We start from the raw sequence: 57,245 nt of genomic DNA, 5'->3' as shown, positions 1-57,245 counted from the left end.
ACGAGCTGCGCGTCCGGGCGGTGCACGATGCCGCGCACGGTGTGCCGGGTGGTCTGCGGACGGTCGGAGGTGATCGCGACCTTCGTCCCGACCAGCGCGTTGGTCAGGGTCGACTTGCCCGCGTTGGGACGGCCGACGAAGCACGCGAACCCGGAGCGGTACGGGGAGGAAGGGGCATTCATGCGCCCCATTCTCCCTGATCACCGGGGGCCGGGCGGACCGCCGCCCTCAGCCGGCCTTCTTCTTGCCGGTCACGGCGCCCACCAGCACGAACAGCAGCAGCACGAGCGAGCCGATCAGCCAGTACGGCGAGCCGGTCTCGCGCCAGCGGCCGAAGCCCATGACGGTGAGCAGCAGCCCTGCGAAGAACGCGAGGACGCCCATCTCCCCTCCCCCTGACGAACGGATGTTCAGACTATCCGTCCGGGTGGGGAGGCGGGGAGCGCGGGACGGCCGGACCGCCGGGTTCCGGCCGCCGTCGGCGGGCCCGGACGCGGGCCGCCGACGGCACCGGGTGGCCTCAGCGGGCCTCGGCGCGCAGCCGCAGGGCGCCGTCGGCCCCGGCCAGCAGCACGGGCGTCCCGGCCCCGCCGAGGTCGCGGACGGCGGCCAGGTCGGCCTCGGCGGGTTCGGCGGCGTCGCTGACCACCGCGGCGGCCTCCAGGCCCTGTGCGCCGCTGGCGACGGCCATGGCGACGGCGGTCTGCAGGGCGCTGAGCCGCAGCGACTCCAGGGCCACGCTGCCGGCGACGTAGGTGCGGCCGGTCTCGTCGCGCACCGCGGCCCCCTCCGGCACGCCGTTGCGGGCGCGGACGGAGCGGGCCAGGGTGATGATCTTCTTGTCCTCGGGGTCCAGTTCGGTGAGCTCAGTCATGAGGCCTGAGCATAGGCGCCCGTGGCGATCACGCGCCGGGGCGTCCGCCGCCGGGCGGGCGGCCGGCCCGGCAGGGGTGGCCAGGCCCCCTCGGCAGGGGTGCCCAGGCCCTCTCGGCAGGGGTGCTCAGGCCCTGTCGGCACCGGACAGCAGGGCGCCCTCGCCCGCCGGCGCGAAGGAGGCCAGGGCCTCGTCGATCCGGGCCAGGACACCCGCGTCGAGCTCGATGTCCGCGGCGGCCTGGTTCTCCTCGATGTGCGCCGGGGTGCGGCTGCCGGGGATCGGCACGACGTGCTCGTCCTGGTGCAGCAGCCAGGCCAGCGCGAGCTGCCCCGGGGCGAGGCCGAGATCCGCGGCGATGCCCCGCAGCGGGGCGTAGCGGTCGTTGTTGGCGGCGAGGTTGGCGGCGTCGAAGCGCGGCATGTGCTGCCGGAAGTCACCGTCGGCGACCTGCTGGACGGTGCCGGTGAGGAAGCCGCCGCCGAGCGGGCTCCACGCCACCAGGCCCACCCCGAGCTCCCGGGCGGCGGCGAGCAGCGCGGGGTCCACCGGCTGCCACATCGACCACTGCGTCTGCACGGCGGCCACGGGGTGGACGGCGTGCGCGGCGCGCAGCTGGTCGGCCGTGACGTTGGAGAGGCCCAGGTGCCGGACGAGCCCGGCGGCGACCAGCTCGGCGACGGCGCCGACGGTGTCCTCGAAGGGCACCTCCGGGTCCGGGAAGTGCGGGTAGTACAGGTCGATGACGTCGGTGCCGAGGTTGCGCAGCGACTGCTCCGCGTAGCCGCGGACGTACTGCGGCTCGGCGTTGACGGCGAGCTCGCCGAAGGAGTACGTGACCGGGAAGGTGTGCGGCTTGGCGCCGTCGGGGACGCGGAAGCCGAACTTGGTGGCGATCACGACCTCGTCGCGCCGCCCGGCGACCGCCCGGCCGACGAGCTGCTCGTTGTGGCCGTCGGCGCCGTAGCCGTCGGAGGTGTCGATCATCGTGGCGCCGGCGTCCAGGGCGGCGTGCAGGGCCGCGACGCCGCGGGCGTCGTCGATCTCGCCGTACACGCCGGGCGACAGCACCATCGCCCCGTAGCCGACCGGTGCCGTGGGCAGTCCGCCGAGCAGGCGCTGGCTCATCGGGGCACTCCTCAGGGTGGGGTCCAGAACGGTCCCACTCTGCACCGCGACCTGACGGTGCGTCAAAACCGCCCGCAACGCGGGACCCGGACACGCGTCCGGGTCTCGCGGGAGGGTGGTGCCGGTCAGTGCCCGACGGGTCTCGGCGGGCCGGGCTTCAGCACCTTGACGAGGGTCTCCGGCCCGGACGGCTGCGTCACAGGCCCGCTGTGGCGATCGCGCCAGTACGGGTTGTCGTGCGGCAGGTGGCTGCTCACCCTGCCGTACATGCCGAACGTCAGGACCACGAACCCGAAGACGAAGCTGAAGAGTACGTTCGGGATCTGGAACGCCAGCCGGTTGGCGCTGCCGTCGAGCACCATCAGGCCGACGAAGCCGGCGAGGACGAACACCACGCCGACGATCATGTTGAGGTTCGACGCGAAGTTCCCTCCGATCACCGCGCCGAGGACGAGGATCGCGCCGACCACGATCGACAGCACGCTGAGCGCGCCGTTGCTGGACAGTCCCAGGGTGTCCTTGCCGCTGGTGTCCAGGAAGCCCGTGTGGTCGAACAGACCGAGAATGCCGAAGACCAGCAGGAAGACGCCGCCGAGACCGGCTCCGTACCGGTAGACGGTCGCCAGCCGGTGGTCGACGGGGAGTTCGTCTTGCAGTTTCATCGCTGCCTCCGCCGCGCGTCAGCCGTGCTCCGACCGGTGGAAGGGGACCTCGTGCAGGTAGAGCGACCCGCACTGCTGGCAGGTGCGCAGTCCTCTGCCCCAGTCCGTCTCGGGCCTGGTCTCGGCATCGGGTTCGATCTTGGCGCCGCACATGCCCTCGTCGGCACCGGCGGTCCGGACGATGTGCCATCTCCTGACCTCGCCGGACCGCCCGGCCGGGCCGTACTCCGCGCGCAGTTGATGCGTCATACCTCCAGGGTGCGCGCGCTCAGCCGTCCTCGGCAAACGCGAACGGCCCCTCACCGGGAGGGGCCGGTCGCACACGTACCGGCGCTACGGCGCGTCGACGGCCTCGCTGTCGGCGGGCTGCCGCACGGGCGCGGCGACGATCGTGCCGATGCGGTTGCGGCGGCCCGCCGAACTCTCCGCGCTCAGCCGGATCGCCACCAGGTCGGTGGCGTCCTCGTCGGGCACCGGGATGTCGCAGGACGAGCCGGGGATCGGCACCCGCCCCAGGTGCTTGGCGAGCAGGCCGCCGACGGTCTCGACGTCCTCGTCCTCCAGCTCCAGCCCGAACAGCTCGCCGAGGTCCTCGACCAGCAGCCGGGCGGTGATCCGGTACGAGCCGTCGCCGAGGTCCTCGACCGGGGCGATCTCCCGGTCGTACTCGTCGGTGATCTCCCCGACGATCTCCTCCAGGACGTCCTCGATGGTGACCAGGCCGGCGGTGCCGCCGTACTCGTCGATCACGATCGCCACGTGCGACCGCATCTGCTGCATCTCGCGCAGCAGGTCGCCCGCGGGCTTGGAGTCCGGCACGAACACGGCCGGGCGCATCACCTGGCCGACCGGCTCGGACTCCGACTCCCGGTTGACGTGGGTACGGCGCACCAGGTCCTTGAGGTAGACGATGCCGACCACGTCGTCCTCGTTGTCGCCGACCACCGGCATCCGGGAGAAGCCGGAGCGCAGCGCCAGGGTCAGCGCCTGCCGGACGGTCTTGTGCCGCTCGATCATCACCAGGTCGGTGCGCGGCACCATCACCTCGCGGACGATGGTGTCGCCGAGCTCGAAGACGGAGTGCACCATGCGGCGCTCCTCGTCCTCGATGAGGTCGTCCTTCTCGGCGAGGTCGACGAGGGCCCGCAGCTCGGCCTCGGAGGCGAACGGCCCCTCCTTGTAGCCCTTGCCGGGGGTCAGCGCGTTGCCCAGCAGGATCAGCAGCCGCGGGATCGGCCCGAGGATCCGGGCCAGCGGCAGCAGCACGAAGGAGGCGGTGGTCGCCGTGGTGAGCGGGTGCTGCCGGCCGATCGTGCGGGGGGAGACGCCCACCGCGACGAACGACACCAGCACCATCACGCCGACGGCCACCAGCACGGCCTGCCAGGTGCGGTCGAAACTGCTGATGCAGACCACGGTCACCAGGACGCCCGCCGCCATCTCGCTGGCCACCCGGATCAGGGTGGCCAGGTTGAGGTAGCGGATCGGGTCGGTGGCCAGGGTCAGCAGCCGGGCCGAGCCCTTGCGGCCGGCCCGGACGGCCTCCTCCGCCCGGAAGCGGGACACCCGGGAGATGCCCGCCTCCGCGCAGGCCGCCAGCCAGCCGAGGACGACCAGCAGCAGGGCCCCGACCAGCAGGCTCGTACTCTCACCACTCACAGGGGGCCGGCCCTCAGTGGGTGGTCGGCGCCGGGGAGATCCCCGACAGGCCGCGGCCGGAGCGCCAGTCGTCCAGGATGCGCTTCTGCAGCCCGAACATCTCCTGCTCCTCGTCCGGCTCCTCGTGGTCGTAGCCGAGCACGTGCAGCACCCCGTGCACGGTGAGGAGCTGCAGCTCCTCGTCCATGGAGTGCTTCGACGGCGCGGCCTCGCCCTGCTCCCGGGCGACCTCGGGGCAGAGCACGATGTCACCCAGGAGTCCCTGCGGCAGCTCCTCGCCCTCCTTGCCGGGACGGAGCTCGTCCATCGGGAAGGACATCACGTCGGTGGGGCCCGGCAGGTCCATCCACTGGACGTGCAGCTCCGACATGGCGTCGCTGTCGACCAGGATCACGGAGAGCTCGGACTGCGGGTGGATCCGCATCTTGTCGAGGGCGTAGCGGGCGATGTCGAGGATGGCTTCCTCGTCGGCGTCCCACCCGGACTCGTTGGCGATGTCGATCGACATGGAGGGCTTGTGACTCAGCTTTCGGTGCGATGGGACTGGCGCGGGGCACGGGCGCCCCGGCGCTGGACGGGTTTGCGGGCGGGGGCCTCGTCGGCCTCCTGGAGGGCGTCCCAGCGTTCGTACGCGTCGACGATCCGGCCGACCAGCTTGTGCCGGACGACGTCGGTGCTGGTCAGCACCGAGAAGTGGATGTCGGGTACGTCCGCGAGGATCTCCTGGACGACCTTGAGGCCGCTGCGGGTGCTGCCCGGCAGGTCGATCTGGCTGGTGTCACCGGTGACGACCACCCGGGAGTTGAAGCCGAGCCGGGTCAGGAACATCTTCATCTGCTCGGGCGAGGTGTTCTGCGCCTCGTCGAGGATGATGAAGGCGTCGTTGAGGGTGCGGCCGCGCATGTACGCGAGCGGTGCGACCTCGATCGTTCCGGCGGCCATCAGCCGGGGGATGGAATCCGGGTCCATCATGTCGTGCAGCGCGTCGTAGAGCGGGCGCAGGTACGGATCGATCTTCTCGTAGAGGGTGCCGGGCAGGAAGCCCAGCCGCTCCCCCGCCTCGACGGCGGGCCGGGTCAGGATGATCCGGTTGACCTCCTTGGCCTGGAGGGCCTGCACGGCCTTGGCCATCGCCAGGTAGGTCTTGCCGGTGCCCGCCGGGCCGAGGCCGAAGACGATCGTGTGCTTGTCGATCGCGTCGACGTAGCGCTGCTGGTTGAGGGTCTTGGGGCGGATGGTGCGGCCCCGGTTGGAGAGGATGTTCGCGGTGAACACCTCGGAGGGCGCCGGGTGGTCCGGGTGGTCGGCGGCGCTCCTGAGCATGGCGATGGAGCGCTCCACGGCGTCCTCCGTCAGGGGTTGGCCGGTGCGGAGCACCAGCATCATCTCGTTGAAGAGCTGCTCGACGATCCGGATCTCGGCGCGGTCGCCGGTGGCGGTGACCTCGTTGCCGCGCACGTGGATGTCGGTCTGCGGGAAGCCCTGCTCGATCACGCGCAGGAGGGAGTCCGCCGCACCGAGGAGAGTCACCATGGGATGCTTCTCCGGGATCACGATCCGGGTGCTGGCCTCCGCGTCGCGTCGCGGCTGTCCGTTGGTACGGGTCTGCGGTGTGTCACTCATGGGTCGGCACAGCGGCCTGCCTCATCCCCATTCGTCGTCTCGGGGTGCAGCTCGGAGGTGTCCGAGGTCACCAGGGTACGCCGCGCGCGCCCTCTCCCGGAGGGCAGGGCACCGGGTCGGCGCGGCACCGCCCGGCGGGTTCGATGGTGGGCCACCGCGCGGGGCTGCGCGAGTGGTTTTCGTCCGCCGTGCTACGTCCGGCGCTTCGGCACCGGGATCCTGGCCAGGTCCTCGGCGACGACGATCTCGCCGTCGAACTGCTTGCGGGCCTCGGCGAGGTGCTGGTCGAGCACCGGGTAGCGCTGCGAGAAATGGGTGAGGACGAGGGTCCGCACGCCCGCCTCGGCGGCGACCGCACCGGCCTGCCCGGCGGTGAGGTGGCCGTGCTCGCGGGCCAGGTGGGCGTCGGCGTCGGCGAAGGTGGCCTCGGCGACGAGCAGGTCCGCACCGTCGGCGAGCTCCGCGACGCCGTCGCACAGGCGGGTGTCCATGACGAAGGCGAAGCGCTGCCCGGGCCGGGTCTCGCTGACCTCGTCGAGGGTGACCGTGCGGCCGCCGGCCTCGATCCGGCCGTCCTGCAGGAGGGTGCCGACGGCGGGGCCGCGCAGGCCGAGGGCGGCCAGGCGCTCCGGGATCATGCGGCGGCTGTCGGGCTCGGTGAGGCGGTAGCCGAACGACTCGACCGGGTGCGAGAGCCGTACCGCGGAGAGTTCGAACGCCGCGCCGGGCGCCGGCAGCGGGCCGGGTTCGAGGATCGGCCGGGGCCGCAGCTCGGCGCTCTCGTGGTAGGCGGAGGAGTACCGCAGCCGGTCGAAGAAGACCTGGCCGGAGGCGGGGTAGTAGGCGTCGACCGGGTGCGGGACGCGGTCCAGGCTGATCCGCTGGATCACGCCGGACAGGCCGAGGCAGTGGTCGCCGTGGAAGTGGGTGACCGCGATCCGGGTGATCTGGGTGGCGGACACCCCGGCGTGCAGCATCTGCCGCTGGGTGCCCTCGCCCGGGTCGAACAGGATGCCCTCGCCGTCCCAGCGCAGCAGGTAGCCGTTGTGGTTGCGGTGCCGGGTGGGCACCTGGCTGGCGGTGCCGAGGACGACGAGTTCGCGCTGTGACACGTCAGACCAGGCCCTCGCGGAGCGGAGTGCCGCCGAGGACGTGCACGTGCGCGTGGAAGACCGTCTGGCCGGCGCCCGCGCCGGTGTTGAAGATCATGCGGTAGCCGGAGCCGTCGATCTTCTCGTCGGCGGCGACCTCGCCGGCCTCGGTGAGGAGTTCGGCGGTGATCGCGGGCTCGGCGGCGGCGAGCGCGGCGGCGTTCGGGTAGTGCACCTTCGGGATGACCAGCACGTGGGTCGGCGCCTGCGGGTTGATGTCGCGGAACGCGACGGTGTTCCCGGTCTCCCGGACGAGCGTCGCCGGGATGTCACCCGCCACGATCTTGCAGAACAGGCAGTCGGGCTGGGCCTCGCCGGCCATGAGCGGTCTCCTCGGTCATGAGCTCTGGTGATCGTCACTGACGGTCCGCAGCCTAGCCGAGGCGTCCCCCGGGCAGACCGCGGCCGGGGGCGGGGACGGCACGGCGGCCGCCCCCGCCCGCGGGCGCGCTACAGCTCGGGCAGCGCCGGGGGCGTACGGGCGGGCTGCTCGGCGAGGGCGGCGAGCGCGAGGCGGACGCCCTCGGCGAGCTGGGTGTCGCGGCCCGCCGCCCAGTCCTGCGGGGCGATCTCCACGACGACGTCCGGGTCGACGCCGTGGTTCTCCACGCCCCAGCCGTAGCCCTCCAGCCAGAAGGCGTACTTGGGCTGGGTGACGGCGGTGCCGTCGACGAGCGCGTACTTGCCGTCGATGCCGATCACGCCGCCCCAGGTGCGGGTGCCGACGACCGGGCCGATGCCGAGCGCCTGGATGGCGGCGTTGACGATGTCGCCGTCGGACCCGGAGAACGCGTCGGCCAGCGCCACCACCGGACCGCGCGGGGCGTCGCCCGGGTACGGGTCGGGGTTGGCGATGTCACGGGCCCGGTCCCAGCCGATGATCTTCCGGTTGAGCTTCTCGATGACGAGCTGCGAGGTGTGGCCGCCGCGGTTCTCCCGCAGGTCGACGACGACGCCCTCGCGGGCCAGCTCGACCCGCAGGTCGCGGTGGAGCTGCGCCCAGCCGGAGCTGATCATGTCGGGCACGTGGAGGTAGCCGAGCCGGCCGCCGGAGCGCTCGCGCACCTCGGCGCGGCGGCCCGCCACCCAGTCGTGGTAGCGCAGCGGCTCCTCGTCGGCGAGCGGCACGACCACGGGGTGGCGCGCCGTGCCGTCCTTGCCGGCGACGGTCAGCTCGACCGGCCGGCCGGCGGTGCCGGCGAGCAGCGGCGCCGGGCCGGTGACGGGGTCGACCGGGCGGCCGTCCACCGCGAGGATCGCGTCGCCCGACCGGACGGCGACGCCCGGCGCGGCCAGCGGCGAGCGGGCCCGCGGGTCGGACGACTCGCCGGGCAGGACGCGGTCGACGCGCCAGACGTCGCCGTCGCGGACGAGGTCGGCACCGAGCAGGCCCTGCCGGCGGGCGGCCTCCGGGCCGCGGCCGGGCGGGGTGACGTACGCGTGGGAGGTGCCGAGCTCGCCGACGGTCTCCCAGAGCAGGTCGACGAGGTCGTCGTGCGTGCCGGCCCGGTCCACCAGCGGCCGGTAGCGGTCGAGGACGCCCGCCCAGTCGACGCCGTTCATGTCGGCGCGCCAGTAGTTGTCGCGCATCAGGCGGCCGTTCTCGTCGAACATCTGGCGCCACTCGGCGGCCGGGTCGACGGTGACGCGCAGGCGGCCGAGGTCGACGTCGACCTCGTCGTCCTCGCCGGCCTTGCGGTCGGCCGGGACGATCTTCAGCGCGCCGCCGTCGCGGACCGCGAGGCGGGTGCCGTCCCCGCTGACCGCGTAGCCGTCGAGGCCGGCGACGATCTCCTGGGCGCGGCGCTTGCCGAGGTCGAAGTGCTCCAGCACCGGACGCGGGTGGTCGTCCTCCAGGGAGGCGGCGTTGTCGCCCAGCTCGCCGACGAGCGGCAGGCGGGTCCACACCACGCCGTCCTTGACGGCCCGCAGGCTGCCGAAGGAGCCGCCCTCCACCGGGAACGCCAGGATGCGGTCGGCGATGCCCTCCAGGTCGACCCGGGTGGGCTCGGGCGCGGTGTCCTCGGCCTTCTCGGCGTCCTTCCCGGCGGGCTTGGCGTCCTCGTCCTCGCCGCCGACGGGCCGGCCGGCCCGCTGCGGGCCGAACGGCGACGGGGTGTCCGCGGCGAGCGTGATCAGGTACGGCCGGGTGCCGGTCGGGAACGACAGGTCGAAGGAGTGCACGTCGTAGACCGGGTCGAAGTTGCGCACCGACAGGAACGCCAGGTGCCTGCCGTCCGAGGTGAAGGCCGGCGAGTAGTCGACGAAGCGCTGCTGGGTGGCCTCGCTGACGGTGCGGGAGGTCAGGTCGGCCAGCATGATCTGGCGCAGCGACCAGGCGCCGAGCACCGGGCTGGACCACGCGAGCCGGCCCGAGTCGGGGCTGAAGGCGAGGCCGGTGACCTCGCCGTTCTCGCTGCGGGCGAGCTCGTGCACGGTGCCGTCGGAGAGCGCGACGAGCAGCACCCGGCCGTCGTGGGAGGCCACGGCGAGCTGCTTGCCGTCCGGGGAGGCGACGAGGTCGAGCACCCGGCCGAGCTGCCCGGCGGCGAGGCGGCGGCGCCCGGGCTCCAGCACGGCGGGCGCGTACTCCAGGGCGTCGTCGCCCTCCGCGTCGGTCACCCAGACGACGCCCTGCGCGCCGTCCGCGCCGGGCACGACGCGGGCCAGGCGGGCGCGCGCGCCGGGGGTGTCGTCGAGCACCCGGGCGGGGCCCTCACGGTGCGTCAGCCAGTGCACGGTGCCGCGGACGACGGCCGCGCCGGCCCGGCCGGTGCGGTCGGGGGCGACGCCGTCGAGGTGGCCGGAGGCGGCGACCGGGTGCGGCTGGCGGCGGGTGCGCGGCCCGGCGAGGCGGATGTCCAGGCGGCGGGGCTCGGCGCCGTCGAGGTCGTCGAGCAGCCACAGGTCGCCGCCGCTGTGCCAGACGACGCGGGTGCCGTCGGTGGTGGCGTTGCGGGCGTAGAACGGGCCGTCGCTGTGTCGCCGCAGGTCGGTGCCGTCGGGGAGGCTGGAGTAGAGCCGGCCGCTGCCCTCGTGGTCGGAGAGGAAGGCGATCCGGCCGCCGACCCACAGGGGCGACTCGATGTTGCCGCCGAGGTCGGCGTGCACGCGGGTGAAGTCGCGCGTGCCGATCCACAGCTTCCCGGCGGTGCCGCCGCGGTAGCGCTTCCAGTGCGCGGGCTCGCGGCTGAACGCCGACAGCAGCAGCACCCGGTCGCCGCCCGGCTCCAGGGCGAGGCCGCCGACCGGCCCGTACGGCAGGCGGGTCGCCTCGCCGCCGTCGAGCGGGATCGCGAACGCCCAGCTGCGGCGCAGGGTGGCCTGCCCGGCGGTGGTGACGGCGATCGGGCGGCCGTCGGCCGTCCAGCCGCGCAGCTGGGTGCGGGCGCTGCCCCAGTGGGTGAGGCGGCGGGCGGGACCGCCCTCGGCGGGGGCGACGTGGATCTCCGGCGCCCCGTCGCGGGTCGAGGTCCAGGCGACGTGCGCGCCGTCCGGGGAGAAGCGCGGGTGGGAGGCCGGGGTCTGGTCCGCCGTCAGCCGCCAGGCCCGGCCGCCGTCCAGCGGCGCCAGCCAGACGTCGTCCTCCGCGACGAAGGCGACGAGGTCGCCGTGCAGGTGGGGGTGGCGCAGGTAGGCGCCGTGGGAGGTGCTCTGCGGTTCGGTCACAGGCAGCACCCTAGGCACGGCCCGGCGCCGACGCAGGCGGTTTCTTCAGGAGCGTACGAACGGGTCGCACGGACCCTGCCGGAGCGGCGTACGGGCCGGGCCCGGACGCCGCGTCAGGACCAGCGGCCGGTGCGGCCGAGCAGCAGCGCGCCGGCCGCCACCCCCGCGGTGGAGGTGCGCAGCACCGTCGGGCCGAGCCGGTGGGGGGCCGCGCCGGCCTCGGCGAAGGCGGCGAGCTCGTCCGGGGAGACGCCGCCCTCGGGGCCGACGACGAGCACGATGTCGCCGCCGACGGGCAGTTCGGCGGTGGCGAGCGGCCGGGCGCCGTCCTCGTGCAGGACGGCGGCGAACGCCGCCCGGGCCAGCAGCGGGGTCAGCTGACGGGTGGTCACGAGGTCGTGCACCTCGGGGAAGCGCAGCCGGCGGGACTGCTTGCCGGCCTCGCGGGCGGTGGCGCGCCACTTGGCGAGCGCCTTGGCGCCCCGGTCGCCCTTCCACTGGGTGATGCAGCGGGACGCCGCCCAGGGGATCACGGCGTCGACGCCGGCCTCGGTCATGGTCTCCACGGCGAGTTCGCCGCGGTCGCCCTTGGGGAGCGCCTGGACGACGACGATGCGGGGGGCCGGCTCCGGCTCGGTGCGGACGGTGACGACGGTGACGTCCAGCGCGTCCTTGCCGTGCACCGCGGCGACGGTGCCGTCGACGCCCAGGCCGTGGCCGTCGGCGAGGGTGACGGCCTCGCCGGCCGCCAGCCGTTTCACCGCGGCGGCGTGGCGGCCCTCCGGCCCGTCGAGGCGGACGACCGTCCCCGGGGCGGCCCCGGCCAGCAGCGCGGTCTCGACGACGAACACGGGCGCGGTCACAGCGGCTCCACTCCTGGTGTGCGGGGCTCCCCCGGCGGTACGGGGAGGCGGGGTACGGGGGTGCTGCACGAGCGCGGGGCCCGGCCGGTCGGCCGGGCCCCGCGCTTCGGTGCAGGCGACGGCCTAGCGGCCGTTGAAGGCGTCCTTGAGCCGCGAGAACAGGCCCTGCTGGCCGGGCGAGAAGTGGCCGGACGGCCGTTCCTCGCCGCGCAGCACGGCGAGCCGCCGCAGCAGGTCCTCCTGCTCGGGGTCGAGCTTGGTCGGCGTCTGCACCTCGACGTGCACTATCAGGTCGCCCCGGCCGCCCCCGCGCAGGTGCGTGATGCCGCGGCCGTGCAGCGGGATCGACTGGCCGGACTGCGTGCCGGGCCGGATGTCGACCTCCTCCATCCCGTCGAGCGTCTGCAGCGGCACCTGGGTGCCGAGCGAGGCCGCCGTCATCGGGATGGTGACCGTGCAGTGCAGGTCGTCGCCGCGCCGCTGGAACGTCGGGTGCGACGACTCGGCGATCTCGACGTACAGGTCGCCGGCCGGGCCGCCGCCGGGGCCGACCTCGCCCTCGCCGGCCAGCTGGATGCGGGTGCCGTTGTCGACACCGGCGGGGATCTTGACGGTGAGGGTGCGGCGGGCCCGTACGCGGCCGTCGCCGGCGCACTCCGGGCACGGGGTCGGCACGACGGTGCCGAAGCCCTGGCACTGCGGGCAGGGGCGCGAGGTCATGACCTGGCCGAGGAACGACCGGGTGACCTGGGAGACCTCGCCCTTGCCGCGGCACATGTCGCAGGTCTGCGCGGAGGTGCCGGGTGCGGCGCCCTCGCCGGAGCAGGTCGTACAGGTGACGGCCGTGTCGACCTGGAGCTCCTTGGTGGTGCCGAACGCGGCCTCCTCCAGGGTGATCTCCAGTCGGATCATGGCGTCCTGGCCGCGGCGGGTCCGCGAGCGCGGTCCGCGCTGGCCCCCGGCCGCGCCGAAGAAGGCGTCCATGATGTCGGAGAAGCCGAAGCCCGCGGCGCCGAAGCCGCCCGCGCCACCGCCTCCGCCGTTCGGGGAGAGCGGGTCGCCGCCGAGGTCGTAGACCTGGCGCTTGGCCGGGTCCGACAGCACCTCGTAGGCGGCGTTGATCTCCTTGAACCGCTCCTGGGTCTTGGGGTCCGGGTTGACGTCCGGGTGCAGTTCACGCGCGAGGCGCCGGAACGCCTTCTTGATCTCGTCCTGCCCCGCATCCCGTCGGACGCCGAGTACCGCGTAGTAGTCCGTGGCCACCAAATGCTCCGCTTGTTCCGCCTCTAGAAGTGCTTGCGCCCGACCGGCCGCGCGGTGCCCGCGCCGCCGTTGTTACGACTCGGCCAGGATCTGGCCCACGTACCGTGCAACCGCTCGCACCGCCCCCATTGTGCCCGGGTAATCCATCCGGGTCGGACCGATCACTCCCAGCTTTGCCACGCTCTGGTCGCCCGAACCGTAACCGACGGAGACCACGGACGTGGAATTGAGTCCCTCGTACGCGTTCTCCCGGCCGATCCGGACGGTCATGCCGGACTCCGCGGTCTCCCCCAGCAGGCGCAGCAGCACCACCTGCTCCTCCAGCGCTTCGAGCACCGGCTGGATGGTCAGCGGGAAGTCGTGGCCGAAGCGCGTCAGGTTGGCCGTGCCGGCCAGCATGATGCGCTCCTCGTTCTGCTCGGCGAGCGTCTCGAAGAGCGTGGCGAGCACGGTGGAGACGGCGGGCCGGTCGGCGGGCTCGAACGACCCGGGCAGGTCCTCCAGGAGCTCCGGGACGTCCGGCAGCCGCTGCCCGCACGCGTGGGCGTTGAGCTTGGCGCGCAGGTCGGCCAGGACGGTCTCGCCGACCGAGCCGGGACAGTCGACGATCCGCTGCTCCACCCGTCCGGTGTTGGTGATCAGGACGAGCATCACCTTCGCGGGTGCCAGCGCGACCAGTTCGACGTGCCGCACGGTGGAGCGGGTCAGGGAGGGGTACTGCACCACGGCGACCTGCCGGGTCAGCTGGGCGAGCAGGCGCACCGTCCGGGCGACGACGTCGTCGAGGTCGACCGCGCCCTCCAGGAAGTGCCGGATCGCCCGCCGCTCCGGGGGCGTCATCGGCTTCACCTCGGCCAGCCGGTCCACGAAGAGCCGGTACCCCTTGTCGGTGGGGATGCGTCCGGCGCTGGTGTGCGGCTGGTGGATGAAGCCGTCCTCCTCCAGGGCGGCCATGTCGTTGCGCACCGTCGCCGGGGAGACCCCGAGGTTGTGGCGCTCCACGAGGGCCTTGGAGCCGACCGGCTCCTCGGTTCCCACGTAGTCCTGGACGATGGCCCGCAGCACGGCGAGCCTGCGCTCGTCGAGCGGGCGCACGGCGGCACGCGTGTCGATCAGGCGCTCGTCGACCCTGCGCTCGTTGACCACGGGGCACGCACCTCCGTCTTCGCCCGTCGGACCTGGCGGCCCGTCCGGCCCTTTGGCACTCTGGAAGGCAGAGTGCCAGGACCGTACCTGCCAGTGTAGGGCCCTCCCCCGGCGGCAGGAACGGGCCGCCCACGTGATCCTCGACCGATTGTCGGGGCCGCGGGCCGCGCCGCCCCCGCCTCCTGGTGGCAGCATCGAAGGCGAGCGAGCTACCGAAGGAGCAGCGATGTCGTCGTCACGGCAGCACTCCCGCTTCGCACCCGACCGCGGCCTGACCGGCCGGATGGTCCTCACGATGTTCCTGATCGGCCTGGTGTACGTCGGCTTCACCGGCGTGCTGATCGTGCTGCTGCGCGGCGCCTGGCCGATCGTCCTGCTGATCTCCGGCGGCCTGTTCGTCGCGCAGTTCTGGTTCAGCGACCGGATCACCGAGCGGGCGATGGGCGCCCGGCCGGTGACCCCCGAGGAGTACCCGCAGCTGCACGGCACCGTCGACCGGCTGTGCGCCCTCGCCGACATGCCGAAACCGCGGATCGCCGTGGCCCACAACGACATGCCGAACGCCTTCGCCACCGGGCGCAACCAGCAGAAGGCCGTGGTGTGCGTGACCACCGGCCTGCTGCGCCGCCTGGAACCGGAGGAGCTGGAGGGGGTGCTCGCCCACGAGCTGTCGCACGTCGCGCACCGCGACGTGGCCGTCATGACCGTCGCGGGGTTCCTCGGCGTGCTCGCCGGGCTGATCACCCGCATGGCGCTGTACGGCGGCTTCATGAGCGGCGGCAACCGCAACAGCAACGACCCCAACGCCGCGATCGCGCTGATCCTCGTCCCGCTGGTCAGCATGCTCGTGTACGCCCTCAGCTTCCTGCTGACCCGGCTGCTCTCCCGCTACCGCGAGCTCGCCGCCGACCGGGCCGCCGCCCAGCTGACCGGCCGGCCCAGCGCGCTCGCCTCCGCGCTGACGAAGGTGACCGGGCAGATCGCCGCCATCCCCACCGAGGACCTGCGCAGGTCGCAGCCGTACAACGCCTTCTACTTCGCCCCGGCGCTGAGCGCGCGGGAGACCGCCTCGCAGCTGTTCTCCACCCACCCGTCGCTGGAGCAGCGGCTGGAGCAGCTGGCGCGGATCTCCGCCGAGCTCGGCCGGTGAGAGGACCGCACCGTGGGTTTCCTGGACTCCCTGCTGGGCCGCACCAAGCCCGTCGAGCCCGATCTGGACCAGCTCTTCGGCATCCCGTCCGCGGCGCTCACCCTGGAGGCCGCGGCGGGCTTCCGGCCGACCGGGCTCGGTGCGGTGTGCTTCGCGGCCGTCGAGGGCGGCGCCTTCGAGGAGGTGCAGCAACAGGTGCAGGCCCTGCTGGACGCCGACACCGGCCGCGGCGGGGTGCCCGTCGAGGCGTCCCGGGACGCGTACGGCTACTCCTGGCTCCTCGCCCGGCACACCCCGGAGGAGCTGCCCGACCTGGTCAACGACCTGCACGCGGTCAACAGCGAGCTGGAGGCGCACGGCTTCGGCCCGCAGCTGCTCTGCTCGATCGTGGGCTTCCGCAACGCGGCAGGGCAGCCGCTGGGCCTGGTCTACCTGTACAAGCGCGGCACGTTCTACCCGTTCGCGCCGATGCCGGGCGGCGGCGAGAGGCGCAACAGCCCGGTGGAGCTGCAGGTGAAGGCGATGCTGCCGAACGACCTGCGGATCGAGTCGGACCTGTCGCGCTGGTTCCCGGTGTGGGGCGCCCCGGGGCTGTAGCCGCGAGCCGTGACACCCGCCGGGCGGGCCCGCCGGCGGCGTGTCACGGCTCGTAGACTCCCGTCCATGCGCAGCAGGGAGTACGGGCCCGATCTGACCCCGCCGTGGAAGCGGCAGCAGCCCGCGCCGGAGGTGGCCGCCGAGCGCGACCTGGTGGTGGAGGACGCGGCCACCGGGTACTGCGGGGCGGTCGTGCGGTGCGAGCGGACGGCCGAGGGGTTCACCGTGACCCTGGAGGACCGTTTCGGCAGGCACCGGGTGTTCCCGCTGGTGCCGCGGGGTTTCCTGCTGGAGGGGCGGGTGGTGACGCTCGTCCGCCCCGCCGCCGCGGCCCCCGCGGCCGGTCCCGCCCGGACGGCCTCCGGGTCGGTCGCGGTGCCGGGGGCGCGGGCCCGGGTGGCCCGGGAGTCGCGGATCTACGTGGAGGGCCGGCACGACGCCGAGCTGGTCGAGCGGGTCTGGGGCGACGACCTGCGGATCGAGGGCGTGGTCGTCGAGTACCTGGAGGGCGTGGACGACCTGCCGGCGATCGTCGACGGGTTCGCGCCCGGCCCGGGGCGGCGGCTCGGCGTGCTCGTCGACCACCTGCTGCCGGGCACCAAGGAGCACCGGATCGCCGCGCGGGTGACCGGCTCGTCGGTGCTGGTGGTGGGCCACCCGTACATCGACGTGTGGCAGGCCGTGAAGCCGTCCAGCGTGGGCATCCCCGGCTGGCCGGAGGTGCCGCGCGGGGAGGTCTGGAAGGAGGGCGTCTGCCGCCGCCTGGGCTGGCCCGTGGACCCGCCTGCCGCCTGGCGGCGCATCCTCGCCTCGGTGCGCTCCTACCGCGACCTCGACCCGGCCCTGCTGGGCCGGGTCGAGGAGCTGATCGACTTCGTCACGCAGCCGGGCTGAGCGGTCCGGGCCCGTCAGTCGAGGGCCTGGAAATCGGTGGTGTCGAGGGTGATGCCGAGCACGTCCACGGCCACGGGCTCACCGAAGCCGCTGGTCCGCTCGGACCGGTAGTCGGGAAGGCCCTTGGCATTCTCCTCGACCGGTTCGGTGAAGAGCACGCAGACACCCTCCGTCGGGTCGACGAGGAGGTAGGCGGGGATCCGTCCGGCAGCGTACATCCCGCGCTTGGTGCGGTAGTCGCGATCGCCGCTGGTCTTGGAGACGACCTCCACGACCAGCGTCACGGCGCCCGACGGAAGGAGCCGACCGGACTCCCGGACGGCTCCCCGCTCGAAGACCACCAGGTCGGGCTGCGGCTCACTCGGCTCACCTGGGATCGAGAGGTCCTGTGTCGTGAGGGCGCGCCAGTGCGCGTACGGCACCTGGTGCTGGATCGCGGCGACGATCACGTTGTGGACCATGTCCGGCCCCGCCGTCATCACGATTTCCCCCCGAATGAGCTCGGCCTTGAAGCCTTCCGGGACGTCGAGGCTCTCGTAGATCGCACTCACCCGGTCGTCAACGGCAGTCATCACTCGCTCCCTCGGACGGCTGCTACCAAGGTAACGGCCGTCAGTCGACGAGGTCACGTACCACGGCGTCGGCCAGCAGCCGCCCGCGCAGGGTGAGGGCGGCGCGGCCGTCGGCGTGGGCGGCGGGGTCGAGCAGGCCGTCGGCGAGGGCGGTGGCGGCGGCCTTGCGGCCGGTGTCGGTGAGCAGGTCGAGCGGGCAGCCGTCGACGAGGCGCAGTTCCAGCAGGATGCGCTCGACGCGGCGGTCCTCGCCGGCGAGGACCTCCCGGCCCAGGGCGGGGGTGCGGCCCTCGGCGAGGGCCTGCGCGTACGCCGCGGGGTGCTTGGCGTTCCACCAGCGGACGCCGCCCACGTGGCTGTGGGCGCCCGGCCCGGCGCCCCACCAGTCGGCGCCCGTCCAGTAGAGCTCGTTGTGGCGGCAGCGGCCCTCGGGCGTGGTGGCCCAGTTGGAGACCTCGTACCAGGCGTAGCCGGCCGCGGAGAGCGCCTGCTCGGCGATGAGGTAGCGGTCGGCGTGCACGTCGTCGTCGATCGTCGGCAGCTCGCCGCGCTTCACGCGGGCGGCGAGGCGGGTGCCGTCCTCGACGATGAGGGAGTAGGCGGAGACGTGGTCCGGACCGGCGCCGATCGCGGCGTCGAGGGAGGCCCGCCAGTCGTCGTCGGACTCGCCGGGCGTGCCGTAGATCAGGTCGAGGTTGACGTGGTCGAAGCCGGCCGCGCGGGCCTCGGCGACGCAGGCCTCCGGGCGGCCCGGCGTGTGGTGGCGGTCGAGCACCTGCAGCACGTGGCGACGGGCCGACTGCATGCCGAAGGAGACCCGGTTGTAGCCGCCCGCCCGGAGCTCCTCCAGGTAGGCCGGGCCGACAGACTCGGGGTTGGCCTCGGTCGTGACCTCCGCGCCCTCGGCGAGGCCGAACTCCTCGCGCAGGGCGGCGAGCATCCGCACCAGGTCACCGGCGGGCAGCAGGGTGGGCGTGCCGCCGCCGAGGAAGACGGTCTGCACGGGCAGGTCGGTGTCGCCGAGCACCGTGCGGGCGTGCCGGATCTCGGCGATCACGTTGTCGGCGTACGTCTCCTGCGAGGCGACGGCGCCGGAGCCGCGCAGCTCGGTGGCGGTGTACGTGTTGAAGTCGCAGTAACCGCAGCGGCTGGCGCAGTACGGCACGTGCAGGTAGAAGCCGAACGGCCGGCTGCCGAGCCCGGCGAGAGCGGAGGAGGGCAGCGAACCGTCGGACGGCACGGGTTCGCCGTCGGGGAGTGCGGAGGGCATGACCCCATTGTCCCGTACGGCTCGGGTTGCCCCGGAGCCGTACGGGACCGGGGCGGGTCAGGCCTCGTTGGCGCCGGCGTACATCCCGGTGATGGCGTCGGCGTAGGTGCGCTCGACGACCGGGCGCTTGATCTTGAGGCTGGGCGTGAGCTCGCCGTGCTCGATGTCGAGGTCCCGCGGGAGCAGCGTGAACTTCTTGATCGTCTGCCAGCGCTGCAGGTCGCCGTTGAGGCGCTGCACGAAGCCCGCGATCAGCTCGTGCGTCTCGGGGGCACCGACGACCTCGGCGTACGACTTGCCGGCCAGGCCGTGCTCGGCGGCCCACGGCATGATCACGCTCTCGTCGAGGCCGATCAGCGCGGTGCAGAAGTTCCGCTGGTTGCCGATGACCAGGATGTTGCTGACGAACGGGCAGACCGCCTTGAACTTGCCCTCGACCTCGCTCGGCGCGACGTACTTGCCGCCGGAGGTCTTGAACATGTCCTTCTTGCGGTCGGTGATCCGCAGGTAGCCGTCCTTGTCGAGCTCGCCGATGTCGCCGGTGTGGAACCAGCCGTCGCTCTCCAGCACCTCGGCGGTCTGCTCGGGCATGTCGTGGTAGCCGCGCATCACGCCGGGGCCGCGCAGCAGGATCTCGCCGTCCTCGGCGATCCGCACCTCGGTGCCGGGCAGCGGCAGGCCGACCGTGCCGACCCGCACGTGGCCCTCCCGGTTCACGGTGGAGCCGGCCGAGGTCTCGGTGAGGCCGTAGCCCTCCAGGATCGGCACGCCCGCACCCATGAAGAAGAAGCCGATCTCGGGCGCCAGCGCGGCACTGCCGGAGACCGAGCCGCGCATCCGGCCGCCGAACGCGCCCCGGATCTTCGCGTAGACCAGCTTGTCGGCGATCGCGTGCTGCACCCTCAGCCCCAGCGGGGCGGTCGCGCGGCCGGTCGCGATCTCGTTGGCCTGGGTGGTGCGCGCGTGGTCGCGCGCCACGCCCGCGGCCCACTGGAAGATCTTGTACTTGGCGCCGCCCTCGGCCCGGGCCTTGCCCGCGATGCCGTTGTAGACCTTCTCGAAGATCCGCGGCGCGGACGCCATCAGGGTCGGGCGGATCGCCGGCAGGTTGTGGATGATGCGGTCGACCCGGCCGTCCACGGCCATCACGTGGCCGGTGGCGATCTGCCCGGAGATCAGCGTCTTGCCGAACACGTGCGACAGCGGCAGCCACATGAACTGCACGTCGTCCGCGCGCAGCAGCCCGCTCTCCTCCTGCGCCACCGCCTCGTACGCCCAGCAGTCGTGCACCAGCCGCACGCCCTTCGGGCGGCCGGTCGTGCCGGAGGTGTAGATGAGGGTGGCGAGTTGCTCGGGCTGCAGCGAGTCGACGGACTTCTCGACGGCGTCCGGGTGGTCCACCAGCCAGGCGGCGCCGCGCTCCTCCAGCTCGGCCAGGGTCAGCACGGTCAGGCCGTCGGCCTCCGGCAGCCCGTCGGGCGCGTCGAAGAGGATCACGGTGTCAAGCCCCGGCAGCTGCGCCTTCGTCTCGACGACCTTGGCGAGCTGCTTGGCGTTCTCGGCGAACAGCGCCCGGCTGCCGGAGTTGGCCAGGATGAACGCGGTCTCGTCCGCGTTGGTGCTGGGGTACACCGTCGTGGTGGCCGCACCGGCACACATGTTGCCCAGGTCGGCGATGATCCACTCGACCCGGGTGGCCGAGGAGAGCGCGACCCGGTCCTCGGACTCGATCCCGAGCGACATCAGGCCCGCCGCGACCGCCTTGACGCGCTCCGCGGTCTGCGCCCACGTCAGCGAGCGCCACTGCTCGGCCCCGGGAGCGCCGTCCGCGGCATGCTCGTCGACCGGCACCGGGTAGCGGTACGCCTCCACGTCGGGCGTGGCGTTTACCCTGCTGAGGAACAGATGGGCCACGGAGGGCGGACGGCGCTCGATCATGGACTGCACGGAACTCAACGAGGACCTCCGGGGGGCGGGTGGTCGAGGGTGAGGGAGGACGGCGGCCGTGGGGGCAGCCGACCGACCCGCCTTGTTAACCAGCAAGTAACAAGAGCCAAGCAGCAGCCTAGGGGGTGCGCAGCAGTTCCGTAAGAGGGTCAGGACACCTGGCACGGCATCGGACCTGCAGTGCAGGGCGCCCTGCGGTTGCGGACCACACCGGCGACTGATGTGGTCCTAGCACGAAATACCCAGTCGCGAGTAGACCCAAAAGAGGATGCGCGCATCCCCGGCGACGACGAGAGTGTCACGGTGCTGATCAGACTGTTGCGGGCCCACCTACGGCCCTACCGCCAACCGATCTCCCTGCTGGTGCTGCTCCAGCTCATCTCCACCATCGGGGCCCTCTACCTGCCCACGCTGAACGCCGACATCATCGACGACGGCGTGATCAAGGGCGACACCGGAGTCATCCTGCGCCTCGGCGGCGTGATGATCGGCGTCGCCCTCGCCCAGGCCGTCTGCTCGGTCGGCGCCGTGTACTACGGCGCCCGCACCGCGATGGCCGTCGGGCGCGACATCCGCGCCACCGTCTTCGACCGGGTGCAGAGCTTCTCCGCCCGCGAACTCGGCCAGTTCGGCGCGCCCTCGCTGATCACCCGGACCACCAACGACGTCCAGCAGGTCCAGATGCTGGTGCTGATGGCGTTCACCCTGATGGTGGCGGCGCCCATCATGTGCGTCGGCGGCGTCGTCATGGCGCTCAACCAGGACGTGCAGCTCTCCGGGCTGCTGCTCGCCGTCGTCCCGATCCTCGGCATCGTCGTGGTGCTGCTCGTCCGCCGCCTCCGCCCGCAGTTCCGCGGGATGCAGGAGCGCATCGACGGCGTCAACCGGATCCTGCGCGAGCAGATCACCGGCATCCGCGTCATCCGGGCGTTCGTCAAGGACGGCCACGAGCAGGAGCGCTTCGCCTCCGCCAACCGGGACCTCGCCGACGTCTCCCTGCGGGTCGGCCGCCTCATGGCCTTCATGTTCCCCGCCGTGATGTCCGTGGTGAACGTCTCCAGCGTCGCGGTGCTCTGGTTCGGCGCCCACCGGATCGACAGCGGCGGCATGCAGATCGGCGCGCTGACGGCGTTCCTGTCCTACCTCATGCAGATCCTCATGAGCGTCATGATGGCCACCTTCATGTTCATGATGGTGCCGCGCGCCGAGGTCTGCGCCGAGCGCATCCAGGACGTCCTGACCACCGAGACCAGCGTCACGCCCCCGGCCCACCCCGTCACCGTCCTGGAGCGGCACGGCCGGCTCGAACTGCGCGGCGTCGAGTTCCGCTACCCCGGCGCGGAGGTCCCCGTGCTCCGCGGCATCGACATCCACGCACGGCCCGGCGAGACCACCGCCGTCATCGGCTCCACCGGCTCCGGCAAGTCGACCCTGCTCGGGCTCGTCCCGCGGCTCTTCGACGCCACCGGCGGCCAGGTGCTCGTCAACGGCGTCGACGTCCGCGAGATCGACCCGCTCACCCTCTCCGGCGTCATCGGCTTCGTCCCCCAGAAGCCGTACCTCTTCTCCGGCACCGTCGCCAGCAACCTGCGCCACGGCCGGCCCGACGCCACCGACGAGGAGCTGTGGCAGGCCCTCACGACCGCCCAGGCCAAGGACTTCGTCGAGAAGCTCCCCGAGGGCCTCGACGCCCCGATCGCCCAGGGCGGCACCAACGTCTCCGGCGGCCAGCGCCAGCGCCTCGCCATCGCCCGCGCGCTCGTCCGCAGGCCCGAGATCTACCTCTTCGACGACTCGTTCTCCGCGCTCGACTACGCCACCGACGCCAAGCTGCGCCGGGCCCTGGCCGCGGAGACCTCCGACGCCACCGTGGTGATCGTCGCCCAGCGCGTCTCCACCATCCGCGACGCCGACCGCATCATCGTCCTCGACGAGGGCGCGGTCGTCGGCACCGGCACCCACCAGGAACTCATGGCCGACAACCCGACCTACCGGGAGATCGTCCTCTCCCAGCTCACCGAACAGGAGGCGGCGTGACCAGCCCCGGCAAGCCCGCGAAGCCCAGCGCCTCGCAGGAGGCCGCCGCCCGCCGCGGCCCGGCCGGCCCCGGCCGGTTCATGGGCGGCCAGGGCACCGAGAAGTCCATGGACTTCAAGAGCTCCAGCAGGCGCCTGCTCGCCATGCTCCGGCCGCAGCGCACCCTGCTCTACGGCGTCCTCGCCCTCGGCATCGTCAGCGTCGGCTGCGCCGTGGCCGGCCCGTACGTCCTCGGCCGCGCCACCGACCTGATCTTCGCCGGCGTGGTCGGCGCGCAGAGCCCGGCCGGCGTCAGCAAGCAGCAGGTCCTGGAGAGCCTGCAGCAGCGCGGCGACGGCGCCGTCGCCGACATGCTCTCCACCGTGCCGTTCACGCCCGGCCAGGGCATGGACTTCGACGCCATCGGCACGGTGCTGCTCTGGGTGCTGGGCATCTACGTCGTCTCCGCCGTCTTCGGCATCTTCCAAGGGCGGCTGGCCACCACCGCCATCCAGCGCACCGTCTACCGGATCCGCCAGGACGTCGAGTCGAAGATCGCCCGGCTGCCGCTCAGCTACTTCGACAAGCAGCCGCGCGGCGAGGTGCTCAGCCGGGTCACCAACGACATCGACAACATCGGCCAGTCCATGCAGCAGACCATGGGCCAGGTCGTGAACTCGCTGCTGACCATCGTCGGCGTGCTCGCGATGATGTTCTGGATCTCCCCGCTGCTGGCGCTGATCGCCCTGATCTCCGTGCCGCTGTCGGTCGTCGTGGCCGCCCGGGTCGGCAAGCGGGCGCAGCCGCAGTTCGTCGCCCAGTGGAAGACCACCGGAGCGCTCAACGCGCACATCGAGGAGATGTACACCGGCCACGCGCTGGTGAAGGTCTTCGGCCGCCAGGAGGAGGCCGCGAGGGTCTTCGCCGTGGAGAACGAGGCGCTGTTCGAGTCCAGCTACCGCGCGCAGTTCATCTCCGGCATCATCCAGCCGGCCATGATGCTGATCGGCAACCTCAACTACGTGCTGGTCGCCGTGGTCGGCGGCCTGCGGGTGGCCAGCGGCGCGCTGTCGATCGGCGACGTGCAGGCGTTCATCCAGTACTCCCGGCAGTTCAGCCAGCCGCTCACCCAGGTCGCCTCCATGGCCAACCTGGTGCAGTCCGGCGTGGCCTCCGCCGAGCGCGTCTTCGAACTCCTCGACGCCCCGGAGCAGAGCGCCGAGCCGGCCATGCCGGAACGCCCCGCCGAGCTCTCCGGCCGGGTCGCCTTCGAGGACGTGTCCTTCCGGTACGAGCCCGACAAGCCGCTCATCGACAACCTGTCGCTGAAGGTCGAGCCCGGCCAGACCGTCGCCATCGTCGGACCCACCGGCGCCGGCAAGACCACCATGGTCAACCTGCTGATGCGCTTCTACGAGGTCAGCGCCGGCCGGATCACCCTCGACGGCGTCGACGTCGCCGCGATGTCCCGCGAGGAGCTCCGCTCCGGCATCGGCATGGTGCTCCAGGACACCTGGCTGTTCGGCGGCAGCATCGCCGACAACATCGCCTACGGCGCCGACGGCGCCACCCGCGAACAGGTCGTCGAGGCCGCGAAGGCCGCCCACGTCGACCGCTTCGTGCGCACCCTGCCCGACGGGTACGACACGGTCATCGACGACGAGGGCACCGGCGTCAGCACCGGCGAGAAGCAGCTGATCACCATCGCCCGCGCGTTCCTCGCCCAGCCCAGCATCCTCGTGCTGGACGAGGCGACCAGCTCGGTCGACACCCGCACCGAGGTGCTGATCCAGCGCGCCATGGCCCGCCTGCGCACCGGGCGGACCAGCTTCGTCATCGCCCACCGGCTCTCCACCATCCGCGACGCCGACGTCATCCTGGTGATGGAGAACGGCTCGATCGTCGAGCAGGGCACGCACGACGAGCTGATCAGCGCCGAGGGCGCCTACGACCGGCTGTACCAGGCGCAGTTCGCCGAGGCCGTGGCCGAGGTCGACTGACCGCCCCGCCGCGTACAGGAGGGGGGAGGTCCGGTCCGTCCGGCCTCCCCCCTCCCGCGTGCCGGGCCGCGCTACCGTGGTCGGGTGACCGACGTCGACCAGACCGCCATCGACGCCTTCGAGGCCCAGCGCCGCTACCTCGGCGCCGTGGCGTACCGGCTGCTGGGCTCCCTCGCCGACGCCCAGGACGTACTCCAGGAGGCCTGGCTGCGCTGGCAGGGCGTCGACCGGGCCGGCGTCGACGACCCGCGCGCCTACCTCACCACCGTCGTCACGCGGCTCTGCTACGACCAGCTCGGCTCCGCCCGGGCCCGCCGCGAGGCATACGTCGGCGAGTGGCTGCCCGAACCGGTCGTCTCCACCGACGCCACCCCCGACGAGCTCGCCGAACTCGGCGAATCGGTCTCGCTGGCCGTGCTCGCCGTCATGGAACAGCTCTCCCCCGCCGAACGCGCCGCGTTCGTGCTGCACGACGTCTTCTCGGTCGGCTTCGACGAGATCGCCACCACCCTCGACCGCACCCCGCAGGCCGCCCGGCAGCTCGCCTCGCGCGCCCGGCGCCGGATCCGCGAGGGCGGCCGCCGCGCCGCCGTCGACCCCGCCGAACACCGGCAGGCCGTCACCGCCTTCGCCGCCGCGACCGCCCGCGGCGACCTCCAGGCCCTGCTCGCCGTCCTCGACCCGGACGTCGTCTGGCACTCCGACGGCGGCGGCGTCGTCTCCGCCGGCGCCCGTCCCGTGTACGGCGCCGACAAGGTCTCCCGCCTCGTCGCCGGCCTGGTCACCCGGTGGTACACCCCGGAGTCGTCCTACGCGCACGTGCTGGTCAACGGCGAACCCGGCCTCGTCCTCCTCTCCGCCCCCGGCCGGGTCGACGGCGTGATGGCCTTCACCGTGACGGACGGCCGGATCGCCGAGGCGTACATCGTCGTCAACCCGGAGAAGCTCTCCCACCTGGTGTGACCGGCCGCTCCCACCGCGTACGTGCCCGGACGCGACTGCGGCGCGGATCACGGTCGCAGTCGCGCCTGCTGCGCCACGTGCTCCGCGGACGCCGGGTGACCCACCGGCAGGCCCGCGCCACCGAGATCGACCTGACCGCCCGCACGGTGGTCCTCGGCTCCGGCGCACCCCTCCTCGCGTACGACACCCTCGTGTACGCCCTCGGCAGCCGCACCGCCTTCCACGGCGTCCCCGGGGCCGTGGTGACCGGGCTGCGCTGAGCGGCGGGCGGGGGCGGGCGCCGGGGGCGACGGGCGGCCCGGCCGGTGGGGCGCGGCGGGGCTCGGGTGGCTCCTCGTCCACGGAACGGCGGAGGGCCGCCGCACCGGGCAGATCGGATCGACTCCGACGTGCGGGTGCGGCGGCCCTCGCGGTCACCGGACGGGCGCTACTTCTTCTCGCCCTTGGGGGTCTCGGCGTCGGTGGACAGCGCGGCGATGAAGGCCTCCTGCGGGACCTCCACGCGGCCGACCATCTTCATCCGCTTCTTGCCCTCCTTCTGCTTCTCCAGCAGCTTCCGCTTACGGGAGATGTCACCGCCGTAGCACTTGGCGAGGACGTCCTTGCGGATGGCGCGGACGGTCTCACGGGCGATGACCCGGGAGCCGATGGCCGCCTGGATCGGCACCTCGAACTGCTGCCGCGGAATCAGCTTCTGCAGCTTGCCGGCCATCATCACGCCGTAGTTGTACGCCTTGTCCTTGTGCACGATCGCGGAGAACGCGTCGACCGCGTCGCCGTGCAGCAGGATGTCGACCTTGACGAGGTCGGCCGACTGCTCGCCGATCGGCTCGTAGTCGAAGGAGCCGTAGCCGCGGGTCTTGGACTTCAGGTGGTCGAAGAAGTCGAAGACGATCTCCGCGAGCGGAAGGGTGTAGCGCAGCTCCACACGGTCCTCGGAGAGGTAGTCCATGCCCTGGAGGTTGCCGCGGCGGCCCTGGCAGAGCTCCATGATCGCGCCGACGAACTCGTTCGGCGCCAGGATGGTGCCGCGCACCACCGGCTCGTGGACCTCGGAGATCTTGCCGGTCGGGAACTCGCTCGGGTTGGTGACGGTGTGCTCGGTGCCGTCCTCCATCACCACCCGGTAGATCACGTTCGGGGCGGTGGAGATCAGGTCGAGGTTGAACTCGCGCTCCAGCCGCTCCCGGATGATCTCCAGGTGCAGCAGGCCGAGGAAGCCGCAGCGGTAGCCGAAGCCGAGCGCGACCGAGGTCTCCGGCTCGTAGACGAGCGCGGCGTCGTTCAGACGCAGCTTGTCGAGGGCGTCGCGCAGCAGCGGGTAGTCCGAGCCGTCCAGCGGGTACAGGCCCGAGAACACCATCGGACGCGGGTCCTTGTAGCCGCCCAGCGCCTCGGTCGCACCCTTGTGCATCGAGGTGATCGTGTCACCGACCTTGGACTGCCGGACGTCCTTCACGCCGGTGATGATGTAGCCCACCTCGCCGACGCCGAGGCCGTCCGCGACCTTGGGCTCCGGCGAGATGACGCCGATCTCCAGCAGTTCGTGCGTCGCGCCGGTCGACATCATCGCGATGCGCTCGCGCTTGGTGAGCTGGCCGTCGACGACACGGACGTAGGTGACCACGCCGCGGTAGGAGTCGTAGACCGAGTCGAAGATCATCGCGCGGGCCGGGGCGTCCTTGACGCCGACCGGGGCCGGGATGTTGTCGACGATGTGGTCGAGGAGGTCCTCGACGCCCAGGCCGGTCTTGGCGCTGACCTTGAGGACGTCCGACGGGTCGCAGCCGATGATGTGCGCGATCTCCGCGGCGTACTTCTCCGGCTGGGCGGCCGGCAGGTCGATCTTGTTCAGGACCGGGATGATCGTGAGGTCGTTCTCCAGCGCCAGGTACAGGTTGGCGAGGGTCTGCGCCTCGATGCCCTGCGCCGCGTCGACCACGAGGACGGTGCCCTCGCAGGCGGCCAGCGAACGGGACACCTCGTACGTGAAGTCGACGTGACCCGGGGTGTCGATCATGTTCAGGATGTGCGTGTTCCCGGTGTTGGCACCGGTCAGCGGGGCCCACGGGAGGCGGACCGCCTGCGACTTGATGGTGATGCCGCGCTCACGCTCGATGTCCATGCGGTCGAGGTACTGGGCGCGCATCTGCCGGGGGTCGACGACACCGGTGATCTGCAGCATCCGGTCGGCGAGCGTCGACTTGCCGTGGTCGATGTGGGCGATGATGCAGAAGTTGCGGATCACCGCCGGGTCGGTCCGGCTGGGCTGTGGCACATTGCTGGGGGTCGCGGGCACCTTGGTCCGATTCTCCGTGTGGTCCGGGGGCCGGGGTGTCCGGGTCATCGCTGACCGGCTTCCCGGGGACCGGACGGGCTCGTCCGATCGATGTATGGCTCCCCCCATCCTCCCACGAGCCCGGGGCACCGTGGCGGCCAGCTCTTCCGCCCGACCGGACGGGCACGGAAGGACCGCCGCTCCCCCGCCTCCGCGGGGCCCGGCGGGGCTACGCGGAGATCGACGGGGATCGGCGGGGACTGGCGGCTCCGAGCAGGGCGGGCGGTCGGCTGCACGGCCCACTCGGTGCACGAGCGGGTGCGGACGCAGGACGGGCGCGCGGACCGGGTACGCGGACCGGCTACGGGGGCCGGGTACGCGGGCCGGGTCGGCCGCCTGCCACGGGCGCGGCCGGTTTGGGGGCGGCCGACCGCCCCTGGTAGCGTGGGGCGCTGCACCCCGCCTTCGGCATGCCCTCTCAGCAGGTCACGGGACCCTGGGGTGCAACCCGTCAAGACCGATCAAGACAGACTGAGGCTCTTCGTGGCGAACATCAAGTCCCAGATCAAGCGCAACAAGACCAACGAGAAGGCGCGCCTGCGCAACAAGGCCGTCAAGTCCTCGCTGAAGACCGCGCTCCGCAAGGCCCGCGAGGCCGCCGCTTCCGGCGACTCCGCCAAGGCCACCGTGCTGGCCCGCGAGGCCTCCAAGGCTCTCGACAAGGCCGTCAGCAAGGGCGTCATCCACAAGAACCAGGCCGCCAACAAGAAGTCGGCGATCACCAAGCAGGTCAACGCCACCGTCTGATCGACGGTGACACGTCGGCACCGATCCCGGTGACGACCCCCGGGCCCGGCCCGGACCGGACGGCTCGGCAGCGGCCCTCTACCCGCGCCCGCCGTCCACCCCTTCTCGGAGCAGCACCGGCCCTCTACCCGGAGCCCCGAGACGCTCGACTCCGTACCGCACGCGGCCTGCGTTCGCCACGCGGGTGCGGTACACAGCACCACCGGAGCGCCTGATCACAGGCGCCCCGCCGACTGCCCGCCCGGTCTCGACCGGGCGGGCAGTCGGCGTTTCCGGCCCGTCCCGCCGCACGGTGCACGGTGGGGCGGCTCACGGTGGGGGCCGGCTCAGGACCGGGCCGGGCGGCCGGCCCGGAGAGGCGGTGACCTCGGCCGATTATCCTGTGACTCTCTGTCATGGCGCCTTCACCGGTATGGTTCGGTGCTACCACTCCGCCGGACGGCCACTTGGGGGCTCCGATGTCGACACCCACGCCGCCACCCCCGCATACGGCACCGGCCCGAGGCGCAGCGCCGACCGGGTACGGCCCCGGTCCGGTGCCCGGTGGTTACGGGCCGGGACCGCTCACCGGGACCGGACCGGCCGGCCACCTCGGCAACGGTGGCCCGGGCAGGCCGCCGACCGACCCCCGCACCGGACACGGACACGTCCCGGTACCCGTAGCGGGAGCGGGAGCGGGGATGGTCCCGGGGCAGTTGCCGACACCGGGTCAGGTCCCGACGCCGGGACACGGCGGAACCGTCAGCGACGGCCCGGCACCCGGCACGGGCGGCGGGCCCGGCACCGGCCGGTCCGGACGGGCGCGCGGCCTGCTGTGGGGCGTGGGCGGAGTGCTGGCCGCCTCCGCCGTGTGGGCCACCGCGGTGCTGACCGTGCCGCAACTGGTGGCCACCGGCCGTCCCGCGCCGGGTGCCGGGCCGTACCGGCTCGTCGACGACATCTGCGCGACGGCACCGCTCACGACCTTCGGGCAGCTCTACCCCTCGGAGTACGGCAAGCCCTACCACTACGCGACGCGGCATCCCGCGCTCGACGACATGTACTGCAGCCAGTACCTGAAGAAGACCGGGGCCGACACCGACTACGTCTCGCTGTACATCCAGGCGCAGTTGCACAAGGCCACCGACCCGCAGCCGGAGTTCGAGGCTCAGCGGGCCGGGCTCCTGCAGCGGAAGTACCAGATCACCTCGGTGCCGGACCTGGGCCAGGACGCCTACCTCGGTTACCTGGACGACCCGAGCACCTCCGACGCGACATGGCACTACATCACGCACGTGCTGTACGTCCGCGACCGGGGGCTGACGTACTACCTGAGCTGGTCCGGGTCGTTCCAGGACGGCAAGACGAGCGCGCCGGACCGGGAGCAGATCCGGCAGGCCCTCGTCATCGACGGCCGCGACCTGATGCACGCGCTCGACGGCTGACTCCACCTCCGCCGGGACCGGGCGTTCGGGGTCTGGGGCGGGGACGGGGACGGGGACGGGGACGGGGTCAGAGTGTCGGGGTCGGCCGGGCAGGCGGCTCAGTACGAGCGGGACCCGGAACGGGCCGCGCGGGCGACGGCGACGACCGCCCGCTCCAGCGCGTACGCCGGGTCGTCGGAACCGCCCTTGACCGCGGCGTCCGCCTGCGCGACGGCCGTGAGGGCGGCCGCGACGCCGTCGCCCGTCCAGCCGCGCATCTGCTGGCGCACCCGGTCGACCTTCCACGGCGGCATGCCCAGCTCCCGGGCGAGATCGGCCGGACGCATGGAGCGTCCCGCCGTCGCCAGGCGGCCGATGCTCCGTACGCCCGAGGCGAGCGCGTAGGTGATGCCGGTGGGCGGCTGCCCGACCGCCAGGGCCCAGCGCAGCCGTTCCAGCGCCTCGGCGGCGCGGCCCGTGACCGCGAGGTCGGCGACCTCGAAGCCGGTGGCCTCGGCACGGCCGCTGTAGTAGCGGGCCACGGCGGCCTCGTCGATGGTGCCCTCGACGTCGGCGGTGAGCTGGCTGCAGGCGGCGGCGAGCTCGCGGAGGTCGCTGCCGAGCGCGTCGAGGAGCGCCTGGCACGCCTCCTGCCCGGCCGCCCTGCCCAGCTGCCGGAACTCGTTGCGCACGAAGGCGAGCTTGTCGCCGGCTTTCGTGAGCTTGGCGCACAGAACCTCGCGGCCGCCGGCCTTCTTCGCCGCGTCCAGCAGGCCCTTGCCCTTGGCCCCGCCGGCGTGCACGAGGATCATGATGACCTCCTCCACCGGCGCGTCGAGGTACGCCTTGACCTCCTTGACCGACTCCGCGGAGAGGTCCTGCGCGGCGCGGACGACGATCACCTTGCGCTCGGCGAAGAGGGAGGGCGTGGTCAGCTCGGCGAGGCTTCCGGGCTGCAGCGCCCCGGGGGCGAGGTCCCGCACGTCGGTGTCCGGGTCGGCCGCCCGTGCGGCCGCCACCACCTCGGCCACCGCGCGGTCGAGCAGCAGCTCCTCCTGGCCGACCGCGAGGGTCAGCGGGGCGAGCAGGTCGTCGGGTGCACTCTTCCTGGCCATCGCGTACCAGGATCGCACGGGCCGCGGACACCCCCGGACCGTAACGCCGCAGGGGCGGTTGGAGAATGGTGCCGTGACCGAGAACCTCACCCGCCAACTGCTCGTCCTGCCCGACCGCGATGCCGCCGAGGAGGTGCTGGAGGAACTGGCGACCCGCTTCCCCGATCTCGACGACCCCGAGCTGGTGCGCGACGCGCTCGCCGGGGAGGACGACGCCGAGGACGCCCAGTGGCTGCTCGTCGTGGAACCGCCGGAGGACGGCTGGACGGCTGCGCAGCTCGCCGAACTCGACGCGGTGGCCCGCGCGCAGGAGGGATGGCGGGAGGAGGACTGACTCCTCACCGCGCACCCGGGGCGGGCCCGGTCCCAGGCAGGGACGGGGCCGGGGCGGGTCTCACTCATGCCGTCCCGTGGCGACCCCGAGCCGGTCCGGGCCGCCCACGACGGCGATGTCCCCGGCCCGGTCGGTCCGCAGGACGGTCGCCCCGAGCGCGGTGAGCCGGTCCACCGTCCGGGCCGCCGGATGGCCGTACGGGTTCTGCCGGCCGCACGAGATGAGGGCGAGCCGCGGGTGGAGCGCACCGGCCAGCTCCCAGTCCTGGTGGGCCGAGCCGTGGTGCGCCACCTTGAGGATGTCGACGCGGGCGGGTGGTGGACCCGCCCTGAGCAGGGCGGCCTGGGCCGGTGGTTCGAGGTCGCCCAGCAGGGCCATCCGCAGCCTGTCGCCGGGCGGCCCGACGGTGGCGATCAGGGCGATGCTGGCGTTGTTCGCCCCCGGGGTGGCCGGGCCGAGCGTGTCGTCCGGCCAGAGCACGTCCCAGGACAGCGCCGGGCCGGCCGTCCGGTGCTCGCCGCGGTCGGCGCGGAGCACCGGGATGCGGGCGGCGCTCGCCCAGCGCAGCACGCGGGCCTGTTCGCCCGGAGGCGAGCCGAGGAGCGTCACCTGGAGTGCCCCGACGCTCCGCCCGCGCACGACGCCGGGCACACCCTCGACGTGGTCGGCGTGGAAGTGGCTGAGGATCAGCAGCGGGATGCGGGTGACGCCCAGGCGGCGCAGGCAGGCGTCGGCGGCCGCGGGATCGGGCCCGGCGTCCACGACCACGGCGGTCCGTGGGGCGACCGGAAGCACCGTCATGTCGCCCTGGCCGACGTCGCACATCGCGAGTCGCCAGCCGGGCGGCGGCCAGCCGGTGGCGATCCGGACCAGGGCGGGTGGGCGCAGCAGCACGGCGCCGAGCACCAGGGCGACGCCCACCGCCAGAGCTGCCCTGGCCCGTAGCGGGGCGGTGCGGCCGGCGGCCAGGAGCGGCGGGAGTGCCCAGCAGAGGGCGAGCGTGACGCCGGCGAGCAGCGCGGCGCCGGTGGGCCCGGTGGGCCAGCCGAACAGCGCGCCCGGCAGGGCCGCGCCGTGGCGGGCGACGGCCGCCAGCCAGCCGGTGGGCAGCGCCGCGAGGTCGACGAGCAGCCGGGCTGCGGACGGTGCCACCGGGGCCACGGCGAGGGCGGCGAAGCCGAGCAGGGTGGCGGGGGCGACGGCCGCCTCGGCGAGCAGGTTGCAGGGGACGGCCACCAGGCTGACCCGGGGCGCGAGCAGGATGGTGACGGGTGCACAGCACGCCTGGGCGGCGGCGGTGGCCGCGACGGCGGTGGCGAGGAAGCCGGGCCAGCCGCGGCGGCGGAGGGCGTCGGCCCAGCGCGGCGCGAGGGTGAGCAGGCCCGCGGTGGCGAGCGTGGACAGCAGGAAGCCGTAGGAGCGGGAGAGCTGGGGATCGAGGAGGACCAGCAGCAGCACGGCACCGGACAGGGCCGGGACGCCCTGCCGGGGGCGGCCGGTGGCGAGGGCCAGCAGACCGATGAGGCCGGTGGCGGCGGCCCGGAGGACGCTGGGTTCCGGACGGCACACGGTGACGAAGGCCAGCGTGAGGGCGGCGCCGCAGAGGACGGTCGTGCGGGTTCGGAGTCCGAGGAGGCCGGCCAGGCCGCCGCGGCCGGCCTCACCGGGTCGGCGTGGTGCGCCGATCAGGACGGCCATCACGATGGCGAGGTTCGCGCCGCTGACCGAGGTCAAATGGCCGAGGTCGGTGGCGCGGAATGCCTCGCGGAGGTCGTCGGGGAGCCTGGAGGTGTCGCCGACGACCAGGCCGGGGAGCAGCCCACGGGTGTCCGGCGGGAGGTGGTCGGCCGCCGTGCGGAGCCCGGCGCGGAGCCGGGCTGCGGCCTGCTGCGGCAGGTTCGGCCCGGACAGCTGCCGGGGCGGTCCGTGGACGGTGAGGCGCGCCGCGCTGTCCGGGCGGGCCGCTGTCCCGATGGCGGGAAGGGTGACGTCCGCAGCGACCCTGGTCGACGGTACGAGCGCCTGCCACGGGGCGATGTCCGGGGCGCGGACGACGACCTGCACGGGGGTGTGGACGGTGACGGCGGGCCGGTCGGGCTCGCCCGGGAAGCGGACGCGCTCCACGACGGCGTCGAAGGTCACCGTGGTCTGGCCGGGGACGGTGCCGCGCACCCGGCCGGTCTGGGCCGTCGGGTCGCCGGCGACGGTGAGGTCGACCGACAGCCGGACGGCCGGGGCCTGGGTCGACGGCGGTGACGGCGGTGACGGCGTGGCAGAGCCGTGGGCGGGTGACGGCGGAGGCAGCGGCCGGGCCAGCTCCGGGACCGGCCCCCGGTGGAGGTCCGCGGTGTGCAGGACAGTGGTCAGGGTGGCCGCCGCCGCGGTGAGGAGGACGGCGGCCGTCAGGGGCAGCGTGCGGGCCGGCAGCCGGCGTACGCCCGCGGGGCGGTCCGCGGGCCGCCGAAGCAGCAGGACGGCCGTGCCCGTGGCCAGCAGCGCGGCGGCGACGAGCAGCGGCTGGTGCCGTGGTGCCACGCCGAGGACGGCCGAGGTCACCGCCCACGCCGTGAGGGCGGGCACCAGCAGGCGCAGATCGGGCCGGGGCTCACCGGGGTCGGGCGGGGCGTGGTCGCGCCGCTCCGGGCGCGCCGACCATGCGGGGCTCGCGGTACGGGTGCGGGTGGTCGTCATGGTCGTTCCCTCCGTCGGAGTCGGGGCTCGCGTCGAACTCTCGGCTCGCGCCGTAAGCGACTCGTGTCGTAAGCGACTCGTGTCGTAGCGGGCTCGCGGACCAGGGGTGCGCAGCAGGGATGTGCGACCGCAGGGCCGGGCCGGCCGGGGCCCGGGCCGTCAGAGCGTGAGCAGGCTCCTGATCTCGGAGAACTTCTTCTCACCGATGCCAGGCACCTGTCTGAGCTGGTCGATCGAGCGGAACGGCCCGTGCTCCTGGCGGTACAGGAGGATCCGCTGCGCCAGCGTCGGGCCGACCCCGGGCAGGGTGTCCAGTTGGGCCGCGGTCGCCTGGTTGAGGCTGACCAGGGCTGCCCGGCCGGGGGCCGTGACGGCCTGGCCCGCAGGGGCGCCGACGAGGATCTGTTCGCCGTCGCTGAGCACGCGGGCGAGGTTGAGCCCGTCGGTGTCCGTACCGGCCAGGGCTCCCCCGGCGGCGCGCAGGGCGTCGGCCACCCGGGATCCGGTGGGGAGGGTGCGGAGGCCCGGGTGTTCGACCTTCCCCGCGACGTCCACGACGACGGTGGGGGCCGGTGAGCCGGGCGGGCCGGTGGTGCCGTGGGTGGCCGCCGGTGCGCTGCTGCCCACCGAGGCCGGGACGGCCACCGCTTCGGGCCGGTTCAGCCAGAAGTGCTGGACGGCGTAGCCGACGGCGAGCAGGAGCAGAGCGGCGAGGCCGAGGGCCGCCCGCCGGTCGAGGCTGAGGCCGGGCGGAAGGGCGAAGGCGAGTCGTCGTGCCTGGGCCGACCGCGGGACGTCGGCCGGCCCGGGAGCGGTGGCCTCGCCGAACGGCGAGCCGAGGTCGGGCGGCGGCCCGGCACCGTGCGTGGCCGGCGGGCCGTCCCGGACGTGGCGGCGGCCGCGCACGGACCTCCGCACGCGTGGTGGGGCGGGCGGCGGTCGGCCGTCGCCCGTGCCCGGACGGCCGCTGCTGCCCGGCCCCTGCGGACGCTGGGCGGTCGGCCCGGCACTGCCGGGTGCCGCACCGCCGTCGGACGTGTCCGGCGGCGGTCTGAAGGGGCGGCCGTCAGCAGCAGCGGGGCTGCCGCGCAGGGCGGAGGTGAGCAGGACGGCCAGCCTGCGCCGGACCGTCTCGGTGGTCTCTCGGCGCCGTGCGGCGCCCGGGATGATCGTCCTCATGCCGAGGACGGTACGGATCCGCCCCGGCCGCCCTCGGGCATCGCGATCCGCCTGTGGACAACTCGGCCCTGTGGACAACGCGTGTCACCCGGGCGGGTGAGAACCGCGTCCGAACGGGTGAGAACCGTGCAGGAGGGAACCCGTCGGCCGCCGCTCAGCAGCGCGGCGAGACCACCACCGCCAGCAGTCCGGGGCCGACGTGCGCACCGATGACGGCGCCGACCTCGCCCACGTACAGGTCGCGGAGGCCGGGCACGCGCTGCCGCAGGCGTTCGGCGAGCGGTTCGGCGCGTTCGGCGGCGGCCAGGTGGTGGACGGCGATGTCCACCTCCGCGTCACCCGCGCGTTCCACCGCGATCTCCTCCAGCCGGGCGATCGCGCGGGAGGCCGTGCGCACCTTCTCCAGCGGTTCGATGCGGCCGCCCGAGAGGTGGAGCAGCGGCTTGACGGCGAGGGCCGAACCGACCAGGGCCCGGGCGGCGCCGATCCGGCCGCCGCGCCGCAGGTGTTCGAGGGTGTCGACGTAGAAGAAGCCGCTGCAGGCGGCGGACCGGCGGACGGCGGCCGCCGCGGCCTCGGCCGGGCCGAGTCCGGCCTCCGCAGCCTGGGCGGCCGTCAGGACGCAGTGGCCGAGCGCCATGCCGACCAGGCGGCTGTCGACGACCTCGACCGGGATGTCCGCCTCCGCGGCGGCCAGCACGGCCGCCTCGTACGTGCCCGAGAGCTCGGACGACAGGTGCACCGACACGACTCCGGTGGCCCCGGCCTCGGCCGCTGCGCGGTAGGCGCCGGCGAAGGTCTCGGGGCTGGGACGGGACGTCGTCACCCGCCGCTTGGCCCGCAGGGCCTCGGCGACGTCCTTCGGTGAGATCTCGACACCTTCGGTGAGGACCTCGTCCCCGACGGCGACGCTGAGGGGCACTACCTCGATCCGGTGCCGGTCGACGGCGTCCTGGGGGAGGTAGGCCGTGGAATCGGTGACGAGGGCGAGGTGGCCGGGCATGAGCCGGAGGTTACTCCGCGCCCGGCGCAGATGACAGCGGCCGCCCTCCCCCGGACGGCCGTGCGCCGCCCCGGGTCCCGGGGGCCGCCCCCGCCGGTCGGCAGGGACGCGCCGCCGCCGAGCGGACCGCACCGTCCTGGCGCCGGTCCTGGCGCCGGTCCTGGCACCAGGCCTGGCACCGGGCCTGACGCCGCGCCACCTTCCGACAGGGCGGCCGGTGCGGAGGGGATGTCCGGTGGTGCCTGTCTACGCACCACCCGCGTGCGGCTTGCGCAAGCGGTCGGCCAGCCGGTTCAGCGGCTCGCCGAGCCCGAGGACGTCCTCGGCCCGCAGGCGTCCGCCGGTGCCGAGCCCCTTCGGCCCGTCCCCGGCTGCGGACGCGGCCGACGCGGCAGACGCGGCTCCCGAAGCCGTGTCCGGGCCCGCGACGCGGTCCCAGTGCCGGAGCGCACCGGCCTCGTCCTCGCACTCCCGGCCGAGCCTGGCCAGTTCGTCGTCGGCGAAGCGCCGCATCCGGTCCTGGGCGGCCCAGCGCATGGCCTCCGCGGAGTGGGTGATCCGCCCGGCACGCTCCTTCAGCTCGGGCAGCCGGGCGACGACGCGGCCGGGGTCCGGCTCGCGTTCCAGGGCGCGCATCTCGCGGTCGAGTTCGACGGCGTGCGCGTCGAGGCGGGCCAGCAGCTGGAGGGACTCGGAGAGCTGGGAGTCCTCGGCCACGCCGGCTTCGAGCACCTGCCGGGTCGCGTCGAGCGAGGTGCGCAGCGACAGGCGGGCGGAGGCGAGCTGCCCCTGCGAGCCGGGCTTGGCAAAGGACTTGGCCCGCAGGGCGGCGTTCTCGACGGCGCGCCGGGCTTGGGCCTCGTGCCGTTCCACCTTGGCCGCGACGGCCTTCGCGGCCTTGACCGTGCCGACCACGGCCATGACGGCACCCGCCACGACGAACAGCACTACCAGGGCGATCACCACGCCGAGCGCGTCCATCCCTACCCCACTTCCCCGGTGCCCGCCGGGGCCCGGTCGCCGGTGCGGCCCGCGCGGCCGCCCTGGAACCTCCACCGTAGCCTCCGGGGCGCCCGGTGCGGAGCCTCCGCGGCCTGCGGACGGCAGAGATCAGGGTGAGCTCAGGGACCTCTCAGGGCTTGATCGGGGCCGCGGGGCGGCGCAGAACCACACCACACCGGCCCGCACCGCACCGCCGCAGAACCGCACCGGCCCACACCACACCGCACCGCACCGCCGCAGAACGGCCGACAGGCCGGGCACCCCCAGGGGAGCGCCCGGCCCGTCGTGCGGTCCGCGGCAGCCGTCCGCGCGGGGCGGCCGCTGCGGGCGTCAGCCGGTGACGATGTTGACCAGCTTCGGGGCCCGCGCGATGACCTTGCGCACCGGTGCGTCGCCGATGGCGGCGACGATCAGCGGCTCGGCCAGGGCCAGAACCTCCAGGTCGGCGTCGGAGATGTCGGGCGCGACCTCCAGGCGGGCCTTGACCTTGCCCTTGATCTGCACGACGCAGGTGACGGTCTCGTCGACGACGTAGGCCGGGTCGGCCACCGGGTAGTCGGCGAAGGCCAGCGAGTCGGCGTGGCCCAGGCGGTGCCACAGCTCCTCGGCGACGTGCGGGGCCAGCGGGGCGATCAGCAGGACGATCTGCTCGGCGATCGGCCGCGGGGTGGAGCCGCGCTTGACCAGGAAGTTGTTCAGCTCGATGGCCTTGGCGACGGCCGTGTTGAACCGCAGGCCGGCCATGTCGCCGCGGATGCCGTCGATGGCCTTGTGCAGGGCGCGCAGGGTGGCCTCGTCGGGCTCGTCGTCGGTGACGACCAGCTCACCGGTGGCCTCGGAGACGATGTTGCGCCACAGGCGCTGCAGGAAGCGGTACGAGCCGACGACGGCGCGGTCGTCCCAGGGGCGGGAGACGTCCAGCGGGCCCATCGACATCTCGTACAGGCGCAGCGTGTCGGCGCCGTACTGGTCGGCGAACTCGTCGGGGGCGATGGCGTTCTTCAGGGACTTGCCCATCTTGCCCGCCTCGCGGCGGACCTGCTCGCCCTCCCAGAAGAAGGCGCCGTCGATCTCCTCGACCTCGGCGGCGGGCACCGGGAAGCCCCGCTCGTCGCGGTAGACGTCGGCGGTGATCATGCCCTGGTTGAACAGCTTGTGGAACGGCTCGACCGAGGAGACGTGGCCCAGGTCGTGCAGCACCTTGTGCCAGAAGCGGGCGTACAGCAGGTGCAGCACCGCGTGCTCGGCACCGCCGACGTACAGGTCGACGCCGCCGGCCGGCTTGTCGGCCGTCGGGCCCATCCAGTAGGCCTCGTTGGCGGGGTCGACGACCTTCGCGGAGTTGACGGGGTCGATGTAGCGCAGCTCGTACCAGCACGAACCCGCCCAGTTGGGCATGGTGTTGGTCTCGCGGCGGTAGGTCTTCACACCGTCGCCCAGGTCCAGCTCGACGGTGACCCAGTCCGCGTTGCGCGACAGCGGGGTCTTCGGGGTGGAGGCGGCGTCGTTCGGGTCGTAGGTGTGCGGCGAGTAGTCCTCGACCTGCGGCACCTCGACGGGCAGCATCGACTCGGGCAGCGCGTGCATGGCGCCGTCCTCGCCGTAGACGATCGGGAAGGGCTCGCCCCAGTACCGCTGGCGGCTGAACAGCCAGTCGCGCAGGCGGTAGTTGACGGTGCCCTCGCCGATGCCGCGGGCGGCCAGCCACTCGGTGACGCGGGCCTTGGCGTCGACGACGCCCAGGCCGTTCAGCGACAGGTCGCCGTGCGCGGAGTCGACGATCGCGGCGTCGTAGGAGGCGAAGGCGTCGTCCCACGCGGACGTGTCCTGGTCGCGGCCGTCGGTGGGCTCGACGACGCAGCGGATCGGCAGGCCGAAGGCGCGGGCGAACGCGAAGTCGCGGTGGTCGTGGGCGGGCACGGCCATGATGGCGCCGGTGCCGTAGCCCATCAGTACGTAGTCGGCGATGAAGACGGGCACCTGCTCGCCGCTCACCGGGTTGGTCGCGTACGCGCCGGTGAAGACGCCGGTCTTGATCTTGGCGTCGACCTGGCGTTCGACGTCGGACTTGGCGGCGGCCTCGGCGCGGTAGGCGGCGATCGCCTCGGCGGGGGTGGCGGCGCCGCCCGTCCAGTCGGCGCGAACGCCGGCCGGCCACGCGGCGGGGGCGATGGTGTCGACCAGGGCGTGCTCGGGGGCCAGCACCATGTAGGTGGCGCCGAACAGCGTGTCGGGGCGGGTGGTGAAGACGGTGATCGCCTCGCCGCCGGCGACGGCGAAGTCGACGCGGGCGCCCTCGGAGCGGCCGATCCAGTTGCGCTGCTGCAGCTTGATGGCCTCGGGCCAGTCCAGCAGGTCCAGGTCGGCGATCAGGCGGTCGGAGTACGCGGTGATGCGCATCATCCACTGGCGCAGCTTCGACTTGAACACCGGGAAGTTGCCGCGCTCGGAGCGGCCGTCCGCGGTGACCTCCTCGTTGGCCAGCACCGTGCCCAGCCCGGGGCACCAGTTGACCGGCACCTCCTTGGAGTACGCCAGCCGGTACTCGCCCAGCACGTCGTCGCGCTCGACCGCGGACAGTTCGGACCAGGCGCGGCCGCCCGGCACCTCGCGCGAGCCATCGGTGAACTGCGCGACCAGTTCGGCGATCGGGCGGGCCCGGCCGGCCGTCTCGTCGTACCAGGAGTCGAAGATCTGCAGGAAGATCCACTGCGTCCAGCGGTAGTAGTCCGGGTCGATCGTGGCGATGGAGCGCCGCGCGTCGTGGCCCAGGCCCAGGCGCCGCAGCTGGCGGCGCATGTTGGCGATGGCCGCCTCGGTGGTGATGCGGGGGTGCTCGCCGGTCGCGACGGCGTGCTGCTCGGCGGGCAGGCCGAACGCGTCGTAGCCCAGCGTGTGCAGCACGTTGTGCCCGGTCATCCGCTGGTAGCGGGCGTACACGTCGGTGGCGATGTAGCCCAGCGGGTGGCCGACGTGCAGGCCGGAGCCGGAGGGGTACGGGAACATGTCCATGATGAAGCTGTGCGGCTTCGCGGCGACGTCGCCGGCCGCGCCGTCGGCCAGCGGGCCGGACGGGTTGGGGGCGTTGAACGTCCCCTCCTTCTCCCACAGGTCCTGCCAGCGGGACTCGATCTCGGCGGCCAGCGCCGCGCCGTAGCGGAAGGGCTCGGAGGCGGCCTCGGCCGCGCCGGAAGCAGGGGTCGTCGTCTCGCTCATGGTCCTTGGGGCTCCATCGTCATCAGTCAGCGGACCTGCGCCGTACACCCGGCGCGCGCTCGACGCGCCCGGGCCGTCCTCGAAAAGCAAAAAACCCCTCACAGGAGGGGTCGCCACGCCGACTCCGGCCATGGGCCGGTCCTCGTCAGCGCGGCCGGCTAAGGAGCAGGCGCACGGTTCGCATGGGCTCAGGGTACCGCAAGGGCCCTCGCCCTCCGGTGCGCATTTCCCCCGTACGCGCACCGGGGTGCCGGCCCGAGGGGCGGCGGGTTCTAGCGGGCGCCCGCGGCGGTGCCGTCCTGCTCGCGGGAGGCCGCGTCGAAGTCGCGCAGGGCCCGGGCCACCCGGGCGGACTGCATGCCGGACGCCAGGTGCCGGGCCCGGTCCGCGGTGCGGGCCGCCTCCTCGTGGGCGCCGGTGCGCCGGTACGCGTCGGCGAGGCGCACCATCAACAGCGCCCGGGCGCGGGCCCGTTCCGGCGGGAGCGCGGCGACCGCGTCGGCCAGCATGCGCTGGGCGCGCTCGTACTCGCCGAGGAAGAGGTGCGCCTCGCCGATCATGCCGGCGAGGTCGGCGCGTTCCTGCACGTGCTCCTCCTCGCCGTCGAGGGCCTGGAAGGCGCGTTCTGCGACGGCCTCGGCACTGATCTGCTCGCCCTTGCGGCCGTGGGCGCGGGCGATCCGGCCGAGTTGGAGGGCGCGTTCACGCGGGGTCAGCACCTCGTCCGCGGCGCGCAGCGCGGTGGAGAGCATGGCGACGGCGTCCAGGCCGCGCCCGCCCGAGTTGTACGTCGCCTGCACGGCGAGGCAGCCGACCACGCTCACGCCGAGCCGGGGTTCGCCGGAGACGTGGGCGGCGCGCAGGGCGGCGACGAAGGCGCGCTGCGCCGCGGCGTCGTTGCCCATGTCGTAGTTGGCCCATCCGACGAGCCGGGCGATGCGTCCGGCGGCGCCGTAGAGCTGTCGGCCGAGCTGCTCGTCGTACGCGCCGAGCTCCAGGAGCTTGCCGACCATGGCGAGTTCGGCCTTGGCGGGGTCGAGGATCAGGCCGCCGCCGAAGGCGCGTTCGAGGCGGCGTTTGCTGTCGTGGGAGAGCCGGAGGTCGCCGAGCTGCTCGGGGGCGACGAGCAGGGCGCCCGAGCCGCCGGTGACCTCGGGCGGCGGGGACGCCCAGTGCCGGGCGGCCTGTTCGAGCTCGTCGCCGCGGAAGAGGTCGGTCAGCCGGACGGGTGCCGCGTCGGCGCCGGCCTCGCGGAGTGCGGTCTGGGCGGTGTCGGCCGTCCACGGGTCGGTGAGCAGGCGCGGCGAGAGGACCTTCGCACCGCGGCCGCTGCCCATGCGGCCCCACAGCTGCTCGTAGGTGACCGCTATGCCGACGGCCCGGCCGAGCACCTCGCAGACGGTCTGGTCGTGCGGGGCGCGCGGCACCATGCCGCGGTCGCGCCACTTGTAGGGCGCGGTGGAGCTGATCGCGAGGCCCGGCGGGAGCCCGGTGTTCACCTCACGGGCGAGCCGCTCGGGGCTCCACCCGAGCTGGTGGAGGATCCGGGCGAGCTCTTCGTTCCGCTTGCGCACCAGGTCGGCCATACCCCGACGGTAGCGGGCGGGCCGCGGGCGGGGGTAGGCGGTCGGCGCAACGACGGAAGGGCCGCCCTCCCGGAGGAGGACGACCCTTCACTTCCTGTGGAGCTACGGGGAATTGAACCCCGGACCTCTTGCATGCCATGCAAGCGCTCTACCAACTGAGCTACAGCCCCGCGCGGTGGTCACCGGCTGTTTCCCCCGGCGACATCGACCACTTTACACGGTCGCGGGGGTGCTCCCTAATCAGTTCCCCGGGGCGGGCCGCCGCGGTCCACGGCGGGCTCGCACCGACCTGACCAGGGCCGCACCGGGGACGGCCGCGCGGGGAAGGACCCCCGGACCGCCGCTGCCCGGACGCCGGCGACAGGCCCGGCGATCGTCGGGGCCGCCCCGACGGCACCGCGCGGGACGGACCGCCACGGCCCGACCGGGCGGGCCCCCGACCCCCGTGCCCGCCGCGCCCGCCGCGCCGCCTCCGGGGCCCTCCGCGGGCTGCGCGCGGCCTCCCGCGCCCCACGCGTCCCCCCGCACCGCCCTCCGGACCCACAGGCGGGCTCGCGGCAGCCGTCCCGCACGCACAGGGAACGCCGGGAACGCCGAAGGCCGCCATCCTGATCGGATGGCGGCCTTCGGAACCACTGTGGAGCTACGGGGAATTGAACCCCGGACCTCTTGCATGCCATGCAAGCGCTCTACCAACTGAGCTACAGCCCCGCGACACGTGCGGCCTGCGCGATACGGCCACTGGTGCGGAGTGGAGCTACGGGGAATCGAACCCCGGACCTCTTGCATGCCATGCAAGCGCTCTACCAACTGAGCTACAGCCCCGCAGTCCCGGATTGGCGCTTCCCTGTCGGTCTGCGCTCCTCGCTGCGAACGAGGAAGACTCTAGCCGGTCCGGCCCGGAACTGCGAAATCGCCTCCCGGGCCGGGCTCAGGTCTCGTCGCCGATGACCGGCTGCGGCAGCGTGCCGGCGTTGTGCTCCAGCAGCCGCCACCCGCGCGCGCCCTGTCCGAGCACCGACCAGCAGCAGTTCGACAGGCCGCCGAACCGCTCCCACAGCACCGGGTCGATGTCGAGCAGCCGTCCGATCATGGTGCGGATCGTCCCGCCGTGGCTCACCACCACGAGGGTGCCGTCCTCGGGCAGCTTCTCGGCCGCGGCCAGCACCACCGGTACGGCCCGGTCGGCCACCTCGGTCGCCAGCTCGCCGCCGCCGCGGCGCACCGGGTGGCCCTGCGCCCAGGCCTCGTACTCCTCGGCGTACCGCTCCCGGATCTCGGCGTTGGTGAGGCCCTGCCACTCCCCGGCGTAGGTCTCGCGCAGGCCCTCGTGGTGCTGCACGTCCAGCCCGGTCACCCTGGCCAGTTCGGCGGCGGTGCGGGCGGCGCGCTGCAGGTCGGAGGAGACCAGGAGGTCGGGCTTCAGGCCGGCGAGCAGCCGGGCGGCCCGCTGCGCCTGGAAGACGCCCTGGTCGGTGAGCGGGATGTCGGTGGACCCCTGGAACCGGGATTCGAGGTTCCAGGCGGTCTGGCCGTGCCGCCAGAAGACGATGCGCGGCCCCCGCGCGGCGCGGCTCAGCTCTCGTCTCCGGCGGTCGCGTTGCCGGCGGCGTCGGTCAGGGCACCGTCGGGGCGGTTGCGGGTGGCCACGGCGTCGGCGGGCAGCGGCAGCTCGGGGCAGTCCTTCCAGAGCCGGTCGAGGGAGTAGAAGGAGCGCTCCTCGGAGTGCTGGACGTGCACGACGATGTCCAGGTAGTCGAGGAGGATCCAGCGGCCCTCGCGCTCGCCCTCGCGGCGTACGGGCTTGACGTCGAGCTGCTCGCGCAGCTGGTCCTCGATCTCCTCGGCGATCGCCCGCACCTGGCGGTCGTTGGCCGCGGAGGCGATGACGAAGGCGTCGGTGATCGACAGGACGTCGCTGACGTCGAAGGCGATGACGTCGTGCGCCAGCTTGTCCGCCGCCGCCTGTGCGGCGACGTTGATCAGTTCCTGGCTGTGGGCAGTGGCAGTCACGGTGCTCTTCCGGCTCGTCTGTGTGGTTACCCCACCAGGATCTCACGAACGCCCCGGGCCCCCGGCCGGTTACGGCAGGGGGCCTGTGCGGGAGGGCCGGGCGGCCGCGGGGGCGCGGCGGTCAGTCGTCCTCGTCGGGCAGGCCCTTGTAGTCCTTGCCCAGCACGACGACGAGGTCGGTGCTCTGCGGACCTGCCACCTTCTTCGCGGCCTCCGGCTGGAGTCCGAGCGCCCCGGCCAGCGTGCGGGCGGCCTCGGCGCGGGCGTCGTCGGTGTAACGCACCTCACTGGCGGCCTGCGCGGTGCCGGGCTTGGTGCTGCCGGGCACGATGTCCATGCCCGCGTTCTTGGCCTGCACCGAGGCGGCGTCCACCGCGGTATTGGTGCCCGAGGCGTTCAGGAAGGAGACCCGGGGGGCGCCGCCGGTGGAGGTGGCGTTCTTCACGGTGCCGCCGAGCACGTCCTTGACCTGCTGACCGGCGGTCTGGTCGAGCGTGCCGTCGGCGGCGGCCTTCAGCGTCTGAGTGCCGAGGTGGCCGGCGTCGGCCTGCTTGGCGAGCTGGGCGAGCACCCCGGCGAGCGCCTTCTCCGGCAGGGAGGGGTCGAGTACCGCGTTCATCCGGTGCACGTCGTCCGTGGCCTCGGTGAGGTCGGTGGGCATGGCGTGCAGCACGGCCGCCATGACCTGTCCGAAGCGGGCCAGCTGGACGTCCCGCCCCTCGTCCGGGCCCTGCAGGGTGGCGTACGCCACGGCGGCCTGGCCGTTCAGCGCGGTGCCCTTGCCGGCGGCGGCGAGCACCTTGCCGTCGGCGTCCTTCACCTCGGCGTTCGTGTCCACGGTGATGCCGCCGAGCTGGGCCACGAGCAGCGTCAGGTACGGGGTGTCGAGGCGCCAGGTGCCGGCGACGGGGGCGCCGAGCACCGCGGCGAGGCCCTCCCGGGTGCCGGACGGGCCGAGGTCGTCGAGGGCCGTGCCGGTGCTGGTGGTGCCGCTCTCGCCGCCGGGCAGCTTGAGGGTGTCCGGGAGGAGCAGCACGGTGCCCTTGTGCCCGGAGACGTCGTCGACGAGCAGGGCGGTGCTGACCTTGCCCTTGAGGTCGCGCAGGTGCACCACGTTGACCTGCCGGCCGCCGGCTGCCGCGGCGGCCGCTCCGGCGCCGCTGTCGCGGCCGGTCCACCAGACGTAGCCGCCGACGCCGCCGCCCGCCACGGCGACCGTGACGGCGAGCGCCACGAGCCGGTTGCGGAGCTTGCGGCGGCGTTCGGCCCGCACCTCGCTGCGCGACTCGGCGAACTTCAGCCAGTCGATGACGTCCTCGGACTCCTCCGCCTCCTCGTCGACGAAGGTGAACTCGCCCGTCTCGTAGTTCGGGTCGCCGGCCTGCCGGCGGGCCTCGCGTCCGCCGCCGACCTGCTCGGACGGCTGCGCGGCCGGGGCCGGGGCGGGGGCGGGTCGGGGCCGGGGCGGCGCGGCGACCGGCGCGACGTGCTGCAGCGGCGGCTGTGGCACGGGCGGCTGCCGCACCGGCTGCACCGGCACGGACGGCTGCTGGTACGGGTCCTGGACGTAGGCCTGCTGCCCGCCGTGGCCGGCGTACGGGTCCTGCCCGCCGACCGGCTGCTGCTGGTAGTAGCCCTGCTGCTGACCCTGCTGACCCTGCTGCGGCTGCTGCGGCTGGGCCTGCTGCGGGTACCCCTGCTGCTGGTAGCCCTGCGGGTACCCGCCCTGCTGCGGCGCGGGCGCCTGCTGCGGGGCCGCCTGCTGGTAGTAGCCCTGCTGCGGGTAGCCCTGCTGCTGGTGGGCGACCTGCCCGTACGGGTCCTGCGGGTACGACTCCTGCGCGTACGGCTCCTGCGGGTAGCCGCCCGTGTACGGGTCGCGGGGCTGCTGGTGGCCGTACGCGTCGTGGCCGTCCCGGCCGTCGTGGGCGTAACCCTGCTGCGAGTGCTCGGGCCGCCCGTAGGGGTCCTGCCCGTTCTGGGCGTAGGGGTCGTACGGGTCGTACGGGTACCCCTGCGGTCCGCCGCGGTCTGCCGTTCCGGTCACGCCGTCCCTCCCGGGATCAAGGCTGGGCCGGCGCGTAGAGCGCCCGCTTGTCGATGTAACGGACCACGCCGTCCGGGACGAGGTACCAGACCGGCTCGCCCTTGGCGACCCGGTTGCGGCAGTCCGTGGAGGAGATGGCCAGTGCGGGCACCTCGACCAGGGAGACGCCGCCGGCCGGAAGACCGGCGTCCGACAGAGTGTGCCCCGGCCGGGTGCATCCGATGAAGTGGGCGAGCGCGAAGAGTTCCTCGGAGTCCCGCCACGAGAGGATCTGGGCGAGGGCGTCGGCGCCGGTGATGAAGAACAGCTCGGCGTCGGGGTGCAGGTCGCGCAGGTCGCGCAGGGTGTCGACGGTGAAGGTCGGGCCCTGCCGGTCGATGTCGATCCGGCTCACCGAGAACTGGGGGTTCTCCGCGGTGGCGATGACCGTCATGAGGTAGCGGTCCTCGGCGGGGGTGACGCGGCGGTCGGACTTCTGCCAGGGCTGCCCGGTCGGCACGAAGATCACTTCGTCGAGGCGGAAGGCGCTCGCCACCTCACTGGCGGCGACCAGGTGCCCGTGGTGGATCGGGTCGAAGGTGCCGCCCATGACGCCGATGCGCTTCCCCGCCCCGCCCGTGCCTGCGGAATCGGCCTGCTGTCCCATGCCGCCACACCTTACGCGACGCGTGTCGCGGCCCCGCAAGCCACCTGAAGAGGTCCGCGGGAGGGAGCGCGCAGCTTCTGTGCAGGCGCTCCCCCGCGGCCCGGCCGACTCAGCGGTCGCGGTTGAAGCGGGTGGTGATGAACGCCAGCAGCAGCAGGATGAACAGTGCGGAGCCGCCGGTCAGGTACGGGTTGAGGCTCTCGTGGTTGCCGCCCTCGGCGAGCTGGGTCAGGGCGGGCAGTGCAGCAGTGCTCATGGTCGGCAGGACCTTCTCGGCTCGGGGGCGGACGAGGCTGCGGGCCGTACGGCCTGCGGCCTCATCGTACGGGTGGCCGCCTCGCAACCGCGCGGCGGCCCACCGCGTCTGATTCCTCGTAGCGGGCCCCGCGCGACAGGCACCCGGCTCGTCAGTTGTCGCGTCCTGCCCGCAGCAGGATCCACGCCAGCAGGGCGACACCCACGAGGGAGCCGACCACGATGATCCGCAGGAACAGGCCCGGGCCGTTCTCGGTGGAGATCGGTCCGGCCAGGTGGGCCAGGGTTTCGGGGGACATCGGCGGTGCTCCTCTCGCTCCGGACGACCAGCGTAGACCGGGGCGTACCGGACACCCTCCACCGCCCCCCGGGGCGGCGTACCGTGTGCGCGGGGACGAGTACGCACGCACGGACGTTGGAGCCAACAGCAGCGGGGGCCGGCTGTCAGCCGGTGCCGGCGACCACCAGGAGGTACTCGACACATGACCGACATGTCCAAGGACGGCAGCAGCACCCCGAGCCGTCGCCGGCAGCGTTTCCCGGAGATCTCCACCCGGGCCTGGGAGCACCCGGCGGACCGCTCGGCGCTCGTGGCGCTGCGCAGGCTCAGCGGTTTCGACGACGTGCTCAGGAAGCTGGCCGGGCTCGTCTCCGAGCGCAGCGTGCGGCTGATGTTCCTGGCCACCGCGGTGAAGACGTCGGAGCGTCAGTTCCCCGAGCTGCACGCCATGGTGCGGGACGCCGCGTACGTGCTCGACCTCGACCGGGTGCCGGACCTGTACGTCACGCAGGACCCGACCGTGAACGCCATGTGCATCGGCATGGAGTCGCCGATCATCGTGCTCACCAGCGGCCTCGTCGACCTGCTCGACGAGGAGGAGCTGCGCGCCGTCGTCGGTCACGAGGTCGGCCACGCGATGTCCGGGCACGCCGTGTACCGGACGATGCTGCTGATCCTCACCAACATCGCCGCCCGGATCGCCTGGCTGCCGCTGGGCAGCCTCGCCATCATGGGCGTCATCACCGCGCTCAAGGAGTGGTTCCGCAAGGCGGAGCTCTCCTGCGACCGGGCCGGCCTGCTCGCCGGGCAGGACCTGCAGGCGTCCATGCGTGGGCTGATGAAGCTCGCCGGCGGCCACGACCTGGCGGAGATGAACGTCGACGCCTTCCTGGAGCAGGCCGAGGAGTACGACAGGGCCGGCGACCTGCGTGACGGTGTGCTCAAGCTGCTGCAGGTGCTGCCGCAGACCCACCCCTTCGCCGTGGTGCGCGTCGCCAAGCTGAAGAAGTGGGCGGAGAGCGACGAGTACCGTTCGATCCTGGCCGGCGCCTACCCGCGCCGCGGCGACGACCCGGACGCCTCGGTCGGCGCCCAGTGGAAGGCCGCCGCCGATTCGTACTCGCAGTCGGTCAAGGAGTCCAAGGACCCGCTGATGGGCCTGCTCCGCGACGTGGCCGGCGGGGTCGGCACGGTCGGCGGACGGCTGCGCGACACCTTCGCCGCCGCCGGACGCGCGTCGGGCGGCACCAACGGCGGTTCCAACGGCAGCAGCAACGAGGGCAACGGCTCCGGCCCCGCCGAGTAGCACCCCGCGGGGTGCCCGGGCCGTCCGGTCACGGCCGGGTGATCGGCCCGAGCACCCCGCACAGCTGCCAGGCCGGACGGCTGCGGTCACCCGGGTCGACGGCGCCCGCCGCGGCCGCGCCGCCGCCCGCCAGCAACGGCTGCAGATAGCCGCCCATGGGGGCGCCGCACGCCGTGGGCCCCGCCTGCACCACCGCGTCGACCAGCCGCAGCCGGTCCGAACCCAGATCCAGCCGGTCGAACTCGAACCGCAGGTCGCGCCGGACGGTGTACAGGCTGACCGGCCCCTCCGCCGTCCCGGCGGCCCGGACCGCGTAGACGAACGTGTGGTCGGTGTCGATCACCAGGGTGTCGCCGCCCGCCTCGCCGATCCGCACCGTGCCGGCCGCCTGCACCGTGTCGGTCGCCAGCGCCACCTGCCCCGGGTCGAACCGGACCAGCCAGCCCGTCGCCGCATGGTGCCGGTCGTCCAGCGGATGCCGGATGCTCTCGTCGTACTGCCCCTGCTCGCCCGGGGTGAGCAGGGCCCGCGCCTCCGCCGACCCGCTCCGCACCAGCGTGGCCGGGGCCAGCGCGGACGCCACCAGGTACCGGTGCACGACGGACAGCGCCCGGCCGACCTCCGTGCGCGTGAAGTGCGCGGTCGCGCTCCCCGCAGGCAGTGCGAGACCGGCCGCCCCCTCCGCGTAGCCGGCGGGCAGCGCCGCGAACGGGTGCGCGGGATCCGGCACCGCGGCGACCGGCGCCGCCGGGCCGAGCGCCACCAGGCCGGTGGTCAGCTGGTGGCCGAACGGCGGCGAGGCCTGCCGGTGCGGCGCACTGACCCCGAAGTACACGGCCGCGGCGAAGGCCAGCAGCACCACCAGCAGCAGGGCCACCGCCTGCCGGGGCAGCGTCCCGAACGGGCCCAGCCCGATGCGCGTCCGGATCGCCCGGTCCGTACCGGCCAGCCGCTCGCGCGCCGACAGCTCCTGGATCCGGGCAGCCCGCACGAAGGACTCGTCGAAGACGACGGACCGGAACTCGTCGTCGCTGCCGGAACCACCGTCGGGCGCACCCTCCGGAGGCTCACGCGGGTCACCCATAGGACAAGGGTAGAACCGGAACGCGCAAGGTTCGAGGGGCCGCACCCGGCACGGCCCGGACGGACCACGCGAACCGCGCCGCCCCCGCGGACCCGGTCAGCCGCCCACCAGCGCCACCGCCGTGGGCAGCGGCGACACCGAAGGCACCCCCGGCGTGCTGCTGGAGCCCACCTCGGGCCGGTGCGGGGACTCCCCCACGCCGCCGGCACCCCGGTAGATCGCCGCCACGGCCACGGCCACCAGACCGACGCCCATCACCACGGCGAGCACCCAGGCGACCGGCCGGTGCCAGCGCTGCTGCGCCACGTACCGGCCGTCGTAGCCGAGCGGATCCCAGCGGGGCGTCCGCGCCCAGCGGGCACGGCGACGCACCCGGTCGGTGCCGGACCACGGGTCGGGGTAGTGGTGGTCGTCGTCCAGGCCCCCCGGGTGCGGACGCAGCTCCAGCGGCAGGACGTCGCCGGTGCCCGTCATCTCCGGGACCGCCAGGTCGTAGGGCCGGGCCGGTCCCGCGGTCTCGGGCTCGAACCGCGCCTCGGCCGCGGCGAGCTGCCGCTCCAGGGCGCTCGGCTCGTGCACGGCCGCAGAGCGGACGAAAGCCTCGTCGAACACCACGGTGGCGAACTCGTCGTCCGCACCACCGTGGTCGGAGCCGTCGGGGTTCGGTGAGCCCCCCACATCCTCAGCCACGGGATTCAGCGTATTACCGGGCGGCCCTTTTGTCTGTGGCTCCTCGCATCTGCCCCGCCCACCCGCGGTGACCGGCGGCCCCGTCAGGACCCCACGGTCTGGGTGGCCTCGCCTCGCACGTGGCCGTCACCAGTGACGATGTACTTGGTGGAGGTCAGCTCGGGCAGGCCCATCGGCCCGCGGGCGTGCAGCTTCTGGGTGGAGATGCCGATCTCCGCGCCGAAGCCGAACTCACCCCCGTCGGTGAACCGGGTCGAGGCGTTGACGGCCACCGTGGTCGAGTCGACCAGCTGGGTGAAGCGGCGCGCCGCGGCCTGCGAGGCCGTCACGATCGCCTCGGTGTGACCCGAGGACCATCGGCGGATGTGCGCGACCGCACCGTCCAGCGACGGCACCACGGCCGCCGCGATGTCGTACGACAGGTACTCGGCCGCCCAGTCCTCGTCGGTCGCCGGCACGACGGTGGCCGCGGTGCCCTCGGCGGCCTTCAGCACCGCGTCGTCGCCGTGCACGGTCACGCCGGCGGCGGCCAGCGCCTCCAGGGCGAGCGGCAGGAAGTCGTCCGCGATGTCCTGGTGGACGAGCAGGGTCTCCGCCGAGTTGCAGACGCTCACACGCTGCGCCTTGGAGTTGAGCAGGATGCCGACCGCCATCGCCAGGTCGGCCTGCGCGTCGACGTAGACGTGGCAGTTGCCGGTGCCGGTCTCGATCACCGGCACGGTGGAACCTTCGACGACCGTCCGGATGAGCGACGCCCCGCCGCGCGGGATGAGCACGTCCACGTAGCCGCGGGCGCGCATCAGCTCCTGCACCGACTCCCGGCTCTCGCCCGGCACCAGCTGCACCGCGTCGGCGGGCAGCCCCGCGGCCTCCACCGCGTCGCGCAGCACGGCGACCAGCGCCGTGTTGGAGCGGTACGCGGAGGCGGAGCCGCGCAGCAGCACCGCGTTGCCGGACTTCAGGCAGAGCGCCGCCGCGTCGACCGTCACGTTGGGACGGGCCTCGTAGATGATGCCGACCACGCCGAGCGGCACCCGCACCTGCCGGACGTCCAGGCCGTTGGGCAGCGTGTAACCGCGCACCACCTCGCCGACGGGGTCGGGCAGGCCGACCACGGACCGCACGTCGGCGGCGATCGCCGCGATGCGCTCGTCGGTGAGGCTGAGCCGGTCGATCACCGACTCCGCGGTGCCCGCCGCGCGGGCCCGGTCGACGTCCTCCGCGTTGGCCGCGGTGATCTCCGCGCTCCGGGCGACCAGGGCGTCCGCGATGGCCAGCAGCGCCGCGTCCTTGGCGCTGCGCGGCACCGGGGCGAGCACGGCGGCCGCCTCACGGGCGCGGCGCGCGACGGCGAGGACGGGGCTGTCGGTGGTGGCGAGGTCGCTGGTCATGCCTGAAGGGTAGCGAGTCGGCGCACCCCGCCCGGCCCCCTTTTCGCCCGCTGAGACGGGCCGGGTGCCCGTGCGTCCGCGGACCGCACGGGCACCCGGCCTAGTACGGGTGCACCCCGCCGAGCTGCGGCGGCGGGTCGCCGAAGCCCTCGGCCATCCGCTGGTGGTACGTCGCCCGGTCGACGACCTCCAGGCCGACGATCTCCCACGGCGGTAAGTTCGCGGACGCCTTGTGCTCGCCCCACAACCGGAGCGCGACCGCGGCGGCGTCGTGCAGGTCGCGGGCCTGCTCCCAGTAGCGGATCTCGGCGTGGTCCGCTGCGTAGCGCGCCGTCAGGAAGAACGAGTGGTCGTGCGCCAACTGCTCCAGCCCGGACCTGAGTTCGGTGAGCGGGGTGGTCCGGCCGGCCACCGACAGCACGACGTGCCACAGCCTGGCCTGCTCCTCGACCCGTTCACCGGCCCGTTCACCGGCGTCCGGCCGCGGCCTCAGCTCGGTCACGGCGGGTGGCGGCCCGTCGGGCCGGTCGTCCCCCGCGCGGCCCCCGGAGATGCTGGTGAGCCTGCGTTCGGGCGTCTCGCCGGGCAGTGTTCCCGGGCGCCTGCTTGCCATCGGCAGCCTCCTGTTCGGCGACGTGCTGCTGCTCCGGCACCGGCCGCCCTGCCGGTGCCCGGGGCCCCGTCAGCCGCGCAGGACGACCAGGTCGTCGCGGTGGACGACCTCGCGCTCGTACGCGGCACCGAGCTCCCGGGCCAGCTCCCGCGTGGACCGGCCGAGCAGACGGGGCAGCTCCCTCGCATCAAAGTTGACCAGTCCGCGGGCCACGATGTGGCCGTTTTCGCCAAGAAGGTCGACGGGATCACCCGCGGTGAAGTCGCCTTCCGCCTTGGTCACCCCGGCGGGCAGCAGGGACTTGCCGCCGTGCACCACCGCGTCGACCGCCCCGGCGTCCAGGTGCAGGGCACCGCGCGGGGTGGAGGCGTGCTCCAGCCAGAGCAGCCGGTCCGCGGAGCGGCTGCCGGTCCGCTGGAAGAGCGTGCCGGTGGGCCGGCCCGCGAGGGCGTCGGCGGCGTGGCTGGAGGCGGTCAGGACGACCGGGATGCCGGCGCCGGTGGCGATCCGGGCGGCCTCGACCTTCGTGACCATGCCGCCGGTGCCGACACCGGCCTTGCCGACGCTGCCGATCTCGATGCCGTCGAGGTCGTGCGGGCCGCGCACGGTCTCGATCCGGCTGGTGCCGGGCTTCGCCGGGTCGCCGTCGTACAGGCCGTCGACGTCCGACAGCAGGAGCAGCAGGTCGGCCCGGACGAGGTGGGCGACGAGCGCGGCCAGCCGGTCGTTGTCCCCGAACCTGATTTCGGCGGTGGCCACGGTGTCGTTCTCGTTGACGACCGGCATGGCGCCCATGGCGAGGAGCTGGTCGAGGGTGCGGTAGGCGTTGCGGTAGTGCGCGCGGCGGCTGGCGTCCTCGGCGGTGAGCAGCACCTGGCCGACCCGGATGCCGTACCGGGCGAAGGAGGCCGTGTAGCGGGCGACGAGCAGGCCCTGGCCGACGCTGGCGGCGGCCTGCTGCCGGGCGAGGTCCTTGGGGCGCTTGTCCAGGCCGAGCGGGGACAGGCCCGCCGCGATGGCGCCGGAGGAGACGAGCACCACGTCGGGGGCGTCGGGGCGGGCGCGCACCTTGGCGATCGCGTCGACGAGCGCGTCGACCCGGTCGGCGTCCAGGCCCCCGGCGGCGGTGGTCAGGGACGACGATCCGACCTTGACGACGATCCGCCGCGCGGCGAGGACGTCCTGCCGCAGTGTCTGATCCGTCATCAGTGCCCTCCGGTGTCATGGATCGAGCCCGCCGCTCGACCGCAATCTACGCGATCCGAGCGGCGGGCCCGTCGGGATATCAGCTGGCGGACGTCGTGACCGGGGCGCGGCGGTCCCCGTCCCGCCCGGTGGTCGCCGGAGAGGTAGGGGCCGGGGCGGGCCGGGGTCCGGCGCAGCGGCGGCTAGGGCACGCCCTAGTACTCCTCGTCGCCGTCGCCGTCGTCGCCGTCGATGGCGGGGCGGCCTGAGGAGAGCGCCTCGAACGCGCGGTACTCCTCGTCCGCGACGTCGCGGCCGCGCTGGCGGTCGCGGCGGCGGTCGACGGCGGGCCGCTGCGTCTCGAAGCGGTGGTCCTCGCCGCGGCGGCCGAGCATCTCGGCGCCGGACGCCATGGTCGGCTCCCAGTCGAAGACGACGGCGTTGTCCTCGGGGCCGATGATGACGGTGTCGCCCTCCTTGGCGCCGACCTTCCACAGCTGCTGCTCGATGCCGAGGCGGGCGAGCCGGTCCGCGAGGTAGCCGACGGCCTCGTCGTTGGCGAAGTCGGTCTGGCGGACCCAGCGCTCCGGCTTGATGCCGCGGATGCGGTAGGCGCCGTCCTCCTCGGTGACGGTGAAGCCGGCGTCGTCGACCGCGGTCGGGCGGAGCACGATGCGGGTCGACTCCTCCAGGGGCTTCGCGGCGCGTGCCTCGGAGACGATCTGAGCGAGGGCGTAGCTCAGTTCGCGGAGGCCCTTGTGGGCGAGCGCGGAGACCTCGAAGACGCGGTAGCCGCGCTCCTCCAGGGAGGTGCGGGTGAGGTCGGCGATGTCCTGGCCGTCCGGCACGTCGACCTTGTTGAGCGCGACGAGGCGGGGCCGGTTCTCCAGGCCGCCGTACTGCGACAGCTCGGCCTCGATGGTCTCCAGGTCGGTGAGCGGGTCGCGGCCGGGCTCCAGGGTGGCGCAGTCGAGGACGTGCACCAGCACCTCGCAGCGCTCGACGTGGCGCAGGAACTCCAGGCCGAGGCCCTTGCCCTGGCTGGCGCCGGGGATGAGGCCGGGCACGTCGGCGATGGTGTAGACGGTCTCGCCGGCGGTGACGACGCCCAGGTTGGGGATCAGGGTGGTGAAGGGGTAGTCGGCGATCTTCGGCTTGGCGGCCGAGAGCACCGAGATGAGCGACGACTTGCCGGCGCTCGGGTAGCCGACCAGGGCGACGTCGGCGACGGACTTGAGTTCCATCACGATGTCGCGGGCCTCGCCGGGCTCGCCGAGCAGGGCGAAGCCGGGCGCCTTGCGGCGGGCCGAGGCGAGCGCGGAGTTGCCGAGGCCGCCGCGGCCGCCGGCGGCGGCGACGAAGGTGGTGCCGTGGCCGACCAGGTCGGCGAGCACGTTGCCCTGCTTGTCGAGCACCACGGTGCCGTCCGGCACGGGCAGGACGAGGTTGTGGCCGTCGGCGCCGGTGCGGTGACCGCCCGCGCCCGGCTTGCCGTTGGTGGCCTTGCGCTTGGGCGAGTGGTGGTACTCCAGCAGGGTGGTGACCTGGGCGTCGACGACGAGGGTGACGCTGCCGCCCTCACCGCCGTTGCCGCCGTCGGGTCCGCCGAGCGGCTTGAACTTCTCCCGGTGCACGGAGGCGCAGCCGTGGCCCCCGTTACCCGCGGCGACGTACAGCTCGACGCGGTCCACGAAGGTGGTCATGGGATGTGCCTCCAGTGCGAAGAAAGTATGGTCCTGCAGGTAAAACAGGAAGGGTGGACCGGATCATCCCGGCCCACCCTTCACAGTGAGTCTTGACGCAAGGTCAGGAGACTCAGGCCTCGACGGCCACGATGTTGACGACCTTGCGGCCGCGACGGTTGCCGAACTGCACGGCACCGGCGCTGAGCGCGAACAGGGTGTCGTCGCCGCCACGGCCGACGTTGGCACCCGGGTGGAAGTGGGTGCCGCGCTGGCGGACGATGATCTCGCCGGCGCTGACGACCTGGCCGCCGAAGCGCTTCACGCCGAGGCGCTGGGCGTTCGAGTCGCGGCCGTTCCGGGTAGAGCTTGCGCCCTTCTTGTGTGCCATCTCGCTATCCCCTTACTTGCTGACGGAGTCGATGCTCGTGATGCGCACCGCGGTGTACTTCTGGCGGTGACCCTGACGACGGCGGTAACCCGTCTTGTTCTTGTAGCGGAGGATGACGATCTTCTCGCCCTTGGTCTCCTCGACCACCTCGGCGTGCGCCTTCACGCCGCCGAGCACCCACGGGTCGGAGGTGACGGCGTCACCGTCGACGACCAGGATGGTCGACAGCTCGACCGAGTCACCCGGCTTGGCCTCGATGCGGTCAATCTCCAGCACGTCGCCGACGGCGACCTTGTGCTGGCGGCCGCCTGCGCGAACGATCGCGTACATGCGGTACCTGCTTTCTGTACTCGGTCGGAGCTCACCGATGCCAGCTACCTGGGTACGGACACAGGAGCCTCCCCCGATCCGGGCTTGCGGGCCGCGATTCGGGAGGTGAGATGCTCGGGAGCAGTGGCGTCAACACGCCGAGGGTCAAGAATACGGACCGGCGCCCCTGGGGGCAAACCGGACCGACCGGGCCCGGGGCGGCGCGTGCCGTCCCGGGCCCCGGGGCGTTACTCGGCGGCGCCGTCACCTTCGGCGGCCGCGGCCTTCTTGGCCGCCGCGCTCGTCCGCTTGGTGGCGGTCTTGCGGGCGGTGGTCTTCTTCGCCGCCGCCGTCGTCTTCTTGGCGACGGTGGTCTTCTTGGCGGCGGCCTTGCGGGGGGCCCGCTTCTTCGGCGCGGGCGCCTCGGCCTCGGCCTCCGCCTCGTCCCCGGACACCGGCGCCTCCGCGGCGGCTTCCTCGGGGGCGGCCTCCTCGGACACGGTCACGGCGGCCTCGGCTACCTCGGTCTGCGGGGCCTCCTCGGCGGCGGGCTCCGCCACCGGCTCGGGGGCCACCTCGGCGGCCGTCAGCGCCGCCTCCATGGCCGCCTCGGCACGGGCGCGCAGCACGACGATCTCGGCCTCGGCGGGCGCCCCGCTCGGCGCGGTCGCCTTGCGCACCGCACGGCGGCGCGGACGGCCCGCGACGGGCGCGGCGGCGGACGGCGCGGTGGCGGCCTCGGCGGCCTCCACGACGGCGGCCGCAGCGGGCTCGGCCTGCACGACGGCCTCCGGCTCGACGGCCTCGACGACCGGGGTGGCCTCGGCGGCCGGGGTGGCCGTCTCGACGAACTCCAGCTCCTCCTCGGCCGTCTCCGGCTCCTCCGGGTGCTCGTCCTCGGAGAGGATCTCGATCTGGGCCTCGCTCTGGGAACCGCCCTTGCCGCGCCGGCGGCGCTTGCTGCTGCCGGTCGGCTCGCCGGAGGCGGGGGTGCCGCCACCGCCGCCGCCGTGGCTGTGCGGCTGGTCCATGTGCACGATGACGCCGCGCCCGTTGCAGTGCACGCACGACTCGGAGAACGACTCCAGCAGGCCCTGGCCGACCCGCTTGCGGGTCATCTGCACCAGACCGAGCGAGGTGACCTCGGCCACCTGGTGCTTGGTGCGGTCGCGGCCCAGGCACTCCAGCAGGCGGCGCAGCACGAGGTCGCGGTTGGACTCCAGCACCATGTCGATGAAGTCGATCACGATGATGCCGCCGAGGTCGCGCAGCCGCAGCTGGCGGACGATCTC

Annotated in this window: 52 protein-coding genes and 3 tRNA genes (2 of these 55 running past the window's edge); 11 read left to right on the top strand and 44 right to left on the bottom strand. The window is 73.6% G+C overall.

From position 1 onward, the window contains the following. From era to hrcA, 15 genes are all read right to left on the bottom strand, one after another. Nucleotides 1–182, bottom strand: partial view of a GTPase Era gene (era, locus tag OG335_RS25250; protein ID WP_405013391.1) — the beginning only. It extends 748 nt beyond the left edge of the window; 182 of the gene's 930 nt are visible here — the first part of the coding sequence; it begins with the start codon at nt 180–182; its stop codon lies beyond the left edge, outside the window. 46 nt (nt 183–228) lie between these two features. Further along, nucleotides 229–384 (bottom strand): hypothetical protein, encoded by a 156-nt coding sequence (locus tag OG335_RS25245; RefSeq protein WP_405013390.1) that lies wholly within the window; start codon nt 382–384, stop codon nt 229–231. A gap of 136 nt (nt 385–520) precedes the next feature. Beyond that, a complete protein-coding gene (locus OG335_RS25240; RefSeq protein ID WP_405013389.1) occupies nt 521–874 on the bottom strand; it encodes a cytidine deaminase in 354 nt (117 codons plus the stop codon). A 126-nt stretch (nt 875–1,000) separates the two neighbouring features. Continuing rightward, entirely contained in the window at nt 1,001–2,002 is a 1,002-nt protein-coding gene (locus tag OG335_RS25235; protein ID WP_405013388.1) for an aldo/keto reductase, read from the bottom strand. 125 nt (nt 2,003–2,127) lie between these two features. Next, entirely contained in the window at nt 2,128–2,664 is a 537-nt protein-coding gene (locus OG335_RS25230) for a DUF4383 domain-containing protein (protein ID WP_405013387.1), read from the bottom strand. Nucleotides 2,665–2,682: 18 nt separating this feature from the next. Then, complete coding sequence (locus tag OG335_RS25225; RefSeq protein ID WP_405013386.1) at nt 2,683–2,913, bottom strand: hypothetical protein; 231 nt, start codon at nt 2,911–2,913, stop codon at nt 2,683–2,685. 84 nt (nt 2,914–2,997) lie between these two features. After that, complete coding sequence (locus OG335_RS25220) at nt 2,998–4,323, bottom strand: hemolysin family protein (RefSeq protein WP_405013385.1); 1,326 nt, start codon at nt 4,321–4,323, stop codon at nt 2,998–3,000. A gap of 13 nt (nt 4,324–4,336) precedes the next feature. Then, nucleotides 4,337–4,831, bottom strand: a complete 495-nt coding sequence (gene ybeY, locus OG335_RS25215) for an rRNA maturation RNase YbeY (protein ID WP_405013384.1) — start codon at nt 4,829–4,831, stop codon at nt 4,337–4,339. A gap of 14 nt (nt 4,832–4,845) precedes the next feature. After that, a complete protein-coding gene (locus OG335_RS25210; protein WP_405013383.1) occupies nt 4,846–5,946 on the bottom strand; it encodes a PhoH family protein in 1,101 nt (366 codons plus the stop codon). Nucleotides 5,947–6,137: 191 nt separating this feature from the next. Further along, nucleotides 6,138–7,058 (bottom strand): ribonuclease Z, encoded by a 921-nt coding sequence (locus tag OG335_RS25205; RefSeq protein ID WP_405013382.1) that lies wholly within the window; start codon nt 7,056–7,058, stop codon nt 6,138–6,140. Nucleotide 7,059: 1 nt separating this feature from the next. Beyond that, nucleotides 7,060–7,419, bottom strand: coding sequence for a histidine triad nucleotide-binding protein (locus tag OG335_RS25200; protein WP_405013381.1), 360 nt, complete (start codon nt 7,417–7,419; stop codon nt 7,060–7,062). Between the two features lie 128 nt (nt 7,420–7,547). Beyond that, the gene (locus tag OG335_RS25195; protein WP_405013380.1) at nt 7,548–10,766 is read right to left on the bottom strand and encodes a PDZ domain-containing protein; all 3,219 of its coding nucleotides are present in this window, start codon (nt 10,764–10,766) and stop codon (nt 7,548–7,550) included. Between the two features lie 113 nt (nt 10,767–10,879). Then, on the bottom strand, nt 10,880–11,629 hold the full coding sequence (locus OG335_RS25190; RefSeq protein WP_405013379.1) for a 16S rRNA (uracil(1498)-N(3))-methyltransferase: 750 nt from the start codon (nt 11,627–11,629) through the stop codon (nt 10,880–10,882). 123 nt (nt 11,630–11,752) lie between these two features. Continuing rightward, complete coding sequence (gene dnaJ / locus OG335_RS25185; protein WP_405013378.1) at nt 11,753–12,892, bottom strand: molecular chaperone DnaJ; 1,140 nt, start codon at nt 12,890–12,892, stop codon at nt 11,753–11,755. A 72-nt stretch (nt 12,893–12,964) separates the two neighbouring features. Then, the gene (gene hrcA / locus OG335_RS25180) at nt 12,965–13,987 is read right to left on the bottom strand and encodes a heat-inducible transcriptional repressor HrcA (RefSeq protein ID WP_405015522.1); all 1,023 of its coding nucleotides are present in this window, start codon (nt 13,985–13,987) and stop codon (nt 12,965–12,967) included. A gap of 277 nt (nt 13,988–14,264) precedes the next feature. Between hrcA and htpX the strand changes: the two genes are divergently transcribed. The 3 genes from htpX to OG335_RS25165 all read left to right on the top strand — a co-directional run bounded on the left by htpX (nt 14,265) and on the right by OG335_RS25165 (nt 16,679). After that, nucleotides 14,265–15,188, top strand: coding sequence for a zinc metalloprotease HtpX (htpX, locus tag OG335_RS25175; RefSeq protein WP_405013377.1), 924 nt, complete (start codon nt 14,265–14,267; stop codon nt 15,186–15,188). A 12-nt stretch (nt 15,189–15,200) separates the two neighbouring features. Continuing rightward, on the top strand, nt 15,201–15,785 hold the full coding sequence (locus OG335_RS25170) for a hypothetical protein (protein WP_405013376.1): 585 nt from the start codon (nt 15,201–15,203) through the stop codon (nt 15,783–15,785). A gap of 66 nt (nt 15,786–15,851) precedes the next feature. Further along, nucleotides 15,852–16,679, top strand: coding sequence for a DUF3097 domain-containing protein (locus OG335_RS25165; protein WP_405013375.1), 828 nt, complete (start codon nt 15,852–15,854; stop codon nt 16,677–16,679). Nucleotides 16,680–16,693: 14 nt separating this feature from the next. On the opposite strand, the gene OG335_RS25160 is transcribed toward OG335_RS25165, so the two are convergent. The 3 genes from OG335_RS25160 to OG335_RS25150 are packed head-to-tail and all read right to left on the bottom strand — an operon-like array spanning nt 16,694 to nt 20,477. Continuing rightward, complete coding sequence (locus OG335_RS25160) at nt 16,694–17,251, bottom strand: Uma2 family endonuclease (RefSeq protein ID WP_405013374.1); 558 nt, start codon at nt 17,249–17,251, stop codon at nt 16,694–16,696. Between the two features lie 40 nt (nt 17,252–17,291). Continuing rightward, the gene (gene hemW / locus OG335_RS25155) at nt 17,292–18,521 is read right to left on the bottom strand and encodes a radical SAM family heme chaperone HemW (protein ID WP_405013373.1); all 1,230 of its coding nucleotides are present in this window, start codon (nt 18,519–18,521) and stop codon (nt 17,292–17,294) included. A 57-nt stretch (nt 18,522–18,578) separates the two neighbouring features. Continuing rightward, nucleotides 18,579–20,477, bottom strand: coding sequence for an AMP-dependent synthetase/ligase (locus OG335_RS25150; protein WP_405013372.1), 1,899 nt, complete (start codon nt 20,475–20,477; stop codon nt 18,579–18,581). Nucleotides 20,478–20,771: 294 nt separating this feature from the next. Between OG335_RS25150 and OG335_RS25145 the strand changes: the two genes are divergently transcribed. The 4 genes from OG335_RS25145 (at nt 20,772) to OG335_RS25130 (ending at nt 25,707) form a co-directional block, all read left to right on the top strand. Next, on the top strand, nt 20,772–22,505 hold the full coding sequence (locus OG335_RS25145; protein WP_405013371.1) for an ABC transporter ATP-binding protein: 1,734 nt from the start codon (nt 20,772–20,774) through the stop codon (nt 22,503–22,505). A gap of 80 nt (nt 22,506–22,585) precedes the next feature. Continuing rightward, on the top strand, nt 22,586–24,484 hold the full coding sequence (locus OG335_RS25140) for an ABC transporter ATP-binding protein (RefSeq protein ID WP_405015521.1): 1,899 nt from the start codon (nt 22,586–22,588) through the stop codon (nt 24,482–24,484). Nucleotides 24,485–24,568: 84 nt separating this feature from the next. After that, nucleotides 24,569–25,447, top strand: a complete 879-nt coding sequence (sigJ, locus tag OG335_RS25135; protein WP_405013370.1) for an RNA polymerase sigma factor SigJ — start codon at nt 24,569–24,571, stop codon at nt 25,445–25,447. 95 nt (nt 25,448–25,542) lie between these two features. Then, entirely contained in the window at nt 25,543–25,707 is a 165-nt protein-coding gene (locus OG335_RS25130; protein ID WP_405013369.1) for a hypothetical protein, read from the top strand. A gap of 167 nt (nt 25,708–25,874) precedes the next feature. Here the strand turns inward: OG335_RS25130 and lepA are convergent, their stop codons facing one another. Then, the gene (gene lepA, locus OG335_RS25125; RefSeq protein ID WP_405013368.1) at nt 25,875–27,746 is read right to left on the bottom strand and encodes a translation elongation factor 4; all 1,872 of its coding nucleotides are present in this window, start codon (nt 27,744–27,746) and stop codon (nt 25,875–25,877) included. Between the two features lie 522 nt (nt 27,747–28,268). Here lepA and rpsT point away from each other — a divergent pair. Together rpsT and OG335_RS25115 are read left to right on the top strand one after the other, a co-directional pair. Next, entirely contained in the window at nt 28,269–28,532 is a 264-nt protein-coding gene (gene rpsT / locus OG335_RS25120; RefSeq protein ID WP_405013367.1) for a 30S ribosomal protein S20, read from the top strand. An 821-nt stretch (nt 28,533–29,353) separates the two neighbouring features. Further along, entirely contained in the window at nt 29,354–29,956 is a 603-nt protein-coding gene (locus OG335_RS25115) for a hypothetical protein (protein WP_405013366.1), read from the top strand. A 98-nt stretch (nt 29,957–30,054) separates the two neighbouring features. On the opposite strand, the gene holA is transcribed toward OG335_RS25115, so the two are convergent. Further along, nucleotides 30,055–31,050: a DNA polymerase III subunit delta gene (gene holA / locus OG335_RS25110; protein ID WP_405013365.1), complete on the bottom strand. Its 996-nt coding sequence runs from the start codon at nt 31,048–31,050 to the stop codon at nt 30,055–30,057. Between the two features lie 97 nt (nt 31,051–31,147). On the opposite strand from holA, the gene OG335_RS25105 reads away from it, so the two are divergent. Further along, nucleotides 31,148–31,384, top strand: a complete 237-nt coding sequence (locus OG335_RS25105) for a hypothetical protein (RefSeq protein WP_405015520.1) — start codon at nt 31,148–31,150, stop codon at nt 31,382–31,384. A 60-nt stretch (nt 31,385–31,444) separates the two neighbouring features. On the opposite strand, the gene OG335_RS25100 is transcribed toward OG335_RS25105, so the two are convergent. The 15 genes from OG335_RS25100 to OG335_RS25030 all read right to left on the bottom strand — a co-directional run bounded on the left by OG335_RS25100 (nt 31,445) and on the right by OG335_RS25030 (nt 47,321). Next, nucleotides 31,445–34,075, bottom strand: a complete 2,631-nt coding sequence (locus tag OG335_RS25100) for a ComEC/Rec2 family competence protein (protein WP_405013364.1) — start codon at nt 34,073–34,075, stop codon at nt 31,445–31,447. 159 nt (nt 34,076–34,234) lie between these two features. Beyond that, nucleotides 34,235–35,254, bottom strand: a complete 1,020-nt coding sequence (locus tag OG335_RS25095) for a ComEA family DNA-binding protein (protein ID WP_405013363.1) — start codon at nt 35,252–35,254, stop codon at nt 34,235–34,237. Between the two features lie 154 nt (nt 35,255–35,408). Beyond that, nucleotides 35,409–36,257 (bottom strand): DegV family protein, encoded by an 849-nt coding sequence (locus tag OG335_RS25090; RefSeq protein WP_405013362.1) that lies wholly within the window; start codon nt 36,255–36,257, stop codon nt 35,409–35,411. A gap of 246 nt (nt 36,258–36,503) precedes the next feature. Continuing rightward, nucleotides 36,504–37,238: a hypothetical protein gene (locus OG335_RS25085; RefSeq protein WP_405013361.1), complete on the bottom strand. Its 735-nt coding sequence runs from the start codon at nt 37,236–37,238 to the stop codon at nt 36,504–36,506. Nucleotides 37,239–37,589: 351 nt separating this feature from the next. Beyond that, entirely contained in the window at nt 37,590–40,475 is a 2,886-nt protein-coding gene (gene leuS, locus OG335_RS25080; RefSeq protein ID WP_405013360.1) for a leucine--tRNA ligase, read from the bottom strand. Nucleotides 40,476–40,747: 272 nt separating this feature from the next. Next, a complete protein-coding gene (locus OG335_RS25075) occupies nt 40,748–42,061 on the bottom strand; it encodes a hypothetical protein (RefSeq protein ID WP_405013359.1) in 1,314 nt (437 codons plus the stop codon). Between the two features lie 97 nt (nt 42,062–42,158). Next, nucleotides 42,159–42,231 (bottom strand) — tRNA-Ala (locus OG335_RS25070). 468 nt (nt 42,232–42,699) lie between these two features. Then, nucleotides 42,700–42,772: transfer RNA gene (locus OG335_RS25065), tRNA-Ala, on the bottom strand. A gap of 41 nt (nt 42,773–42,813) precedes the next feature. Next, nucleotides 42,814–42,886, bottom strand: a tRNA-Ala gene (locus tag OG335_RS25060). Between the two features lie 106 nt (nt 42,887–42,992). Beyond that, a complete protein-coding gene (locus OG335_RS25055; protein WP_405015519.1) occupies nt 42,993–43,640 on the bottom strand; it encodes a histidine phosphatase family protein in 648 nt (215 codons plus the stop codon). Continuing rightward, nucleotides 43,637–44,074 (bottom strand): ribosome silencing factor, encoded by a 438-nt coding sequence (gene rsfS, locus OG335_RS25050; RefSeq protein ID WP_405013358.1) that lies wholly within the window; start codon nt 44,072–44,074, stop codon nt 43,637–43,639. Before rsfS ends, OG335_RS25055 begins: the two co-directional genes overlap by 4 nt. Before the next feature lie 121 nt (nt 44,075–44,195). After that, nucleotides 44,196–46,121 (bottom strand): LCP family protein, encoded by a 1,926-nt coding sequence (locus OG335_RS25045; RefSeq protein ID WP_405013357.1) that lies wholly within the window; start codon nt 46,119–46,121, stop codon nt 44,196–44,198. Nucleotides 46,122–46,137: 16 nt separating this feature from the next. Next, on the bottom strand, nt 46,138–46,767 hold the full coding sequence (gene nadD, locus OG335_RS25040; RefSeq protein WP_405013356.1) for a nicotinate-nucleotide adenylyltransferase: 630 nt from the start codon (nt 46,765–46,767) through the stop codon (nt 46,138–46,140). Between the two features lie 109 nt (nt 46,768–46,876). Further along, nucleotides 46,877–47,023: a hypothetical protein gene (locus OG335_RS25035; RefSeq protein WP_405013355.1), complete on the bottom strand. Its 147-nt coding sequence runs from the start codon at nt 47,021–47,023 to the stop codon at nt 46,877–46,879. 151 nt (nt 47,024–47,174) lie between these two features. Next, complete coding sequence (locus tag OG335_RS25030) at nt 47,175–47,321, bottom strand: hypothetical protein (RefSeq protein WP_405013354.1); 147 nt, start codon at nt 47,319–47,321, stop codon at nt 47,175–47,177. 183 nt (nt 47,322–47,504) lie between these two features. Here OG335_RS25030 and OG335_RS25025 point away from each other — a divergent pair, with 183 nt between their 5' ends. Beyond that, on the top strand, nt 47,505–48,608 hold the full coding sequence (locus OG335_RS25025) for a M48 family metallopeptidase (RefSeq protein ID WP_405013353.1): 1,104 nt from the start codon (nt 47,505–47,507) through the stop codon (nt 48,606–48,608). 28 nt (nt 48,609–48,636) lie between these two features. Here OG335_RS25025 and OG335_RS25020 read toward each other — a convergent pair whose 3' ends face one another. From OG335_RS25020 to OG335_RS24980, 9 genes are all read right to left on the bottom strand, one after another. Further along, the gene (locus tag OG335_RS25020; protein WP_405013352.1) at nt 48,637–49,692 is read right to left on the bottom strand and encodes a hypothetical protein; all 1,056 of its coding nucleotides are present in this window, start codon (nt 49,690–49,692) and stop codon (nt 48,637–48,639) included. A 96-nt stretch (nt 49,693–49,788) separates the two neighbouring features. Further along, nucleotides 49,789–50,382 (bottom strand): hypothetical protein, encoded by a 594-nt coding sequence (locus OG335_RS25015; RefSeq protein ID WP_405013351.1) that lies wholly within the window; start codon nt 50,380–50,382, stop codon nt 49,789–49,791. An 83-nt stretch (nt 50,383–50,465) separates the two neighbouring features. Beyond that, nucleotides 50,466–51,773, bottom strand: a complete 1,308-nt coding sequence (locus tag OG335_RS25010; protein ID WP_405013350.1) for a glutamate-5-semialdehyde dehydrogenase — start codon at nt 51,771–51,773, stop codon at nt 50,466–50,468. A gap of 100 nt (nt 51,774–51,873) precedes the next feature. Next, nucleotides 51,874–52,386 carry a hypothetical protein gene (locus OG335_RS25005; protein ID WP_405013349.1) on the bottom strand — a complete coding sequence of 171 codons (513 nt, stop codon included), beginning with the start codon at nt 52,384–52,386 and terminating at the stop codon, nt 51,874–51,876. Between the two features lie 69 nt (nt 52,387–52,455). Continuing rightward, nucleotides 52,456–53,592, bottom strand: coding sequence for a glutamate 5-kinase (gene proB / locus OG335_RS25000; protein ID WP_405013348.1), 1,137 nt, complete (start codon nt 53,590–53,592; stop codon nt 52,456–52,458). A gap of 194 nt (nt 53,593–53,786) precedes the next feature. Next, entirely contained in the window at nt 53,787–55,274 is a 1,488-nt protein-coding gene (gene obgE / locus OG335_RS24995) for a GTPase ObgE (protein WP_405013347.1), read from the bottom strand. A 112-nt stretch (nt 55,275–55,386) separates the two neighbouring features. Further along, complete coding sequence (gene rpmA, locus OG335_RS24990; RefSeq protein WP_345705909.1) at nt 55,387–55,644, bottom strand: 50S ribosomal protein L27; 258 nt, start codon at nt 55,642–55,644, stop codon at nt 55,387–55,389. 12 nt (nt 55,645–55,656) lie between these two features. Beyond that, nucleotides 55,657–55,974 (bottom strand): 50S ribosomal protein L21, encoded by a 318-nt coding sequence (gene rplU, locus OG335_RS24985; protein ID WP_405013346.1) that lies wholly within the window; start codon nt 55,972–55,974, stop codon nt 55,657–55,659. Between the two features lie 227 nt (nt 55,975–56,201). Continuing rightward, nucleotides 56,202–57,245, bottom strand: partial view of an Rne/Rng family ribonuclease gene (locus tag OG335_RS24980; RefSeq protein WP_405013345.1) — the 3' portion only. It continues 2,556 nt past the right edge of the window; only the last 1,044 of its 3,600 coding nucleotides appear in the window; the start codon falls outside the window, past its right edge; its stop codon occupies nt 56,202–56,204.

Origin of the sequence: Kitasatospora sp. NBC_01539 (genome assembly GCF_045040525.1) — a bacterium.
Classification (GTDB): domain Bacteria; phylum Actinomycetota; class Actinomycetes; order Streptomycetales; family Streptomycetaceae; genus Kitasatospora.
Note: the sequence above shows the minus strand (reverse complement) of the source record. Positions and strands in the feature narration are given on the sequence as shown.

Excerpts from the sequence above, each read along its gene's own strand:
- OG335_RS25245 (WP_405013390.1), bottom strand. The coding sequence starts at position 384 with ATGGGCGTCCTCGCGTTCTTCGCAGGGCTGCTGCTCACCGTCATGGGC.
- OG335_RS25240 (WP_405013389.1), bottom strand. The coding sequence starts at position 874 with ATGACTGAGCTCACCGAACTGGACCCCGAGGACAAGAAGATCATCACC.
- OG335_RS25235 (WP_405013388.1), bottom strand. The coding sequence starts at position 2,002 with ATGAGCCAGCGCCTGCTCGGCGGACTGCCCACGGCACCGGTCGGCTAC.
- OG335_RS25230 (WP_405013387.1), bottom strand. The coding sequence starts at position 2,664 with ATGAAACTGCAAGACGAACTCCCCGTCGACCACCGGCTGGCGACCGTC.
- OG335_RS25225 (WP_405013386.1), bottom strand. The coding sequence starts at position 2,913 with ATGACGCATCAACTGCGCGCGGAGTACGGCCCGGCCGGGCGGTCCGGC.
- ybeY (WP_405013384.1), bottom strand. The coding sequence starts at position 4,831 with ATGTCGATCGACATCGCCAACGAGTCCGGGTGGGACGCCGACGAGGAA.
- OG335_RS25210 (WP_405013383.1), bottom strand. The coding sequence starts at position 5,946 with ATGAGTGACACACCGCAGACCCGTACCAACGGACAGCCGCGACGCGAC.
- OG335_RS25200 (WP_405013381.1), bottom strand. The coding sequence starts at position 7,419 with ATGGCCGGCGAGGCCCAGCCCGACTGCCTGTTCTGCAAGATCGTGGCG.
- htpX (WP_405013377.1), top strand. The coding sequence starts at position 14,265 with ATGTCGTCGTCACGGCAGCACTCCCGCTTCGCACCCGACCGCGGCCTG.
- OG335_RS25165 (WP_405013375.1), top strand. The coding sequence starts at position 15,852 with ATGCGCAGCAGGGAGTACGGGCCCGATCTGACCCCGCCGTGGAAGCGG.
- OG335_RS25160 (WP_405013374.1), bottom strand. The coding sequence starts at position 17,251 with ATGACTGCCGTTGACGACCGGGTGAGTGCGATCTACGAGAGCCTCGAC.
- hemW (WP_405013373.1), bottom strand. The coding sequence starts at position 18,521 with ATGCCCTCCGCACTCCCCGACGGCGAACCCGTGCCGTCCGACGGTTCG.
- OG335_RS25140 (WP_405015521.1), top strand. The coding sequence starts at position 22,586 with ATGGGCGGCCAGGGCACCGAGAAGTCCATGGACTTCAAGAGCTCCAGC.
- holA (WP_405013365.1), bottom strand. The coding sequence starts at position 31,050 with ATGGCCAGGAAGAGTGCACCCGACGACCTGCTCGCCCCGCTGACCCTC.
- OG335_RS25100 (WP_405013364.1), bottom strand. The coding sequence starts at position 34,075 with ATGACGACCACCCGCACCCGTACCGCGAGCCCCGCATGGTCGGCGCGC.
- OG335_RS25095 (WP_405013363.1), bottom strand. The coding sequence starts at position 35,254 with ATGAGGACGATCATCCCGGGCGCCGCACGGCGCCGAGAGACCACCGAG.
- OG335_RS25090 (WP_405013362.1), bottom strand. The coding sequence starts at position 36,257 with ATGCCCGGCCACCTCGCCCTCGTCACCGATTCCACGGCCTACCTCCCC.
- OG335_RS25085 (WP_405013361.1), bottom strand. The coding sequence starts at position 37,238 with ATGGACGCGCTCGGCGTGGTGATCGCCCTGGTAGTGCTGTTCGTCGTG.
- leuS (WP_405013360.1), bottom strand. The coding sequence starts at position 40,475 with ATGAGCGAGACGACGACCCCTGCTTCCGGCGCGGCCGAGGCCGCCTCC.
- OG335_RS25075 (WP_405013359.1), bottom strand. The coding sequence starts at position 42,061 with ATGGCCGACCTGGTGCGCAAGCGGAACGAAGAGCTCGCCCGGATCCTC.
- nadD (WP_405013356.1), bottom strand. The coding sequence starts at position 46,767 with ATGGGACAGCAGGCCGATTCCGCAGGCACGGGCGGGGCGGGGAAGCGC.
- OG335_RS25035 (WP_405013355.1), bottom strand. The coding sequence starts at position 47,023 with ATGAGCACTGCTGCACTGCCCGCCCTGACCCAGCTCGCCGAGGGCGGC.
- OG335_RS25030 (WP_405013354.1), bottom strand. The coding sequence starts at position 47,321 with ATGTCCCCCGAAACCCTGGCCCACCTGGCCGGACCGATCTCCACCGAG.
- OG335_RS25025 (WP_405013353.1), top strand. The coding sequence starts at position 47,505 with ATGACCGACATGTCCAAGGACGGCAGCAGCACCCCGAGCCGTCGCCGG.
- OG335_RS25020 (WP_405013352.1), bottom strand. The coding sequence starts at position 49,692 with ATGGGTGACCCGCGTGAGCCTCCGGAGGGTGCGCCCGACGGTGGTTCC.
- OG335_RS25010 (WP_405013350.1), bottom strand. The coding sequence starts at position 51,773 with ATGACCAGCGACCTCGCCACCACCGACAGCCCCGTCCTCGCCGTCGCG.
- OG335_RS25005 (WP_405013349.1), bottom strand. The coding sequence starts at position 52,386 with ATGGCAAGCAGGCGCCCGGGAACACTGCCCGGCGAGACGCCCGAACGC.
- proB (WP_405013348.1), bottom strand. The coding sequence starts at position 53,592 with ATGACGGATCAGACACTGCGGCAGGACGTCCTCGCCGCGCGGCGGATC.
- obgE (WP_405013347.1), bottom strand. The coding sequence starts at position 55,274 with ATGACCACCTTCGTGGACCGCGTCGAGCTGTACGTCGCCGCGGGTAAC.
- rpmA (WP_345705909.1), bottom strand. The coding sequence starts at position 55,644 with ATGGCACACAAGAAGGGCGCAAGCTCTACCCGGAACGGCCGCGACTCG.
- rplU (WP_405013346.1), bottom strand. The coding sequence starts at position 55,974 with ATGTACGCGATCGTTCGCGCAGGCGGCCGCCAGCACAAGGTCGCCGTC.